The organism is Bifidobacterium stellenboschense (assembly GCF_000741785.1).
In the GTDB taxonomy this organism is placed as follows: domain Bacteria; phylum Actinomycetota; class Actinomycetes; order Actinomycetales; family Bifidobacteriaceae; genus Bifidobacterium; species Bifidobacterium stellenboschense.
This window is the reverse complement of record NZ_JGZP01000015.1, coordinates 1-57,671: the sequence shown is the minus strand read 5'-3', so window position 1 is coordinate 57,671 and position 57,671 is coordinate 1. Positions and strand designations below refer to the sequence as shown.

General features: G+C 65.5%; 42 protein-coding genes and 1 pseudogene (1 of these 43 running past the window's edge). 9 read left to right on the top strand and 34 right to left on the bottom strand.

What is annotated here, in order from left to right; genetic code table 11:
* Both BSTEL_RS08040 and BSTEL_RS08035 read left to right on the top strand, forming a co-directional pair.
* Positions 1-815 carry the 3' portion of an aggregation-promoting factor C-terminal-like domain-containing protein gene (locus BSTEL_RS08040; RefSeq protein ID WP_034529342.1) on the top strand. Its footprint begins 184 nt before the window's first position, so 815 of the gene's 999 nt are visible here — the last part of the coding sequence; the start codon falls outside the window, past its left edge; it ends in the stop codon at positions 813-815.
* A gap of 534 nt (positions 816-1,349) precedes the next feature.
* Entirely contained in the window at positions 1,350-1,784 is a 435-nt protein-coding gene (locus BSTEL_RS08035; RefSeq protein WP_034529341.1) for a hypothetical protein, read from the top strand.
* Between the two features lie 137 nt (positions 1,785-1,921).
* Here BSTEL_RS08035 and BSTEL_RS08030 read toward each other — a convergent pair.
* Together BSTEL_RS08030 and BSTEL_RS08025 are read right to left on the bottom strand one after the other, a co-directional pair.
* Positions 1,922-2,146, bottom strand: a pseudogene (locus BSTEL_RS08030) (AAA family ATPase); the annotation flags it as partial.
* Positions 2,147-2,907: 761 nt separating this feature from the next.
* Positions 2,908-4,146, bottom strand: coding sequence for a nucleotide sugar dehydrogenase (locus tag BSTEL_RS08025; RefSeq protein ID WP_169741215.1), 1,239 nt, complete (start codon positions 4,144-4,146; stop codon positions 2,908-2,910).
* A gap of 175 nt (positions 4,147-4,321) precedes the next feature.
* On the opposite strand from BSTEL_RS08025, the gene BSTEL_RS08020 reads away from it, so the two are divergent.
* Positions 4,322-5,230 carry a hypothetical protein gene (locus BSTEL_RS08020; protein WP_238567671.1) on the top strand — a complete coding sequence of 303 codons (909 nt, stop codon included), beginning with the start codon at positions 4,322-4,324 and terminating at the stop codon, positions 5,228-5,230.
* A 463-nt stretch (positions 5,231-5,693) separates the two neighbouring features.
* Here BSTEL_RS08020 and BSTEL_RS11860 read toward each other — a convergent pair whose 3' ends face one another.
* Positions 5,694-6,347 carry an RloB family protein gene (locus tag BSTEL_RS11860; protein WP_084686194.1) on the bottom strand — a complete coding sequence of 218 codons (654 nt, stop codon included), beginning with the start codon at positions 6,345-6,347 and terminating at the stop codon, positions 5,694-5,696.
* Positions 6,347-7,615: an AAA family ATPase gene (locus tag BSTEL_RS08010; protein WP_034529330.1), complete on the bottom strand. Its 1,269-nt coding sequence runs from the start codon at positions 7,613-7,615 to the stop codon at positions 6,347-6,349. Before BSTEL_RS08010 ends, BSTEL_RS11860 begins: the two co-directional genes overlap by 1 nt.
* Before the next feature lie 436 nt (positions 7,616-8,051).
* On the opposite strand from BSTEL_RS08010, the gene eccD reads away from it, so the two are divergent.
* From eccD to BSTEL_RS07995, 3 genes are read left to right on the top strand one after another with little or no spacing between them, the layout of a single operon-like run.
* Complete coding sequence (gene eccD, locus BSTEL_RS08005) at positions 8,052-9,362, top strand: type VII secretion integral membrane protein EccD (protein ID WP_034529327.1); 1,311 nt, start codon at positions 8,052-8,054, stop codon at positions 9,360-9,362.
* A gap of 41 nt (positions 9,363-9,403) precedes the next feature.
* A complete protein-coding gene (gene eccB / locus BSTEL_RS08000; protein ID WP_051922967.1) occupies positions 9,404-10,879 on the top strand; it encodes a type VII secretion protein EccB in 1,476 nt (491 codons plus the stop codon).
* Positions 10,879-12,237, top strand: coding sequence for a S8 family serine peptidase (locus tag BSTEL_RS07995; protein WP_051922966.1), 1,359 nt, complete (start codon positions 10,879-10,881; stop codon positions 12,235-12,237). Before eccB ends, BSTEL_RS07995 begins: the two co-directional genes overlap by 1 nt.
* On the opposite strand, the gene BSTEL_RS07990 is transcribed toward BSTEL_RS07995, so the two are convergent.
* From BSTEL_RS07990 to BSTEL_RS07915, 16 genes are all read right to left on the bottom strand, one after another.
* On the bottom strand, positions 12,189-16,142 hold the full coding sequence (locus BSTEL_RS07990) for a type VII secretion protein EccC (RefSeq protein WP_034529403.1): 3,954 nt from the start codon (positions 16,140-16,142) through the stop codon (positions 12,189-12,191). The genes BSTEL_RS07995 and BSTEL_RS07990 overlap by 49 nt on opposite strands.
* Positions 16,142-17,227, bottom strand: a complete 1,086-nt coding sequence (locus BSTEL_RS12355; RefSeq protein ID WP_051922965.1) for an RDD family protein — start codon at positions 17,225-17,227, stop codon at positions 16,142-16,144. Before BSTEL_RS12355 ends, BSTEL_RS07990 begins: the two co-directional genes overlap by 1 nt.
* Positions 17,224-18,411 (bottom strand): hypothetical protein, encoded by a 1,188-nt coding sequence (locus BSTEL_RS12350; RefSeq protein WP_034529324.1) that lies wholly within the window; start codon positions 18,409-18,411, stop codon positions 17,224-17,226. Before BSTEL_RS12350 ends, BSTEL_RS12355 begins: the two co-directional genes overlap by 4 nt.
* 105 nt (positions 18,412-18,516) lie before the next feature.
* Positions 18,517-19,146 carry a hypothetical protein gene (locus BSTEL_RS07975; RefSeq protein WP_034529321.1) on the bottom strand — a complete coding sequence of 210 codons (630 nt, stop codon included), beginning with the start codon at positions 19,144-19,146 and terminating at the stop codon, positions 18,517-18,519.
* Positions 19,147-19,328: 182 nt separating this feature from the next.
* Positions 19,329-19,673: a hypothetical protein gene (locus tag BSTEL_RS07970; RefSeq protein WP_156963229.1), complete on the bottom strand. Its 345-nt coding sequence runs from the start codon at positions 19,671-19,673 to the stop codon at positions 19,329-19,331.
* Between the two features lie 10 nt (positions 19,674-19,683).
* Positions 19,684-20,505 (bottom strand): hypothetical protein, encoded by an 822-nt coding sequence (locus BSTEL_RS07965; protein ID WP_034529318.1) that lies wholly within the window; start codon positions 20,503-20,505, stop codon positions 19,684-19,686.
* A gap of 86 nt (positions 20,506-20,591) precedes the next feature.
* The gene (locus BSTEL_RS07960) at positions 20,592-21,395 is read right to left on the bottom strand and encodes a hypothetical protein (RefSeq protein ID WP_034529316.1); all 804 of its coding nucleotides are present in this window, start codon (positions 21,393-21,395) and stop codon (positions 20,592-20,594) included.
* Between the two features lie 93 nt (positions 21,396-21,488).
* Complete coding sequence (locus tag BSTEL_RS07955; protein ID WP_156963228.1) at positions 21,489-22,253, bottom strand: hypothetical protein; 765 nt, start codon at positions 22,251-22,253, stop codon at positions 21,489-21,491.
* A 42-nt stretch (positions 22,254-22,295) separates the two neighbouring features.
* On the bottom strand, positions 22,296-24,146 hold the full coding sequence (locus BSTEL_RS07950; protein WP_238567670.1) for a S8 family serine peptidase: 1,851 nt from the start codon (positions 24,144-24,146) through the stop codon (positions 22,296-22,298).
* A 36-nt stretch (positions 24,147-24,182) separates the two neighbouring features.
* Positions 24,183-24,842, bottom strand: a complete 660-nt coding sequence (locus BSTEL_RS07945) for a hypothetical protein (RefSeq protein WP_156963227.1) — start codon at positions 24,840-24,842, stop codon at positions 24,183-24,185.
* Between the two features lie 117 nt (positions 24,843-24,959).
* Positions 24,960-25,829 (bottom strand): sulfite exporter TauE/SafE family protein, encoded by an 870-nt coding sequence (locus BSTEL_RS07940; protein WP_084686191.1) that lies wholly within the window; start codon positions 25,827-25,829, stop codon positions 24,960-24,962.
* A 110-nt stretch (positions 25,830-25,939) separates the two neighbouring features.
* A complete protein-coding gene (gene pepN, locus BSTEL_RS07935; RefSeq protein WP_034529307.1) occupies positions 25,940-28,549 on the bottom strand; it encodes an aminopeptidase N in 2,610 nt (869 codons plus the stop codon).
* Between the two features lie 19 nt (positions 28,550-28,568).
* Positions 28,569-30,434: a ribonuclease J gene (locus tag BSTEL_RS07930; protein ID WP_034529304.1), complete on the bottom strand. Its 1,866-nt coding sequence runs from the start codon at positions 30,432-30,434 to the stop codon at positions 28,569-28,571.
* Between the two features lie 207 nt (positions 30,435-30,641).
* The gene (dapA, locus tag BSTEL_RS07925; RefSeq protein ID WP_034529301.1) at positions 30,642-31,547 is read right to left on the bottom strand and encodes a 4-hydroxy-tetrahydrodipicolinate synthase; all 906 of its coding nucleotides are present in this window, start codon (positions 31,545-31,547) and stop codon (positions 30,642-30,644) included.
* A gap of 59 nt (positions 31,548-31,606) precedes the next feature.
* Complete coding sequence (dapB, locus tag BSTEL_RS07920; RefSeq protein WP_034529296.1) at positions 31,607-32,362, bottom strand: 4-hydroxy-tetrahydrodipicolinate reductase; 756 nt, start codon at positions 32,360-32,362, stop codon at positions 31,607-31,609.
* 116 nt (positions 32,363-32,478) lie between these two features.
* Positions 32,479-36,327: a DEAD/DEAH box helicase gene (locus tag BSTEL_RS07915; protein WP_034529294.1), complete on the bottom strand. Its 3,849-nt coding sequence runs from the start codon at positions 36,325-36,327 to the stop codon at positions 32,479-32,481.
* 181 nt (positions 36,328-36,508) lie between these two features.
* On the opposite strand from BSTEL_RS07915, the gene BSTEL_RS07910 reads away from it, so the two are divergent.
* Together BSTEL_RS07910 and BSTEL_RS07905 are read left to right on the top strand one after the other, a co-directional pair.
* Positions 36,509-37,846 carry a bifunctional phosphopantothenoylcysteine decarboxylase/phosphopantothenate synthase gene (locus tag BSTEL_RS07910; RefSeq protein WP_034529291.1) on the top strand — a complete coding sequence of 446 codons (1,338 nt, stop codon included), beginning with the start codon at positions 36,509-36,511 and terminating at the stop codon, positions 37,844-37,846.
* A 35-nt stretch (positions 37,847-37,881) separates the two neighbouring features.
* Entirely contained in the window at positions 37,882-38,646 is a 765-nt protein-coding gene (locus tag BSTEL_RS07905) for a type III pantothenate kinase (protein ID WP_034529288.1), read from the top strand.
* Between the two features lie 65 nt (positions 38,647-38,711).
* Here BSTEL_RS07905 and BSTEL_RS07900 read toward each other — a convergent pair whose 3' ends face one another.
* The 5 genes from BSTEL_RS07900 to BSTEL_RS07880 form a co-directional block, all read right to left on the bottom strand.
* Positions 38,712-40,127 (bottom strand): ABC transporter substrate-binding protein, encoded by a 1,416-nt coding sequence (locus BSTEL_RS07900; protein ID WP_034529286.1) that lies wholly within the window; start codon positions 40,125-40,127, stop codon positions 38,712-38,714.
* A gap of 204 nt (positions 40,128-40,331) precedes the next feature.
* Complete coding sequence (locus BSTEL_RS07895; RefSeq protein WP_034529283.1) at positions 40,332-41,672, bottom strand: ABC transporter substrate-binding protein; 1,341 nt, start codon at positions 41,670-41,672, stop codon at positions 40,332-40,334.
* 222 nt (positions 41,673-41,894) lie between these two features.
* Positions 41,895-43,973, bottom strand: a complete 2,079-nt coding sequence (locus tag BSTEL_RS07890) for a beta-galactosidase (RefSeq protein ID WP_034529280.1) — start codon at positions 43,971-43,973, stop codon at positions 41,895-41,897.
* An 18-nt stretch (positions 43,974-43,991) separates the two neighbouring features.
* Complete coding sequence (locus BSTEL_RS07885) at positions 43,992-44,993, bottom strand: carbohydrate ABC transporter permease (protein WP_034529278.1); 1,002 nt, start codon at positions 44,991-44,993, stop codon at positions 43,992-43,994.
* A 1-nt stretch (position 44,994) separates the two neighbouring features.
* The gene (locus BSTEL_RS07880) at positions 44,995-45,927 is read right to left on the bottom strand and encodes a carbohydrate ABC transporter permease (protein WP_034529275.1); all 933 of its coding nucleotides are present in this window, start codon (positions 45,925-45,927) and stop codon (positions 44,995-44,997) included.
* Between the two features lie 211 nt (positions 45,928-46,138).
* On the opposite strand from BSTEL_RS07880, the gene BSTEL_RS07875 reads away from it, so the two are divergent.
* Positions 46,139-47,128: a LacI family DNA-binding transcriptional regulator gene (locus tag BSTEL_RS07875; RefSeq protein ID WP_034529272.1), complete on the top strand. Its 990-nt coding sequence runs from the start codon at positions 46,139-46,141 to the stop codon at positions 47,126-47,128.
* Positions 47,129-47,165: 37 nt separating this feature from the next.
* On the opposite strand, the gene BSTEL_RS07870 is transcribed toward BSTEL_RS07875, so the two are convergent.
* From BSTEL_RS07870 to ftsX, 9 genes are all read right to left on the bottom strand, one after another.
* Positions 47,166-48,035, bottom strand: coding sequence for a pseudouridine synthase (locus BSTEL_RS07870; protein WP_034529270.1), 870 nt, complete (start codon positions 48,033-48,035; stop codon positions 47,166-47,168).
* Positions 48,035-49,927 carry a glutamine--fructose-6-phosphate transaminase (isomerizing) gene (gene glmS / locus BSTEL_RS07865; RefSeq protein WP_034529268.1) on the bottom strand — a complete coding sequence of 631 codons (1,893 nt, stop codon included), beginning with the start codon at positions 49,925-49,927 and terminating at the stop codon, positions 48,035-48,037. Before glmS ends, BSTEL_RS07870 begins: the two co-directional genes overlap by 1 nt.
* A gap of 197 nt (positions 49,928-50,124) precedes the next feature.
* Positions 50,125-50,943 (bottom strand): amino acid ABC transporter ATP-binding protein, encoded by an 819-nt coding sequence (locus BSTEL_RS07860; protein WP_034529266.1) that lies wholly within the window; start codon positions 50,941-50,943, stop codon positions 50,125-50,127.
* A gap of 19 nt (positions 50,944-50,962) precedes the next feature.
* Complete coding sequence (locus BSTEL_RS07855) at positions 50,963-51,946, bottom strand: amino acid ABC transporter permease (protein ID WP_034529264.1); 984 nt, start codon at positions 51,944-51,946, stop codon at positions 50,963-50,965.
* A 25-nt stretch (positions 51,947-51,971) separates the two neighbouring features.
* A complete protein-coding gene (locus BSTEL_RS07850) occupies positions 51,972-52,913 on the bottom strand; it encodes an ABC transporter substrate-binding protein (protein WP_034529261.1) in 942 nt (313 codons plus the stop codon).
* A 212-nt stretch (positions 52,914-53,125) separates the two neighbouring features.
* Entirely contained in the window at positions 53,126-54,073 is a 948-nt protein-coding gene (locus BSTEL_RS07845) for an ABC transporter substrate-binding protein (RefSeq protein ID WP_034529259.1), read from the bottom strand.
* A gap of 306 nt (positions 54,074-54,379) precedes the next feature.
* On the bottom strand, positions 54,380-54,859 hold the full coding sequence (gene smpB, locus BSTEL_RS07840; RefSeq protein WP_034529256.1) for an SsrA-binding protein SmpB: 480 nt from the start codon (positions 54,857-54,859) through the stop codon (positions 54,380-54,382).
* 153 nt (positions 54,860-55,012) lie between these two features.
* The gene (locus BSTEL_RS07835) at positions 55,013-56,434 is read right to left on the bottom strand and encodes a CHAP domain-containing protein (protein WP_420796401.1); all 1,422 of its coding nucleotides are present in this window, start codon (positions 56,432-56,434) and stop codon (positions 55,013-55,015) included.
* Positions 56,435-56,545: 111 nt separating this feature from the next.
* The gene (ftsX, locus tag BSTEL_RS07830; RefSeq protein ID WP_034529254.1) at positions 56,546-57,469 is read right to left on the bottom strand and encodes a permease-like cell division protein FtsX; all 924 of its coding nucleotides are present in this window, start codon (positions 57,467-57,469) and stop codon (positions 56,546-56,548) included.
* Positions 57,470-57,671: the final 202 nt, after the last annotated feature.

Here is a 57,671-nt window from a genome sequence, read left to right as displayed (position 1 = left end):
CGCTCGGCGTGTCGCGTGGCGGCGCACGAGGCGACCTCAACGGCGACACCTCCTACGTGACCGTCAAGATCAACGGCAAGTCCCGCACCGTGCTCGGCGACGGCTTCACCGACGTGAAGTCCGTGCTCGAAGCCGGCGACATCGTGCTCGACCCGGACGACACGGTCTCCCCCTCGCTGAACACGAAGGTCACCGAGTCCACGGTCATCACGATCGAACGCGCGGGCGCCACGCTGGAGACCAGCGACAGCGACATCGCGTTCAACACGGTGAAGAAGGAGACCGAGGCGTTGCCGAAGGGCCAGGAGAAGGTCCAGCAGGAAGGCAAGGTCGGCACGATGGAGACGACGAGCCTCGTCACCCGCGCGGGCGGCAAGATCGTCTCCTCGAACGTGTTCGCCTCCTACGTGAAGGAGGCCCCGACCGACAAGATCGTGCTCGTCGGCACCGGCTCCTCGTCGTCCTCGTCCGGTTCGTCGTCCTCCAGCTCCTCGCTCGGCACCACGGTGCCCGCCTCGGAGATGCAGACGTGGGCGCATGACTGGCTCATCGAGAACGGTTACAGCGAGGCGGACTTCACGGCCGCCGTGTACATCATCAACCACGAGTCCGGCTGGAACCCGCACGCCACGAACGCCTCCTCCGGCGCGTACGGCCTGCCGCAGGCGCTGCCCGGCTCGAAGATGGCCTCCGCCGGCGCCGACTGGGCGGACAACTACCAGACCCAGTTCAAGTGGTTCGTGAGCTACTGCAACGGCCGCTACGGCGGCATCACCGGCGCCTACAACTACTGGCTGAGCAACCACAGCTACTGATCATTGCGCTGATTCGGCTGATTCGGCTGATTCAGTGGAATCAGCGGAATCGAAATCGCGAATCATCGCGGGCGAAAGGCGGGACCTCCACGGTCCCGCCTTTCCCATATCCGTGCCGTCCCTGTCGCGTCGTTCGTGTCGTGTCATTCCGTGCCGCCTTTCCCATATCCGTGCCGCCCCTCTTCGCTCCCGCTGGCGGGAGCTGTCGGACGAAGTCCGACTGAGGGTGGTTCAGACGCGAAACAACCGCCGCACCCCGCACGGTTCATCCACATATATTCACCCACATAACCGTCCCCATATCCACCCATATCCACCCATCCATATCCACCCACACACCCACCCCCGCATCCTCATTCACTCCCCATATCCACCTACATAACCCACCCACATAACCACCCACATATGCAGGCGTATATGCGCTCGTATATACACCACTATTCCGCATGATTATCCTCCCGTATTTGCGGTACAATAGTGTCCGATAATCAAAACTGATTTCTATTCGCTATTCACCACATAAGGAGAAGCGTTATGGCATCCGTTCTGCAGGGATTTGAGGAAGTACGACTGGTCAAGCCGGTCGGCAAGATCACGATGACCGTGACCGCGAACGCGGTGCGGTTCAACAAGGCCACCGCCCAGGTGCTCGGCTTCCCCGCGTACGTGAAGGTGCTCGTCAACGAGAAGACCCGTCAGGTGGCGATCGTCCCCACCACCGCCAAGGCGGACAACGCGGTGAAGTTCAGCAAGCCGGAAGGCAAGCAGACCACGTCCGTGAGCGTGAAGGACTCCGCCCCGCTCGCCGCGGTCTCCGCGTTCTTCGAACTGCCCGAAGCCCCCGAGGGCGAGGTCGCCTACCAGCAGGTGACCGGATCGTTCTACGCGGACGACAAGGCCGCCGTCTTCGACGCCGCCTCCGCCGTCGCCGGCACGATGAAGCGCCGCGGCCGCAAGAAGGCCGCCTGAATCCGGGTTCCCGCCGGGGCCGTCACATCTCGCCCCGGCCCCGTCACGGTTCGCTCCTTGGTTCGCCACGGTTTCCCGTCGCAGACCAAGGAGCGAACCGTATCAGCGAAGAATCGAGCCACCCTTCAACGGTGAAGTTAATCATTGGCGAACATGCCGGCCATGTATATGGGCATATAGGTCACGCCGTTCTCGGTCGAAATATTGCAGGGACCAAGAACATACCCGTGATCGAGATGGTATTCGGGGCGGGCAAGCACGTTATCCATCGCGCGGTGGCGCTTATAGGATTTGCCTGACTTGACCTCGATAGGCATGACGTCATCATTGCGGTCCTGGATAAGGAAGTCGAGTTCTCGAAATCCGGCGGATGCATATCGACTTCACCGAGATACCGCGCCATATATCGCAATCTACGTTTCCCACCTGTCCATAGACCGAATCTCTACGTTTTCCAACCGGTATAAGAGATAATCCTTACGTTTTCCAACCAATATTCATGTTTATCACTACGTTTTACAACCCAAAGAAGCGCTCCTACAACACTTTTCCAACCATCAATGCGTATCTCCGCCTGAATCCGGGCTCCCGCCGGGGCCGTCACGTTTCGTCGCCGTCGTGGGCACCGCGGCCCACCGGCAGGCCCTCGCCGACGACGATCGCACGGTCGCGTTCATCGGCACCACCTCGTAATACGCCCTCCGCACACCTGCTTTTACGCCACCTCTAGGACTCCGGAGCCGTAGGAAGGCGCTCCGAGTCCGGGTTCCACCCGCACGCTCCGACCACGCCACGGTTGGTCCGGGGTTGTAATGCCTCGTCCGGTCCTGTCACGGCTCCTCCCTTGGTTCGCCACGGTTTCCCGTTGCGGATCAAGGAACGAATCGGATGCAACCGGGAGCGAGCCGTAACGGTACGTGCCGTCCCCACGCACTCACCCAATCGCCATCCTTGACGCTCTTTTGCCCGCCATTTGCATTTCGGCACGGAATCGGTGCCGCGCCGGACCTGCCGGACATCCGAAACGGCCATTTTCCAACGAAACCACAGTCATCGCCCACCCGATTCTCTTTTGCTTTTAAAAGCAAAAGAGAATCCGCGCACCGGCGCGCACGTGTCTCGCTCAGTCCCTGCGGAACAGGTCACGCGTGTAGACCTTGTCCCTCACGTCGTCGAGCACGCCGTCGTAGCGGTTCGCGAGGATCGCGTCGCTGCGCCGCTTGAACTCGTCCAGATCGTTGACGACCTCGGAGCCGAAGAACGTGGAACCGTCCGCGAGCGTCGGCTCGTAGACGATCACGGTCGCACCCTTCGCCTTGACGCGCTTCATCACACCCTGGATGGCGGACTGGCGGAAGTTGTCGGAGTTCGTCTTCATCGTCAGACGGTACACGCCGACCGTCACCGGCCGCTCGTCGGCGGCATCGTACTCGTTGTTGCCGCTGTAGCCGTACCAGCCGGCCTTCTTGAGCACGCTGTCGGCGATGAAGTCCTTGCGCGTGACGTTCGACTCCACGATCGCGCGGATGAGATTCTCCGGCACGTCCCGGTAGTTGGCGAGCAGCTGCCTCGTGTCCTTCGGCAGACAGTAACCGCCGTAGCCGAAGCTCGGATTGTTGTAGTGCGTGCCGATGCGCGGGTCGAGGCACACACCGTCGATGATCTCGCGCGCGTCCAGCCCCTTCGACTCGGCATACGTGTCCAACTCGTTGAAATAGGAGACGCGCAACGCCAGATACGTGTTGGCGAACAGCTTCACCGCCTCCGCCTCGGTGAAGCCCATGAACAGCGTGGGGATATTCTCCTCGATGGCACCCTGTTGGAGCAGTCTCGCGAACGTGCGGGCGGCCTCGACGAGATGCCCGTCGTCCGGATCGACGCCGACCACGATGCGGCTCGGATACAGGTTGTCGTACAGGGCCTTCGACTCGCGCAGGAACTCGGGGCTGAAGATGATGTTCCGCGAACCGGTCCTCTCGCGGATGGACTTCGTGTAGCCGACCGGAATCGTGGACTTGATGACCATGACCGCCTCCGGGTTCACCTTCATCACCAGATCGATGACGGCCTCCACCGCGGACGTGTCGAAGAAGTTCCGCTCGCTGTCGTAGTTCGTCGGCGTCGCGATGATCACGAAATCGGCGTCACGATACGCGGCCTCCCCGTCGAGCGTGGCGGTAAGATCCAGCTTCTTCTCCGCGAAATACTTCTCGATGTACTCGTCCCGGATCGGGGACTTGCGGGCGTTGATCATATCGACCTTCGCCGGCACGATGTCCACCGCCGTCACCTGATGATGCTGCGACAGCAACGTCGCCAGACTCAGACCCACGTAACCGGTACCCGCGACCGCGATTCTCAATGATTCGAAATCCCTCATCCCCGCCTGCTTCCCATCATGGACGCGCCCATACGCGCCCCTACCAACCGGTTCCCACTATACCGCGGTCCCGTCCAATGGTGAAGATTTCCGAGAGCTCCGACCACATTGCCGGTACGGGTTGCGATACGGCGTCGAAGCCCCATAGCGTGGATTCATGGACACCATCATCGACGATACGAACACACCGGGGATGCGCGAGACGCTCGCGCAACGCCGGCAGGACACGCTGCGCCGCTGTCATGCGGAAACGGAGCGATGCGGCAAACCGCTCCTGTTCGGCATGACCACGGCACTGTCGCTGCACGCCATACCATTGCCGGACCAGTGCACGCTCGACACCACGAAACTCCACACCGTCGCGACCACCGGCAACGGACGCACCCGCACACGCGCCACCCACGTGCAGGCGCACGTATGGCGGCACGCATCCGGCATCATACGCTTCGACGAACAGGTGCACGCGCTGCATCCGTACCACGCGTGGGCGCAACTCGCGCCGCACCTGTCATTGGAGGCACTGGTCATACTCGGCGACGCCGTGGTCTGTGCCATGCACCGCACGCCCACGCTCGCACGCAAACGGGACGCGGCGACGATTCTCGCGGGATTCCGCGCGCACATCCAGAAACTCGCACGATTCAAAGGACGAGCCAACGCGATGCGCGCCCTCCCGCTGATCATGCCGAACGTGGATTCACCCATGGAATCCAAGCAACGTCTGGCGTTGACGGCGCATGGCGTGCCGATGCCGACGACCAATTACATCGTGCCGGACGTGCAATTCGCCTCGGGCGCGCATATGACGCTGGACATGGCATGGCCCGAGCAGCAGGTCGCCGTGGAGTACGACGGCGACCATCACCGCACCGACAAACAGCAGTGGCGGCGCGACCAGGAGAAACGCAACCTGCTGCGGAGCCGATCATGGATCATCCTCGAAGCGACGGCGGGGAATCTCGCGAACGACGAGGCACGCGCATCGTTCGCGTTCCAAGTGGGACGCGAACTGGCGAAACGCGGGGCGGACGTGCCGTTCTCGCTTATGCCCCGACCACTGAGATGACGTGAGCGGGGCACATCACGTGTATGCGGGGCGCGGGCGCGCCATGCGAGCGTTCCCGCACCGTCGCACGGGGCGCGGGTGCGCCATGCACACGCTCCCGCACCGGCGCGCGGGGCGCGGGCGCGCCACACACGCATACCGGGAACGTCATGTGGAGCACGGGCGCGCCACACACGCGATCGGACCGCTCAAGCGACGAAGTGTGGAGCGTTATCGCGCCACACAATCACTCCGTAGGCATCATCCACACAAGTGTGGAGCAGGCCCGCTCCACACGCCACGCGAACCACGCGGAACCACGCATGTGTGGCGCGATAACGCTCCACACACCACGCCATCACCGGCGTACCACGCGCGTGTGGAGCACACCCGCTCCACACAACCCCTCCCACACCATCGCGTGGAGCACCATCGCGCGAACACCGTGACCACCGTCACGCCCAACACCGCTCGTCATTCGTCGTCAGCAGTCCAGACCAAGTACCTGCATCAGATGCGCCACAGACGATGAAGGATTGTTCTCGGGAAAACGATTGGCGTTATTCTCATGCAACTGATTCAGCTTCAGCGCGTTTCGGCAAGCCGTAGATACGTTCCCGACATACCAATCGCCATCGTACCTGATCTTTCCTCGCACGCCGTCAAGGCTTTTGCCTTTGCTGCCGTCAAGCTGGTGCCGCTCATCCTCGGCTTTCTCATTGAGCAGTGCACGTCGTTCGAGCTTATGATGCAAAATCAGCCACAGTTCGAAGGTGGGGTTCGACACAGCACATTCGATGCCTTTCCGGCCATCGGCATCCCTCAGGACATCCTCCACCCCGGGATGATGCGCTTTCGGATTGCTTTTCGGCCATTCCACGTCGAACACGCACCAGCACTGATCCACCTCCTTATCGGCGCGCTTCATGTGAATAGCCGCCTTCATCAGTTTGCTTGGAGCCCCATGGAGGTCTTCGATGTCCAGCCGGAAACGTTCACGGATGGCGGGGAGTCTCCTGATCGCGTTGAAGTATTCGACCTCGGTCACCTCGCCTTCAGTGAATAACGCGATTACGGTCTTCTCCTTTCGGTTTCCCCTGCTGCGCTTCAGGCTCTTTGGCTTGTCATGACGCCCCATCAGGCGATCACCCCCTTGCTACGCAGGAAATCAGCCAAATCAAGTTCCGGGATTCCTCCAAAACGACCATGCCTGTAACCGGATTCCAAGTCAATGGAATCCTTCACCCTCTGACTGTCGAAGGATGTCAACGGGTATAGCGTCGTGGCTCCATCGTGCTTTTCCGTCAGCCAGATCTCATCACTTTTCAGATACTGCATAAGACTCGTATCGTGGGACGTGAACACCAACTGGGCACCATGAGGATTCGTATCCTCATCTTGGAAGAAACGCAGCAGCTGCGCCGCCAACACCGGATGCAGACTCGCATCCAGCTCATCGAACACCAGGGGCGCTCCGGCATCCAGTGCCGCAATGGCCGGACCGATCAATCTGAACCATGCTCTTGTGCCTTCGGACTCCTGCCTGAAATCCAACGGGGAGTCGCCGTGGGGAGAAGCGTGCAGCAATTCCACTTTTTTGCGTTTACGTCCCGAATCCGCGGTATCTTCGACGACCCGCACGTCGCGAATACCCAAATCCGCCATACGCAGCCATGCCAAAGCACGCTCGCGCTGCTCCGTACCGTTCGTGTCGAACTCAGGAGAATCGAAGTCGAACAACGAGGGCTGCACAATCATGCTCTCATCGAACAGGTCACGCGTGTTTGCAGCTGTACGCAGCATGGACAGGGTGGCATATCGTGTGGAGGACTCGCCGAGGAACTGCATCGACTGAATCGCCTCCAGCAGATCGGAAAGAGAGGCTTCATCATACCGCCGCGCGATGGACATCACCAGCGTTCTCGGCGTCAACAACTCTTCAATCGCGGTCTTCCGCTGGACGCTGTCATCGAATCGTAGGCTATCCTCTTCCCTCTCGAACAGGCAGATCCGATTCCCCTCACGTGTCGCATACACGGACTCATAGTGGATGCGCTCACGATTCGCTTCCAGATAGTACTCATAGTGAACGCCGCCTACCAGCATCTCCAGTTCAAAAGCACTGGGACGACTGTCGTCGCCGGAGAAGGCGAATGGGTCAAGGGGGATGCTGTCATCCCAGAATTGCAATGAGGTCATTACGGCGCACTTCAGCCACTGAAGCGAAAGCAACACATTCGACTTGCCCGAAGCGTTGGCCCCGTATATGGCCGCCTCCGGCAGGAGTTCCACACCCAAAGACTCCTGATACAACGGTGATTCGGCGTTCTCGTCGGCCGAAACCATGGACAGCTCCATACGCTTGTCTATGGACCGGAAATTCGAAACCGCGAATCTGATAAGCATGGCATCACTCTACGCCACGGCTCATACCGGTGCAATCGGTGCAGCATTCCGGATGGCCGTCCACATTACCGGCGCATCGGCACACCACATGGTCCGGCCCGTCCCGCAGCGTCCGCGGTCGTGAGAGAATACAAGGAGACCAATCGGGAACACACAGAGAAGAGGGATCCGAGCCATGGCACTGCCGCACCGCTCCAAGTCTTCCATCCGCACAGGCATGCCCGCCGTCCCGCCCACGCCCGTGCCGACCCCGAACCGGCGACCGGCGCCACGCCCGGCCGCCGCGCCACCCGCGCCGGCGCGTCCGACCGCAACACCCGTGGCACCCACACCAACACCCGTGGCACCCACACCAACACCCGCACCCACACCCACACCGCAGCGCCGCCAAATCCCGCGACGCCCGCACACACCGCAACAGCACGACGACTCACGCGTGGTCGTACGCGTCTCGTACGGCAGACGATCGACGAAAATAAGCCTTCCCGCCACGCAACCGGTGGCCGAGCTCCTGCCCAACATCGCGAAACGGCTCGGCGTGCTCGACCCCACGCTCGTCTACGCCGGCTATCGTCTCCTGCGCGAGGACGAGACCCCGATCGACAATCCCCCGTCCCTCGCGGAACAGGGCGTGCGCGACGGCGACCGGCTCACCCTGCGCGTCAACGCGCTCGACGATCAGGACGTCGTCTACGACGACGTGGTCGAAGCGGTCGCCGATTCCGTATCCCGAGCGCACCGCCCATGGACGAACGAAAACACCACATGGACCTCGCTGATCGTCAGCTGCGTGCTGCTGGGCGTCGGCGCGGCGTGCCTGGCGTTCGCCCCGAGATCCGTCATCAACGCCGTGATCGCCGGATTGGCGGCCGTCGCGGCGCTCGCCATCGGCGGCGTATTGGCCAGCCGACGCATGAACCGGCAGGCCCTCGCCCTGTCCATGACCGCCTGCGCGCTCGCCGGCGTATCCGGATACCAGCTCATGGGAGCGTTGTTCGACGTCCCGTTCTATGGTCTTCCCGCTTTGGGCGCCGGCATCGGGCTGATGGTCTCCGGCGCATTCGCATGCCTGACGATGCCCGCGACCCGCATCCACGCCACCATCCCGACGTTGCTCGGTCTGATCGTGACGGTGCTGGGCGCGCTGTGCGCGATATTCCCGCAATGGAGCGGCCGCGTGTGGATCGCCGCCGTGGCGTTGACCGGATTGGCGGCCACGGCGCTGCCATGGCTGAGCCTGTCCGCTTCGCGTCTTTCGGTGGACAGTCCGACCAGTGAATCGGAGATTTTCGCACTGCCGAAGACCATCGACGCCCATGAGGTGCGGCGACGCTACCGGTTCGGCTCGTCGCTGTTGTTCGACCTGCGTGCCGCGACCGGCGCGATCATCGTGTTCGGCGTGCCGATGGCCGTCTCCGGACGCAATGTGGCGGGTCTGCTGCTCACGTTCGCGTTGTTCGCCGCCATGCTGCTCGATTCGCGTCGCATCTACGCGCGTTCCGAGATGCTGCTCACCGTGGTCATGGCCGGCGTCGGCATCTGCCTGGCGTGCGCGGCATGCGCGAGATCCCATCCTGAATGGACCTCGTACGTGATCGGCATGTTCTGCGTGTGTGCGCTGCTGTGCGTGATCGCCACGCAGATCACCAAACGTGATTCCATCGCGATGACGCGTCTCGCGGATACGGCGAACGTCGTGTGCGTGGTGGCCACGCTGCCGCTCGCATACCTGGCGATGGGATTGTAGGCGAGGCCGCAAGGAACGTAGGAAGGACCGGGAGCTGGATCATGGCCAACAAGAAGGATCTGCAGGACGCGCAGAACTATTCGCGTGCCCGACTCGTCACCGCGTTCACCTCGGGCATGCCGGACGGCAAGGAGCTGACGCCGAAAAAGGGGCTCATGCCCGTGGCCGTGGGTGTCGGTCTGACCGCCATCATGGTGCTGGTGAGCGTGTTCTACGGCATCATCAGTCCGGGATTGCCGTCGGATTGGAGCAACAACAAGCTGATCATCGGCAAGGACACGGCATCGCGATTCGTCAGCGTGAACGGGGTGCTCCACCCCGTCATCAACACGGCGAGCGCCCGCCTGCTCATCCCCTCGTCCGAATACAAGGTCATCACCGTGGACGACGACGAATTGGAGGGCATTCCGGTCGGTTCGAGCGTGGGCATCGTCGGCGCACCGGACATCCTGCCCAACCGTTCCCGTCTCGCGTCGCGCCATCTGGTCAGTTGTCTCGACGCGGAGCATGCGGACACGGATAATCTCATCACCGACGACGCCCTCGTCACGCCCGTCGACGCGACGCAGGCCATGGTGGTCAACGTGGACGGCACCGGATACCTGCTGGCCGACGGCACCCGTCACCGGTTGCCCCGCGAAGGACTGATCCGCGACGCCACCCTGCGTATCCTCGGCGTCGGGCAGCTCACTTTGGACGGCGCCCCCAAGGCGAGCGCGCAGTGGCTGGACCTGTTCGCCGGAGGCTCGGACATCGGCCCCATCAGCGTGCCCGGTTCCGGAACGACGATCGAGGTCGGAGGCGATTCCTATACGGTGGGCTCGCTCGTCGCCGACCCCTCATCCGAGTCGACCATGTACGTGATCCTCAAGGACGGCACGCTCGCACCGCTCACCGGGGCGGCACTGGAGATGTACAAGCTGTCGCTGCCCGCGTCGCGCAAGACGCTTTCGATGACCGCGCAGGAGCAGAGCCGGGCGGGATTCCGCAACGCCACCTCGTCGGTCGTCCCCGACGACTGGCCGAAGCGCAGGCTCACCGCCATGGCTTCGGGCGACGCCCCCTGCGTGGCTCTGGACACGCGGCTCAAGAACGGCGAGACCGGCAGGAAAGACGCCTCCGTCGGCGTGTCGATGGTGACGTTCCGTGACCCGCGGAACAGGCCGAAGCACTCGGATTCCGGCACCACGGTGCAGAACGCCACCGGCGCGCTGTTCCGCACCGTGTCCACCTCCGAAGCCAAGCAGGGCACCTTGTACGTGGTGGACGGCACGGGCGTCGCCTATCCGGTGCCCGACGACGACGAGGAGACGCTCAAACGTCTCGGCTATCAGGCGGGAGACATCACGCCCATCCCCCGCGCATGGATCAACGTGTTCCACGTGGGTGTGGCGCTGAGCAGCAAGAACGCGGGTCTTCAGGTGACCGCGCAGGACACGCGGCGGCAGACGCAGGACGCGACCAATCCCGACGGGGATTCCTCCGACGGGGATTCCTCCGGCGCCGACGGGAAGTGATGACGATGCTCCCGTATGGTCGTCCTCTTCCCCGTCGCGGATGGTTCCGCCGAACGGCCGCCGCGCTCGCCGCGGTGGCGGCCCTGTCGGCTCTGACGATCCTGCCGTCCGCCATGACGACGCCGACCGCCTCGGCCGCCGAATCGAGCTGCGAGATCGGCAAGACCAACTACATCACGGACACGCCGTGGACCGAATCGGCGTTGGGCATGAGCGCGGTACGTGCATTGGGCGACGGCTCCGGAGTCACGGTCGCCGTGGTCGATTCCGGCGTCGACACGAACAATCCGCATCTTGGCGGCGACGCGGTCCTGCCCGGAGTCAATCTGGCGGGCGACGGCGCTCCCGACGGCCGTACCGACAATTACGGCCACGGCACGGTGATCGCGGGCATCATCGCCGCGCGGCAGGTGAACGGCTCGTCGCTGGTCGGCATCGCCCCGAAGGCCACGATCCTGCCCGTACGCGTCTACGACCGCATCGACAACTCGCAGAGCCACTCCTCGGGCGGCCCGTCGGCGCAGACGCTCGCCGACGGCATCCGCTACGCCGCCGATCAGGGCGCGCAGATCATCAACATCTCGCAGAGCACGGTGACGGCGAGCGCCACATTGCAGTTCGCCGTGCAGTACGCGCAGGACAAGGGCAGTCTGGTGGTGGCCAGCGCCGGCAACCGCGCCACGTCGTCGTCCACGCAGGACGGGGTGCGGTATCCGGCCTCATGGCCGGGCGTGCTGGGCGTCGCCGCGGCGGACACGTCGTTCCATACCTCCGCCGATTCGATCAACGGCCCTCAGGTCGATATTCTCGCGCCGGGCATGTCGGTCACGTCGACGATTCCGAAAGGCGTCGACTGCGTGTTCTCCCCCGATGCCGCGTCGTCGAGCTACGCCACCGCCTATGCGAGCGGCGCTGCGGCGCTCGTCGCGCAGGCGCATCCGGACGAGGGCGCCTCGGAGTGGATGGAACGGATCGAGGCGGCGGGCAATCGTCCCGATCCGGACGCGCGCGACGACCAGCGCGGCTGGGGCATGCTCAACCCGTATGGCGCGATCACCATCACGTTGGCGAATGGTCTGCGCGGTCCGCGTGACTCCCAGTACACGACCTATGAGACGCCGCCGACCTCCGACACGCATCGCATCCGCGTCACGCCTTCGCCCGATCCCGACCGTCCGACCATGATTCTGACCGGTATCGTCGGCGTGCTGGCCGTGGTCGTAACGATCGGGCTGGTCGCGGTGCGCGTGGCGCGCGACGGGAAGCGGGACGACGACGCCCGGTCGGATGCCGCCCGATTGGATGCCGCTCAGTCGGCGGAGTCGTCCTCCGATTCGGGAATCTTGGACGCCGCATAGGCGAGCTGCGCGAGGAAGGTGCCGGAATCCCTGCTGACCACCTGCACGCGGCCGGGAACCAGCGGCTTCGGCTTCGTCTTGCCGATCAGCGCGCCCTCGTTCGGGTCGCCGGAGAACAGCAGGCCGGTCACGCCGAGATCCTGGAAGGTCTGCAGGATGGGATCGTACAGGGCTCGGCTGGCGCCTCCCATGCGTCGCACGAGGAACACGTGCAGGCCGATGTCGGAGGCCTGGGCGAGCAGCGGCTGCAGCGGCTGGATCGGATTGCCGCGCGACGTGGCGACCAGATCATAGTCGTCGATGAGCACGTAGGCGTCCGAGCCGGTCCACCAGGAGCGGGACCGCAGCTGTTCGGCGGTGACATCGGAGCCGGGGATGCGTGTGGCGAGGAATTCGGCGAGCTCGGTCATCGCCGAGGACGTCTCGTTGTGGTTGGTGAGATACTGGCCGAGATACTTGTCGCTCACCTCGTCGAGCAGCGCGCGCCGGTAGTCGACGAGGAAGATCTTCGCCTTGCCGCCGTTCGCGTCGTAGTAGCGTTCGATCTCCTGCGCGACGAGTCGCAGGAACGAGGATTTGCCGGAACGCGAGTCGCCGAACGCGAACATGTGCGGGGAGCGGCGGGGGTTGAGCAGGACGGGTTTGAGGTCAGCCTCGTCGACGCCGAGGATGAAGCGCGCGTCGAGCGTGCGCTTCGGAATCCCCTTGAGGAATCCGCCGCGTTCCAGCCGGGTGGGCAGCAGGCGCAGCTTCGGCGGCTTCGGTCCCCTCCACGCCGCGTTCACCTTGGCGATGAGGTCCTTGATGCCGTCGGCCATCGTGTCCGCCCGGTGATCGCCGTCGATGCGCGGCAGAGCGACGAGGATGTGCCGTTTGCTGGATGCGAGGCCGCGTCCCGGCATGCCTTTCGGCACGGTCACGGCGATTCTGCGGTCGATTTCGGAGTCGGCGGGGTCGCCGAGCCTCAATTCGAGACGCGTGCCCATGAGATCCTTGATGTTGGCGCGAAGATCCATCCACCGGCTGGTGGAGATGATCACGTGCACGCCGAACGTCAGACCACGTGAGACGATGTCGAGCACCTTGGCCTGCAGATCCTCGTATTCGGTCTTGAAGTTCTGCCAGCCGTCGATGAACAGGAACACCTCGCCATAGCCGTCATCCGCCTTGCCTTTGGCGCGAAGCTGCCGGTAGGTGCCGATCGAGTCGATCCGGTTGGCCTTGAAGTAGCGTTCGCGCGCGTTGATGATGCTGGTGACCTCGGCGAGCATGCGGTTGATGCGCTCGTCGTCGCCGCGCAGGGCCACGCCCGCCATGTGCGCGAGATCCTCCATGCCGGCGAACGTGCCGCCACCCAGGTCGAGGGCGTAGCACTGCACTTCGAGCGGGCTGTGGGTGAGCGCGAGCGAGGCGACCATCGTGCGCATGAACGTGCTCTTGCCCGTCAGCGGGCCGCCGGCGATGGCCACGTGGCCGCCCGCTCCGGACAGGTCGAGCCGCAGCACCTCGCGCTTCTGCTCCTTCGGCTTGTCCTCCAATGCGACCGGCACGGACAGATAGCCCGCCTTGCGGCCGGAGGCGGAGACGAGGCCGAAGCCGCGCACCGCCGCCAGATCGGGGAAGAACTCGTCGAGCGTGTTCGGCACGTTCAGCGGAGGCAGCCACACCTGATGCGCGGGCGTGCCGCCGGCACGACGCATCTGGTCGACGGCCACGTCGAAGTTCGAGGGGTTCGTGTCCGGCTCGCCCTTCGGCGGTCCGGACACGTAGGAGGCGCGGAATCGGATCATCGTGCTCGGATCGGGCTTGAGATAGCCGACGCCCGGAATGCTGGGCAACGTGTACGCGTCCGGCACGCCGAGCACGGCGCGCGACTCGGATGCGGAGAACGTGCGCAGACCGATACGGTACGACAGGTGCGAGTCGAGGCCGCGCAGCTTGCCCTCTTCGAGACGCTGGGAGGCGATGAGCAGATGCACCTCCAGCGAGCGGCCGAGTCGTCCGATGTTCACGAACGAGTCGACGATGTCGGGTTTGGCGGCGAGCAGTTCGGAGAACTCGTCGCACACCACGAACAGGGCGGGCAGCGGCTTCAGGTCGGAGCGCCCGTTGAGTCTCGCCTTCTCGTAGTCGGACACGTTGGCGAAGTTGCCGGCCTTGCGCAGCAGCTCCTGACGACGCGTCATCTCGCCGGTCAGCGCGTCCTGCATACGGTCGACGAGCGACGCCTCCTCGCCGAGGTTGGTGATGATCGACGAGATGTGCGGCATGCCCTCCATGCCGGCGAAGGTGGCGCCGCCCTTGAAGTCGATGAGCACGAAGTTGAGCTGGTCCGGACTGTGGGTGAGCGCCAGCGACAGGACGAGCGTGCGCAGCACCTCGGACTTGCCCGATCCGGTCGCGCCGACGAGCACGCCGTGCGGGCCCATGCCGAACTGGGCCGACTCCTTGATGTCGAGGTACGTGGTGCTGGTGTCCGCGTTGAGGCCGATGGGGACACGCAGACGGTCCTTGCCGGTCTTGTACGCCCAGAGCCGTTTGAGGTCGATGTGGTGGATGTCGGCGATGCCGAGCAGATCGGCCAGTTCGGACGACTTCTTGTGCGACGCCTTCTCCTTGCCTTCCTCGTCCTGTTCCGCCTGCGGCACCGTTTCGAGCCGGGACGCGACGGCGTGCGCCTCCTGCACGCTGATGGCGTCCGGTTCGCAGGTGGCCACGCGTCCGGCGGTGGTGATCGCCTCGATCTGGTTCACGGTGGACGTGCGCACCACGTTCAATCCCATTTCGATGGAGGATTGGGAGAAGATGATGCGCAGCACGTCGTCCTCCTCCAGATCGCCCCACTCCTCGGGCAGGTCGATGAGGGTCACGCCGTCGAAGCCGTCGCGACGGATGATGCTGCCGTCCTCGCCGTGCGTGATGTCGCCGACCGGCACGGAACCGTCGCGCACGACCAGCAGGTGGGGCAGCGTGGCCTCTCCGGTGCCGGTGAACCGGCTGCGATGGAGGATGTCGTCGCCGATGAGACGGTTCGCCTCCTCGACGCTGGAGGCGAGCATCGCACGACCATGACCACTGATGCCATCCTCGATCTCGTCGCTCCACGCCTGCGGCAGATCCTCGACCCAGCTCCAGGCGCGTCGCTGGGATTTCGATGCGATCACGACGATCTTCAGATATTCGGGCCCATGCCATACGGCCGCCTGGCAGAGCATCGTGCGCGCAAGACTCTGGGCTTGATCGGCGTCGCCGAGCACTTCGATGCGCTTGTACTTGCGTATGTCGATCGTGCAGGGCATGTCCTTGAGGTTCCGATGCGCCATCATGAACCTGTGGGCGGCCGAGGCGGACACCGGGTCGAGCTCCGCGAGCGGCGGCAGTTCGGGGGCTTCGAGGGTGAGGCACAACGGTTCCTCGGCGGAGCCGATGCGCACGTCGAGGAAATCCTCGTCCGTGGGAATGCGTTCCCAACGACGGACGCCCTCCTGCGCGATGGCGACCAGCGCGTCCGGGGCGGGGGCGTTCCACAGCTCCGCGCGCCGCTGTTTCTTCGCGGCGGTGCGCACGGTCGTGCGCAGGTCGGCGAGGTAGGCGAGATACTCACGCCTCGATGAGGTGAGATTCGCCTTGCGTTGGGATCGCTGGCGCACGCCGTTGACGAGCACGAATCCCACCGAGGAGAGCATGAACATGCCGCCGGTGAGGAATCCGGTGACGCCCGAATTGGACATCACCATCATCACGATGGCCGAAAGGCTGCCGAGCAACGGCACGAGCATCGTCAGCAGCGTGTTGATGCCGTCGCTCGCCTCCAATTCGGGAGGCGCCTGCAGCACGATCTTGCCGTGCGGTGCCTTCGGCTGGTCGATGCGGGATGAAACCTGCTGCTGCATGTCGCCGCTCATCATCTTCTCTCCCTGTTCTTCAACAGACTCACGCTGACCGCCGTGTCGCCGAGGAAGATGCGCGTACCGAAGGGGATCTCGGTGCGCGCGCCGGCGGCGAGACGCGTCATGCCGCCCTGATCCTCACGGGGCAGTGCCGTGCCGTTGGTGCTGTTCAGATCGGTGATCCACATCCTGCCCGCGGTGATCTCCAGCAGGGCGTGCGTGCGCGACATGGTGCCGGTGGTATCGGGCACCTGCACGGGCACGTCCTGCGGATCGGCGGGCGCGGGATAGCGTCCGAGCAGGGCGCGGCTGGGAATGTCGAGACGGACGCCCTTGCCGTTCTCGAAGTACAGCACGGCCACCTGCTTCGCCGCGGCGGCATCCGCGGCCGGAACCCCCTGCACCACGGCCCGTGCGGCGGGCAACGGTATGGACGCGGCCGACCGCATCGACGGCACCATGGGGACCGGAGTCAATCCCGAGGCGGCATCCGCCGTCCCCGTGCCATCCGGCAAAGCGGGAGGCTCGTCGTCGTCGGGCATGACGTATCTGGTGCGCACGTCGATCACGGACGTGCCGCTGATCCGATCCTGCGGACCGCGGTGACGAATCCGGTCGATTCCCGACAACGCCTCCAGACCGACCGCCACGACCAGTCCCAATGCGCATCCCAGCACAGTGATAGCCGTCCGCACCACGGCGCGCCGCATCCCGGGCGGCAACAGTCCCCCGCCCGGCTCGTCGATATGCTTCGTGGCGCGCACCACGCGCAATCCCATGACGGCCTTGCCGACCGTGAGCCCCCGCGCGGCCTCCCATCCCCAGTCGAAGGCGACCGCCTGCGCCACGCACAATCCGGTCATCGCCGGATCACGATGCGACAGCAGGAACGCCGCGACGCAGACCACGACGACGAACGCCACATCGATGAGCAACGCCGCCAAGCGTCTTCCGGTGGAGGCGTATCCGTATCCTTCGCCGATCACCGGCTGCGGCTCGGGCGATCCCGGCATCGGCGCCGCCGGGGCATGCGGCACCGGACCGGATGGCCCGGAGGGAGCGGGTACGCGCGGACGTTGCGGCACGGCGGCAGCGGTCATGACATGAACCCCCTGATCATATCCATGGCGTTCGAGGCGAGGAACGCCGCCGGTCCCATCAGCGCGACGCTCGACGCCACCAGCCAGTCGCCGATGCGCGACAGCATCAACGACTTGAACCCGGTAGACACGACGAGCGTGGTCGCCGCGACGATTACGCCGATGCCGATCACGGCGAACACGAGATACGGCATGAGCCAGTTCCATGACTCCTGCCGGGAGGCGGCGATGAGACCCATCAACGGTATGAGCGAAGCGCACGAACGCATGAGCATGCGTTCCAGCATGCTGCCCGCGGTACGCGGCTTGAACAGCAGATAGCAGGGCAGCAGCACGGAATACGCGGCGAAGCCGCCTGTGATGAACGGATCGGGATCCGCGGGCAATGTCGCGCACATCACGCCGTAGCCGCCGACCATATAGAGATGGGAGACGACGAGACCGACCGTGTACTCCGCGCCGAAGATGCGCATGTCCTCGGCGATGTCGCCGGTGCGAAGCGGCCGGGATTCCTTGGGGACGGCGCCGCGGACCGTCCACTTCTGCGTCATGTACCGCCGCCATTCCAGCAGATACCGGTCCGGCACCCGCAGGATGACGTTCGCCTGCGCGTGCATGTACCATGCGCCGCCCACCGAACAGGCGGCCGCCACCACGCTCACCGGCACGCCCGCCTCGACCGTCAACGCCACCGACACGGCGACGATGCCGCCCGCCGCGATCATGAAACGCGACAACGCGATGGTCATCCGATTCGACGCGGCGTACTGCACGTATGCGGCGTCCATGGCGCACATCGCCCCGGCGAGGAACACGGCGAACGGCACCGTCCGCGTGAACGGTCCCAGCTGGATGACGCGTGCCAGCGTCGCGCCCATTGCGATCGAAGCGCATATGGTCGCGGCGAACGATCCGGCATAATCGACGTCGTGATGCCATCGGAGCCGGACGAGCACGCCGTTCGCCCTGCACATCACGGCGAACACGAACAACGCCATGAGCAGGTCGACGACCGCCATGACGGCCATGCCGTCCGGCGTCGACGCCCAAGCCGGCAACGATGACGGCGCGGCGAGCGAGGCGAACGCCAGTGCGGCGACGAGCAGGCAAACGACGCTTACGCACGTCCAGACGACGGCACCGTCCGCCTGACGCCGCGCGTATGCATCCTTCGCCGCCACCATGGCCCCTCTCCCGATCCGTTCCGATCCGACCCGCGCATGCGCCGCGCGAACCCGCGATCCCTATCTGCCAGAATACGCCCCCACCCGCCCGACGCGTGGATTCCTCTACGCGTACGCGCCGTAACGCGGATCGGACGGCAACGGGAACCGCGGATCGCACTGATCCGGCCGCAAGACAGGCCCCGCATACGGGTAGGGCAATTCATGGCGCAGCTGCTCGTAATACACGCGATACGCACGGAACAAGGCCAACTCCATCGGAGCCGACAGACCAGACGCCAGATATTCCAGATCCGGGTCAGCGCCGGGCAGCCGGCACCAGTACATCCGGTTCACCCACACATACAGGTATCCGTCCCATACGATCCATCCCGGCTTCATCGCCATGCCGTTCATCAACTCGACCATGCGAGCCGAAGGCCTGCCCGTATAAGGAGGCATGAACGGCGGATCATCCACATGACCCAACGAACACGTGGAATGCAACGTCAACGACGAATCCACAGTCAACGGAAACGGGGCACGCAGCACGGCGAACCATGCTTCATCCGCCTCACGGTTCCGGACGGACGGCATCGGCCGGACAGGACGATAATACGGAGACACCGTCCCGTCGGTCGACGCGTCCAACCCGCCAGGCAGACGGTCGACGGAGTCGCAGGCGGCCGCCACCCAACCGTCGCGCCAAGTCAGACGCGCCCGCCAACGACGGTCCGCGGGGTCGCCCAACGACATGCCGTCATCAGGAGCGACAGGCCTATCGCGTCCCGACGTGGCCGTGAAGAACAGGCAACGCGGCAGATCGAACGAAGGACGCGCAGCGCCGCCCGTACGCCCCGGCCCAAACCAGCCGCGATGCACCCAGTGACGCGGATTCAACGCCGGAGTGTTCGACCGCCAGATGCCAAACGCACGTCTCACCACCATCGTCCTCCCGCCAGTTCGGCCATCAGCACAAGCAGGGTGATGACGGTCAGAATCCACCATGCGATACGCCCGTTCCGATACCAGTAGTTCAGCAGAAACAGGTCAGGCCCCTGTCGGTGACGTTCCTTCAGACACGCCTGACATACGAGGGTCATTGATGGCAGAAGCAACAACAGCAACACGGCCAGCAAGGCGTGAGAAGGGGCGAGTCGGCCCGCCGGAATCCGATAAGGGGTGATCAGCGCCGCCAACCACACCGCATACAACAGCCAATCCGCATGAATTCGCGTCAAACGTTCCGCCAGACGATCCACCCATTTCATAAGACGTGACACCGGCAGCCTCCTACACGTACGCGCCGTAACGTGGATCGGACGGCAACGGGAACCGCGGATCGCACTGATCCGGCCACAAGACGGGCCCCGCATACGGATACGGCAGCTCACACCGCAACTGCTCGTAATACACGCGATAGGCCTTGAACAGTTCAAGCTCCAACGTCGCGGGCACGCCGCCTATGGCGTAACGAAAATCATCGTTCGCATCCGGCAGTTGTTTCCAGTACAGGGAGTTCACCCACACGTGCAGATACCCATCCCATACGATCCAACCCGGCTTCATGCGGAACGAGTTCATCAACCGCACCATCGCCTGCGACGGATCGCCGTTGTAGGGCGGCATGAACGGCGGGTCGTCGGTATGGCCAAGCGAGCATGTGGAGAACGACGTGAGGCCGGTGTCTTCGGTGATGGGGAACGGGGCGCGCAGAATGCTGACGTCCATACGCCTGCTGCCGTCCCCCTTGTCGCCGATCTGTCTGGGGAATGGCCGCACCGGAGCGCAATACCAGCAGGACACGGTGCTTGCCCCGTGATTATTGAACGCATAACTGAGCGTGGATGCCACGATCCAATGGTCACGCCATGCGTAGGTCGTCGGGCGCGATGCCTTTTCGAACTCTCCGATGGGATTCATCAACGTGCTGCCATCGTCCGGGAACATTGGATGATCCCGTCCCGACGCGCACGTGTACAGCAATGGAATCGGCAGGTCGAATGCCTCGTGTTTGGCACCGAAACGATCGATGCTCGCATCCCAGCCGCGGTTCTTCCAATGCATCCTGCTCCAGCCCGGACGGTTCGCCCGCATATACGCCAGATAGCCCATCGCAACCACTTCCAATCATCGGGCGGACGCCCGCCGCCAATTCCTATTCCCGATCACGTCTGTACCCGCCCGACGCATGGATTCCTCTACACGTACGCGCCGTAACGGGGATCGGACGGCAACGGGAACCTCGGATCGCACTGATCCGGCCACGAGACAGGCCCCGCATACGGGTAGGGCAATTCATGGCGCAACTGCTCGTAATACACACGATACGCACGGAACAAGGCCAATTCCACGGGAACGGGAACCCCGAGCTGCTCCGTTCCTTTCCACTGCGCCCCATACCGCTTACTCCAGTACAGGTAGTTCACCCACACGTGCAAGTACCCGTCCCATACGATCCACCCCGGCTTCATCGCCATACCGTTCATCAACTCGACCATACGAGCCGACGGCCTGCCCGTATACGGCGGCATGAACGGCGGATCATCCACATGACCCAACGAACACGTCGCATGCAACGTCAACGACGAATCCGATGTCAACGGAAACGGAGCACGCAACACGGCGAACCGCGCATCCCTGCCATTGTCGAAACCCGTTCTCGGCATCAGACGGACAGGCCGATACAGCTGCTGATACATATTGCGCCGATAACTGTACATACTCAGCAGCTTCCACTCCATATCGTTACATAGATAATAGGTGTTCCACCGCTCACTGCCCTTCCACGAAATCCACGGATGCATGAGCGTTCCGCCATGGTCGTTACCCGCGGGCTTCTCACGCCCGGACACGGCAGTCCAGAACAATGCCCGCGGAAGATCGAACTTGAATGGATCCCCATCCGCTGTCGCCACGACATCATGCCATCCGCGGTTCATCCAATGATGCGGATTCGTCGCCGGATTGTTCAAAGCATATTCCGCACGAATGTTTTCGAACATGACTGTCGATCACCTCCATCTCCACATGAATCAGTGTCAAACGTTCCGCCAGACGATTCACACATTCCATATAACGTGACACCGGCAGCACCCCTACACGTACGCGCCGTAACGTGGATCGGACGGCAACGGGAACCGCGGATCGCACTGATCCGGCCACAAGACAGGCCCCGCATACGGGTACGGCAGCTCACACCGCAACTGCTCGTAATACACACGATACGCACGGAACAAGGCCAATTCCACGGGAACGGACACACCGAAAAGCGTATGAGCAGGTCGTCTGCCCATTGATTGTCGCCAGTACAGGTAGTTCACCCACACGTGCAAGTACCCGTCCCATACGATCCAACCCGGCTTCATCGCCATGCCGTTCATCAACTCGACCATGCGAGCCGACGGCCTGCCCGTATACGGCGGCATGAACGGCGGATCATCCACATGACCCAACGAACACGTCGCATGCAACGTCAACGAGGTATCCGATGTCAGCGGGAACGGAGCACGCAGCACGGCGAACAGAGCGTGTCGGGTGCGGCCATGATATCGAGGCATGGGACGTACCGGATGATAGTAACGGATGAAGCGATTCGTCACCACCTCATCCTCGCTGTCGACCCTCATCGCCAGCCAGCCGTCACGTTCGCAGAATCCCACAGGCCAATAATCACTGGCACCGGGCACCTTCGGACGAAGCATGGTGCCGCCAAGATCCCCGACCGCCGACGTCTCCCTGCCGGATACGGCCATCCAGAACAACCCCTGCGGCAAATCGAACCTGTCCAGGCATGCGCCGCCATACGAATCCACCCATCCCCTGTTGGCCCAATGATGCGGATTTGTCGCCGGATTATTCAAGACGCTTATCGCACGGATACTATCGAACACACCAGCCCCGGTTCACCGTGAATGACGACCATGCGGGGGCTGCGGCGCCTGAGCGGGCGCGGGAACCGGCGGATACCCCTGCGCAGGCTGCTGCGGCATAGGCGGCCTCGTATACGAGACTGGTGCCGGAACCACCTGAACCGGTGGAGCCGCCGGTGCCGGTGGATACGCCTGAGCCGGCGAAGACTGGACCGGATACCGTCCAGCCGGCGGATAGCCGCCCGCGGGAGCCGGCACGACGTTCCGCGGCGGACGCTGTGAACGGCGACGACGCTTCGCCAGCACGACCGCGAACACGATGCCGACCGACACCACGACCACACCGACGCCCGCGATCACACCCCACGCCCACACGGGCAATCCTGCCGCCGGCTTCGCATCCGACCGTTCGCCGGACACGGCCCCCGAACCCTTTGCGTCGGCGGTGTTCGTGGCCGAATACTTCATGCAGTCCGAACCGCCATCCGCACGGCACTGCTCGACCTTCTTCCATGCGGCCTGCTGACGCTCATATTCCTTACCAATCAGACCAGCCTCACAGGGAATCGCAAAATCGGTCAGATCGCCGTTCGGTTGGATGCCATCAGGATTTTTCGAACAATCCTGCGTATACCAATCCTTGTATTCCGGATACTGGGCCGCGGCCTTCATCTGATATTCCAGAATCGGGTTCACATCCTTGTATTGGGTTGGATCGACCGTCAGCAACGCGTTCAGATCCACTTCTCCGAAACCGCGTTTCCTCTCCGGATCGATGGTCGGCTTGCCTTTGCCTTCCTTTGTGTTACGAACCAGCGACTGGAGAATCTGGTTGCCCGTCGCATCCGGCCACTTCTGCATCGCCAATGCCAGATATGACGACAACACGGCCGCGGCGGTCGAAGTACCTCCATTGGTGGGGGTCAATGTTCCCGCCATGAGATGTTCCGCGGGGGACAATACCCCCTGCCCATAGGAAAGCACCGCGATATTGCCGTCGACCGTATCCGAAGCCTGTGAAAGAACCCCATTTCGGTCAACATTGTTTACGGTGACTACCCCGGGAAAGTAATTCATCTTCCTCGGGTCGCCAACCAAATCCCGCAATCCGGTGTCGGTGGTATTGGCGCGTGCACTGATGGTGATCACGCCGTATCTCAATGCCGTGACGAAACCCTCATAATCGTAGGACATCATCAACGATCCCTGCGAACGGTTGATAACACGAGCCCCCCATTTCACGGCCGTCGCCTCATCGACACCGTAATCCACCGAGGCCCAATCCGACTTGCCGGATTTACAGTCGTACGACAAATTGGATCCTTTGATCTCACGCCCGTTCGCGATGCTCAGCAGTTTCGCTTTCGGGGCTGCTCCCAGCACCCCCGTTTTGCCGTCATAGTCCTTGCCGTTGCCGGCAATCCAAGTCAACATATCCGTGCCATGCGTATACTGCCAGCTGTCCTCGCCCCGACGAAGAGTAGCCGTCAGGGGTTTCCCGTTAATCACACATTGGGTTTTCACTCTTTTCTTGGAATCCGCTTTCCGGAAGCTGCCCACCTGATACGTGATGTCGGCATCCGCCAGCCCCGGATACTCCCCAATCGGTTGAGTATCGATTACGGCGATCTTGACGCCGGAACCGTCGATGCCCTGCTTCCACGCGTTCTGCACCACGTCGTTCTCCACCGGCCAGCGTCCAGGCTCCTCGGCGTACACCGACGGCACCACCATGCCCAGACACGCGGCGAACGCCACAGCGCATGTGGCGGCCCGGGCCAATCGCCGTAATCCCCGTTCCAACGTCGTCGCCATATGCTGGTTCTCCCCTTCTTCACGGTCATGCGACGGATGCCCGTCGACCGACACGCCTTCGTGAATCACTATGCCTCCCATCCTACCGCCAACGATTCCGCCGTTTCACCGCACGCCCGTCCCTCGCGCCGTCGCGCGTACGGGCGGCGTCCATCCGGGAGGGCAGGCGGGCGGGTACGGGCTCATGCCCGCGCCCGGTATGCTCTCGCAGATCAACCCGCGGGATTCACGGAACATGTACTCCGCGAGCGAGACGCGCGCGGTCGCCACGTTCGCCATCAGCAGCGGCACGTCCACGAACGCCATCGCCCGGACCGTCGCATCCGCCCATCGCAACAACTCGTTCCCGCGCATGGTCAACGGGCGCATGTCCGGACCGTCCGGCGGCTGCAACGCGAAACGCGACCGGGAATCCGACCGGGCGGCCGCGTCGCCGATCGCCATGCTCGCCGCGATGTCCGCGCCCAACGGGAGCGCATGCCCGACGACCAGTTGTCCGACCGACGCGGCGAGCATCGCCTGCTCCGACTCCGCGCTCGGCATGGTGAACACCACATGCCGCCAATGCCGGGTCACGCCGTACACGTCGTTCGGCCCGGACTGCCATCCGATCAGACGGCCGTGCGTGTAGTCGAGCAGCATCCAACCGGCCGCATACGCGGACGCCAGACGGTCCACGGCGCCCGGCCCAGCCAGCCACCGTTCCGTCCGATTCGACACCATCCGCGCCGCCACGTTCCCCTGCGACAGCGGATTGTCCAGCAAGCGTCCCCTGGGTCTACGCATCGTCGCCTCGCTTTCCGATTCCGGCCGCTCCCCGATCGAGCTTCCGGTACCGTCCAGTCTACAACCACGGCCCAGCGGTCCTCACGGTCCGGCGGCTCAGTACGTCTTCAGCGCGAGGTCGATGGTGAGGACGATGCCGGCGATCACGGCGGCGGCGCGCATCACGTTCGCGGGGATGCGGCGGGTGATGGGCGGTGCGATGTAGCCGCCGATGAAGCATCCGACGCACAGCATGATCGCGGCCGGCCAGTCGACCGCGCCGCGCACGATGAACACGATGGACGCGGTGATGTTCGCGCCCGTGCCGATCAGCGTCTTCAACGCGTTGATCTTGTGGAACGGGCCGATCTTCGCCGCGTCGAGCACGGCGAGCGCGAGCGTGCCCGCGCCGGCGCCGAAGTATCCGGAGTAGACGGCGACCGCGACCACGCCGATCCACACCCACCAGGAGTCCTGCTTGAGCGGCTGCACCGGCCGTTCGAGGGAGTCCGCGCCGCGCGCGGCGATGGACGCGCCGGCCTTGCCGTCACCGTCCTGCATGCGCGTCAGCTGCGCGTGCGCGTCGGCGGCGGCCTGCTTGGCCTGCATGCGTCCACGCGGATTGACGGCGATGATGAGCGACGAGAACAGGATCAGCGCGGGCGCGGCGAATTCGAACACCTTCGGGTCGAGTTCGAGCAGCAGGTACGCGCCGGCCACGCCGCCCACCGCGCCGATGGACACGTAGACGGCGACGCGCAGCGCCTGTCCCTTGAGTTCACGGCGCGCGCCCATCACGCCGCCGATGCCGGTGCCGACCACGCCCACCGTGTTCGACGCGTTCGCAAGCACCGGCGGGATGCCGCAGGCGAGCAACGCCGGATACGACACGAGCGACGACGCGCCCACCGCGTACCCGACGAATCCCGCCCCCACCCCGGCGAGCAGGATCAGCAGCAGCGTGACGACGGAAAAACCCGCGACCATCCCTTCGGCTCCTCTCATGCAAGGCTCCACGGGCGAAGGCCCATGACCTTGTAGGGAGGATACGCCGTTGGGGGACGGGCGCGGGTTTTCTCTTGCTATGCGGACTTACGTCACAGGGTCTCGTTGTACTTGCGCACGGCGAGGGTGCGGCGCGAGGAGGCGACGTTCTCGACGACGAGACGCTTCAGGGCGGCGTCGGCGTCGGCGTGGGCGGCGAGCCAGGACTCGCCGAGCGAGACCAGCGTGGCCGGATCGGCGTAGCCCGGGTAGAGGCCGTTGAGCAGCGCCTCGGCCATGTGGTAGGTCTTGTTCGACCAGATCCAGTCGATCGTGTCGAAGTACTTCGCGGCGTACGGCTCGGCCAAGTCGGGGCGCGGCGTGGCGGCGAACCCGCGGGCCACGGCCTCCAGCTGGCTGTTGGTGAGCTCCGCGTTGTGGAGCGCCTGGTCCCACGCCCAGGCCTTCGCCTCGGCGGTGCCCTTGACCGCGTGCGCGCCGTAGGCGAACTCGCGGTTCTCGGTGGTCTCCTTGCGCTTGAGCTGCGCGTCGATGTCGTCGTCGGAGTACTCGTTCACGCTGGCGAGCGCGTTGACGATCGTCCACGTGAAGTTGTTGTCGATCTCGAGGCCGTCGAACGCGACGTCGCCGGAGAGCAGGCCGCGGGCGTTGGCGGCGAACGCGGCGTCGCCCTCCTCGCCGTAGCCGAGGTAGGCGGTGGCGAGCTGGAACTGCGCGTCGGAGCCGGGTTCGGCGGCGCGCACGAGCTCGAACAGCTCGGCGGCCACGTGCTTCAACACCTCGTCGCGGCGCGAGGCGGCCACGTAATGATGCGCGGTGGTGCTCATGCAGGCGAGCGCGTAGCGGAACGTGGTGGATTCGGTCTCGTGGGCGAGCAGGCGCAGCGTCATATCGACGAAACGCTCGGCCGGGAACTCGCCGTCGCGGGTCATGTCCCAGAAGGCGAGCCAGATGACGGCGCGGGCGAGCGCGTCGTCCACGTCCTGCAGATGCTCTTCGGCGAAGGCGAGCGAGGCGTCGTCGAAGCGGATCTTCGTGTAGGTGAGGTCCTCGTCGTTGACGAGCAGCAGCGCGGGGCGGCGCTTGCCGGCGGCCGCCTCGACGAGCGTGGTCTCGCCGTCCACGTCGAGTTCGATGCGGTCGGTGCGCACGACCTTGCCGCTCGCCTTGTCGAGATCATAGAAGCCGACGGCGAGGCGGTGCGGGCGGAGCACGGCGTGCTCGGCCGGCGCGGTCTGGGTGAGGGTGAGCGAGCCGATCACCCCGTCCTTGCCTTCCTCGACGGCGGGGAGGATCGTGTTGATGCCGGATTCCTCCAGCCACTTCGCGCTCCACGCCTTGAGGTCGCGGCCGGAGGTCGCCTCCAGCTCGCCGAGCAGGTCGGCGAGCGTCGCGTTCGCGTACGCGTGCTTGTCGAGATAGTTGTGGATGCCCTGGAAGAACTTCGTACGGCCCACGTAGAACACGAGCTGCTTCAACACGGAAGCGCCCTTTGCGTAGGTGATGCCGTCGAAGTTCACGTACGTGTCGTTGAGGTCGTTGATCGGCGCGACGATCGGATGCGTGGTGGGCAGCTGGTCCTGGCGCAGCGCCCAGCTTTTCTCGCCGGAGCAGAACGTGGCCCACGCGTCATGCCATTCAGTGGCCTCGGCGGTGGCGAGCGTGGAGGTGAACTCGGCGAAGGACTCGTTGAGCCACAGGTCGTTCCACCACTTCATCGTCACGTAGTCGCCGAACCACATGTGGGCGAGCTCGTGCAGCACGGTGACGACGCGGCGCTCGGCGAGCGCGTCCGTCACCTTGGATTCGAACACGTAGGAGTCGCGGATGGTGACCATGCCGATGTTCTCCATGGCGCCCGCGTTGTATTCCGGCACGTAAATCTGGTCGTACTTGGCGTACGGGTAGGGCACGCCCCAGGTCTTCGCGTAGAAGGCGAAGCCCTTCTTGGTGATGTCGAACAGGTAGTCGACGTCCTTGGCGAACGCCTCGGCGAGCGACTGGCGGCAGTACTGGGCCATCGGCACGATGCGGCCGTCCTCGTTCGCGTACTCGGTGTGCCATTCGGCGTACGGGCCGGCGCAGATGGCGGTCAGGTAGGAGCTCATCACCGGGGTCGGCTCGAAGCTCCACAGCTTCGTCGTCTCGTTCGGCTTCGCCTCGAGCGTGCCGTCGGCGGTCTCGCGGGCGAAGTCCTCGACGGTCCTGACCGGCATGTTGGAGGTGACGATCCAGCTCTTCGGGGCGAGCACCTTGAAGTCGAAGGTGGCCTTGAGGTCGGGCTGGTCGAACACGGCGTACACGCGGCGGGCGTCCGGAACCTCGAACTGGGAGTAGAGGTACACGTTGCCGTCGGACGGGTCGACGGAGCGGTGCAGGCCCTCGCCGGTGTTGGAGTAGCGGCACTTGGCCTCGACGACGACCTCGTTCTTGGTCTCGAGGCCGGTGAGCTCGATGCGGTCGTCGGCGAACGCCTCGGCCGGGTCGAGCGCGCGGCCGTTGAGCGTGATCGCGCTCACCTCGTCGGCGATGAGGTCGAGGAAGGTGGACGAGCCGGGCTTCGCGTTGAAGCAGATCAGGGTGTGGGAGCCGAAGGTCTTGGCGCCGACGGTCAGGTCGAGGTCCACATGGTAGTGGATGGGCGCCTCGACGATGGCCTTGCGCTCCTCGGCCTCGATGCGGGTCAGGTTCGATCCGGGCATGGTGTTCCTACTGTTCCTTTCAGTGCTGTTCGGTGACGTCGGTGGCGATGTCGGCCACGACGGGCACGATCATCGGCTTGCGGCGCAGCTGGCGGGCGATCCAGCCGCCGAGCGTGCGGCGCATGATCTGCTGCAGCTTGTACGTGTCGGTGGTGCCGGCCATGAGCGCGTCGTTCAGCTGTTCGACGATCTGGTGGCGCACCTTGTCGAACTCGCTTTCGTCCTCGGCCACGGCGTTCAGGTAGATCTTCGGGCCGGAGACGACCTCGCGGGCCTCGGAGTCGACCACGACGAACGCGGAGACGAAGCCCTCGGTGCCGAGGATGCGGCGCTTCTCCAGCTCCTCGTCGGTGAGCTCGCCGACCGAGTCGCCGTCGACGTACACGTAGCCGCACGGCACGGAGCCGACGACCGCGGCCTTGCCGTGGTACAGGTCGACGACGTCGCCGTCCTCGGCGAGCACGACGTTCTGCGGATCGACGCCGGTCTTCACGGCGATCAGGCCGTTGGCGACGAGGTGGCGGTTCTCGCCGTGGATCGGCATCGCGCACTTCGGCTTGACGATGTTGTACATGTACAGCAGCTCGCCCTCGTTGCAGTGGCCGGAGACGTGCACGGCCGCGTTGTCGCGGTTGACGACCTTCGCGCCGAGCTGGACGAGCTTGTTGATGACCTTGTACACGCCGTGCTCGTTGCCCGGGATGAGCGAGCTGGCGAGGATCACGGTGTCGAACTCGTTGATGTGGATGTCGCGGTGGTTGCCGTCGGCGATGCGGCCGAGGGCGGCCATCGGCTCGCCCTGGGAGCCGGTGCACATGTAGACGAGCTTGTCGTCCTGGATGTCGTTGGCCTGCTTGAGGTCCACGACGGTGCCTTCGGGGATGTGCAGGTAGCCGAGGTCGGCGGCGATGGACATGTTGCGCACCATCGAACGGCCGACGAACACGACCTTGCGGCCGTACTTGTGGGCGGTGTCGACGACCTGCTGCACGCGGTGCACGTGCGAGGAGAAGCTCGCGACGATGATCTTGCGGGTGGCCTGCGCGAACGCCTGGTCGAGCGCCGGGCCGATGGAGGTCTCCGGCTTGACGAAGCCCGGCACCTCGGCGTTCGTGGAGTCCATCATGAGCAGGTCCACGCCCTTCTCGCCGATCTTGCCGAACTCGACGAGGTCGGTGATCTTGTGGTCGAGCGGCAGCTGGTCGAGCTTGATGTCGCCGGTGTCGATCAGGGAGCCGGCCGGGGTCTTCACGTGCACGGCGAGCGCGTCCGGGATGGAGTGGGTCACGGTGATGAACTCGAGGTCGAACGGGCCGACCTTGAGCTTGTCGCGGCCTTCGACCTCCACCTTGGTGGGGTTGATGTGGTGCTCCTTGCACTTCGCGTCGACGAAGGCGAGGGTGAGCTTGGAGCCAATCAGCGGGATGTCCTCGCGCAGCTTGAGCAGGTAGGGCACGCCGCCGATGTGGTCTTCGTGGCCGTGGGTGAGCACGAGCGCCTCGACCTTGTCGAGACGGTCCTTGATGTAGTGGAAGTCGGGCAGGATGAGGTCGACGCCCGGCTGCTCCTCCTCGGGGAAGAGCACGCCGCAGTCGATGAGCAGCAGGTGGCCGTTGTATTCGATGACGTTCATGTTGCGGCCGATCTCGCCGAGACCGCCGAGCGGCGTGATGCGCATCGAACCCTTGCGGTACTTCGGCGGGGCGATGAGCACGGCGTCCTGCTGGGGCGCGGTGGCCTGCGTGCCGACGTTCTGGTGACGGGCGCGGGAGGCTCCGCCGCGGCCGCGGCCGGTGCCCTTGCCGCGGGTCGAGGAGCCGCGGCGGCGCGATGCGCCCGAGTTCTTGGAGGAGTTCCTGGTGTTCTTTTCTTTGTCTTGTGCCATTGCTTTCTTGTGTTTCCTGTAATTCTTGCCTTCGTGCTCTCACGAAGGCGACAGATGTGTCGGCTCGCTGCCGGCCCATGCGCGCGGGAATCCGTGTTGTTCGCTCCGTGCTTTCCGCGTATGCGTGTGAACGCGAACGGCCCCGGCTCCCCCGCGCCCGCGTCGTCGCGACGCGTGCGGACGGGGGCACCGGGGCCTCGTCGCCCGTTACAGCAGGCCGGCGGCCCGCATGCCCATCTCGGCCTTCTCGAGCTGGGTGGCGTCCGGTCCGACGTTCGGCAGACGCATGAACGTGGAGTCGAGCACGCCGCGGACCTTCAGCGCGGCCTTGGCCATGACGGCCTGGTAGCCGTCGCCGTTGAGCGCGTGAACGAGCGGTGCGAGCTGGTTGGCGAGGCGCTGCGCCTCGTGGATGTCGCCGCGGTCGAAGGCCTCGACGAGCTGGCGCATGGGGTTTGCGGCCGCATGCGCGATGACGGAGATGATGCCGACGGCGCCGATGGAGAGGAACGGCAGGAACAGGCCGTCGTCGCCCGAATACCAGGCGAGTCCGGTGCGCTGCTGCTTCTCGACGGCGGCGGCGAGGTCGCCGGTGGCGTCCTTGACGGCCACGACGTGCTCGAGTTCGGCGAGACGGTCGTAGGTGTCGATCGTCACCTTGAGTCCGGTGCGGCCGGGCACGTCGTAGACGATGATCGGCTTGTCGGTGCTTTCGTCGACGGCCTTGTAGTGGCCGAAGACGCCGTCCTGGGACGGACGGGAGTAGTAGGGCATGACGACGAGCACCGCGTCGGCGCCCGCCTCCTGGGTCTGTTCGACCATGCGCACGGTGTGCGCGGTGTCGTTGGAGCCGGCGCCGGAGATGACCGGCACGTCGACGACCTCCTTGACCGCACGGACGAGGTCGACCTTCTCGTCCATGTGGGTGACGGGCGATTCGCCGGTGGTGCCGTTGACGACGAGGCCGTCGGCGCCGTCGGCGACGAGCTGCTTGGCGAGCTTCTGCGCCGCCTCGTAATCGACGTCGCCGTTGGACTTCATCGGAGTGACCATCGCGGGCAGGATACGCCCGAACGGGGCAGGATTCAGCAGATGCATAGCGCTCTCAGTCATAGTGTTCACCGTACTTCGCATTGTGGACGCTTCTGTAACGACTCTTCCGCGGCGTCCGATCACAGGTCGAGGAACTTGTCGAGGCCGACGGTGAGGCCCGCGGGGGCGTCGCCGGCGAGCTTGCGCACGGCGAGCAGCACGCCGGGCATGAACGAGCCGCGGTCGAAGCTGTCGGCGCGGATGACGAGCTGCTCGCCGGCGTTGCCGAAGAGCACCTCCTCGTGCGCGTTGAGGCCCCTGAGGCGCACGGCGTGCACGTGGACGCCGTCGACGACCTGGCCGCGCGAGCCGCCGTCGGTCTGGGTGTTGTCCGGCACGGGGCCGAGTCCGGCGGCCTTGCGCGCGGCGGCGATGCCGGCCGCGGTGTGGATGGCGGTGCCGGAGGGGGCGTCCACCTTGTCCGGGTGGTGCAGTTCGATGACCTCCACCGATTCGAAGTACTTGGCGGCCTGCGTGGAGAAGTGGTCGGCGAGCACGGCGGAGATCGCGAAGTTCGGCGCGATGAACACCTTCTGCGTGTCCGGGCGCGGGCCGGCGGCGATGGCCTCGCGCACCTTGGCGAGCTTCTCCTCGGTCCAGCCGGTGGTGCCGACGACCACGTCGACGCCCTGCGCGACGAGCGCGAGCACGTTCGTCAGGCTCACGGCGGGAACGGTGAACTCGACGACGACGTCCGTGTTGTCTGGGCTGATGCGCGTGAGGTCGTCGCCCGCGTCGAGCGCGAGCGCGAGCTGTGTGTCGGCCGCGCCGTTCACCGCGTCGACGACGTGCGATCCCATGCGTCCCTTGGCGCCTACCACCGAAACCCTGATCATATTGTGCTCCTTGTCTTTCCATATCCCTTGCGGGTCATATCCGTCACGAGACTATCACCGGCGCCGCGGCGTCCGTCGTTTCGCCCACCTGTCAGACATCCCGGCGGCGCCGCCGACTATTCCAGCAGACCCAGCAGGTCGTCGCGGGTGAGCGAGGCGATCGACGCGGGCGCGGCCCCGGCGAGCGCGGACGCGTCGGTGAACTGGCGTGCGAGCGCGCTTTTCGTGTGCTGCAGTTCGAGGATGCGCTCCTCGATCGTGTCCTTGGCGACGATCCGGTACACGTCCACGTCGTGGCGTTGGCCGATGCGGTGCGCGCGGTCGGTGGCCTGGTCCTGCGCGGCCGCGTTCCACCACGGGTCGGCGTGGATGACGACGCTCGCGCCGACGAGGTTCAGACCCGTGTTGCCGGCTTTGAGCGAGATGAGGAACACGGGGGTGTCGTCGGCGTTGAACCGGTCGACGAGTTCGAGGCGGCGTTTCTTCGGCGTGGAGCCGTCGATCCGGTACCAGTCGACGCCCTGCGCGTCGAGCCGTTCGCCGATCAGGTCGAGGAATCCGGTGAACTGGGAGAAGACGAGCGCCTTCTTGCCTTCGGACATGCAGCTGGAGACGAGTTCGGCGATGGCGGCGAGCTTCGCCGAACGGTCCTTCGCGTTCGCGTAGAGGAGCCGCGGGTCGCAGCAGATCTGGCGCAGTCCGGTCAGTTCGGCGAGGATGCGGATCTTCGACGTGGCGAAATCGTCGTCCGCCTCGTGTTCGAGCTGTTTGCGCAGCCGCTGCTCGTGCGCCGCGTACAGCTTGCGCTGTTCGCCCTCCAGCTGCACGGTAACGGTCGTCTCGATCTTGTCGGGCAGGTCGGTGAGCACCTGCGACTTGAGCCGTCGTTTGATGAACACGCCGACGAGCGCCTGGAGACGCCGCGTCACGCGTTCGCTTTCCGGGTTGACCTGCGCGGCGGCGCGTCCTTCGGCGCTCGACGCGTCGGCGGCGCGCGCGTTCGAGATCGGCAGTTCGTAGCGTTCGTGGAACCGCTTGTACGAGCCGAGCAGCCCGGGCATGAGGAAGTCGAAGATGCTCCACAGTTCGCTCAGCCGGTTCTCGATCGGCGTGCCGGTCAATGCGAACCGGTGTTCGGCGGTCACGGCCTTGACGGCCTTCGCGATCTTGGTCGTGTGGTTCTTGATGACCTGCGCCTCGTCGAGCGCCATCACGTCGAACCGCACGCCGCGGTAGTCGTCCACGTCGCGGCGCAGCAGATCGTAGGAGGTGATGAGCACGGTGGCCGCGGCGTCGCCCGTCGCGACCGACGCATCATCGTCGCCGCCGTCCTCGCCGTCCGCCGTGCCGCCCGCGTGCCGCGCGATGGCGGCGCGGCGTTCCGACTTCGTCCCGGCGACCGTGACGGCGCGCACGCCGGGCGCGAATTTCGCGAACTCGGCGGCCCAGTTGTAGACGAGCGACGCCGGGCAGACGATGAGCGACGGCAGGGAGCGTTCCCGCGACGCGTCCGGTCCGTCGCCCCGCCGCGCTTCGGCGAGCGCGACGAGCAGGGTGATGAGCTGCACGGATTTGCCGAGTCCCATCTCGTCGGCGAGGATGCCGCCGAATCCCTTGTCGCACAGGGTGCGCAGCCACCGGTAGCCGTCCACCTGATACGGTCTGAGCACCCGGGCGAGCGACGCCGGCACCTGGTAGCGCGCCGGGTCGATGGTCTTGAGCTCGTCCACGTACTTCATGAACGAGGGCTCCTTGACGACGCCTGCGCCGGCGAGTTCGCCGTCGAGCAGGAACGCCTGCATGCCGGGCAGCGTGACCGGTCCCGCGTCGAGTTCGTTTTCGGACAAGTCGAAGTCGCCGGCGAACCGGTCGAGCGCGTCCAGGTCGGCGCCGCGCAGGTCGACGAACGTGCCGTCCTTCAACCGGTGGAAGCGTTGGCGGCGACGGTAGGCGGCGAGCAGCGAGCCGACCTCGTCGGGCGGCACCTCGTCGGCGATCGGCGAGATCTCCACGAGATTCGACGTGACGGACAGGCCGACCTTCACGCTCGGCGGCTTGGGCGCGAGCATGCGGTCGAACGCGGGCGTGGTGAACACCTTGCCCTGCGCGCGCAGCGCGTCGAGGCCTTCGTCGAACAGGGCGACGATGCGCGTCGTCTCGTCGCGGCCGATGCGCGCCGGGGCCGACGGCGAATCCACCGAGAAATACGCGCGCACCAGGTCGAGCATGGCGCGTTCGGCGCCGAAGTCACGCCCCGCGCCGACTTGGGGCGTGAGTCCCGGCGCGAAGTCGCTCCCCCGCTGCGGCACGACCGTCATCTCGCGCGAACCGTACCGGGCCTTCGCCTCGCAGGTGACGCCCCGCTCGTCGCGGTCAAGATAGAACTCGGGCTCGCATGCGACGGGCCGCAACAGCACGATCTCCTTCGGCACGTTGCCGGCCGGCAGGAGACCGCTGTCGAGCAGACGCGGCAGCAGCGTGCGCGCGAACAGGGGCGCATCATCGAAGGCGATGTGCCCGCCCGTCGGAGCATCGCCGCCGCGCGCGTTCGCCGCCGCCCCCTGCACGCCATCCGCGTCCGGCGGGGCGCAGACGACCGGCAGCAGGTCGGCGACCGGCTCCAACGCCTTCGGGCAGCGCACGAACCGGTATCCGGCGGCGCTCACATGCAGCGTCTCACGCCCGCGCCGGGAGAGCGTCGCGCCGCCGCCGCGCCCGTCCGCGGGCGGCAGCATCAGCCACATACCCCGCTCCCCCGCGATCGTGGCCGCGACCGGGGGCGTGCCGGCGAGCGCGTATCCGTCGACGCCGACGTCGCCGCTGATGCGCGTCATCGTCACGATCGGCGCGAACGCGGCTCCGTCCGCCGGGACGGGAGTCTCCACGCGCACGGTGGACGGCGACGACATGTACCACGGGTCGAGCACCAGTCCGATCTCACTGCCCGCGACCAGGTCGAGCAGGCGTGCGACCTCCGCGGCGGCGAGCGTGAGATGCCGGCCGAGCTCCACGTTGCCGAAACGGCCGTACCGCGTGTCCTGCAGGTCGACGGCGCGCCGCACGTCCGCGACGCGGTCGAGGAAGACGAGCAGCGCGCGCGACCGGTCGTCGAACATGCCGCGCGTATGCGTGAACGCGAGTTTCTTCCCATACTCCCGATACCGCTGGTACCGCACGTCGTCGAGCAGGTCGTCGATCGATTTGAGCACGTAGGAGGTGCCGCCGCGCGCGCCGACGCGGAACTGGACGCTCCACCGGCCGGACAGGCAGGCGAGGGTGGGCGTGAGCGCCACCTCGCCGGGATGCGGCGTGCGGGGGCCGGTTCCCGTGCCGCGCCCGGTGCCGGGCATGCGGCCGCCGTCCGACGTGCCGGCGGCGATCATGGCGGCGCGGCGTTTCGCCTGACGCGTCGTCTCCTCCTGCTCGTCGATGCGCTGCATCGCGGCGAGCAGGCCGCGCGACGAGCGCACCGCCGATGTCGCGCCATAGCCGGAGAAGCCTTCCGGATCGGCGACGAACGCGAGCACGAGCGCGGCCATGTGCTTGCAGATGTCGTAGCCGCGCGCGTAGGCGGGGCATGTGCAGCCGCCGCCGGTCACGTCGCCGGTGTCCGTGTGGAAGTACACGTTGACCGTGTAGCGGCTGGACGGGCTGGAGCTGCCGCGGATCCGGCCGGAGATCGTCGCGAGCCCGGTGCGCGCGTCCATCTCGTAGGCGAGGTCGTCCATCATGCGGGCGCGCGCCGCGGATATCGTGCGGGCGCGCATGAGCACCACGGGCGAGGTGTTGTCCACCAGCGAAAGACGCAGGGCGTTCAGGGGGACGCCGTCGGCGATGCCGTCGTCCGCATCCCATGAGCCGTAGTCGAATCCGCCGAACGCACCGGCGTCGTCATCGCCATACCCGTAGTCGTCGCCGTCGGCGTAACCGTCGCCGTCCACATGACCGAACACGCTGAACCCCATGCCACGGCTCCTTTCCCTCCCTGTCATTGTAGGGGGTCATTGTAGGGGACTTCCGCCGCCGGCCGTCGCACGGCCGCTATACTGGAGTGCGGCGTCGACGGGTGGTCCGCGGCGACCGCAGTGCACGGCGGCATCGGCATAGGTTCGACCGGGGTTTCCGGCCGGGAGGCTTTTCACAACCATGGCACGTATTCTTCTGGGGGTCACCGGCAGCATCGCCGCGTTCAAGGCCTGCCATCTCGCGTCCGACTGGACGAAGGCGGGACACACGGTCCGCGTGGTCGAGACGGCGGCGGCGGAACGGTTCGTCACGCCGCTGACCTTCACCTCGCTGACCGGCGAGCCGACACGCACCGCGATGTTCCCCGACTCCCCCGCCGTCCCCGGCGATGTGGCCGCGAACCCGGCCCCGGCGACCATCAACCATGTGAAGGACGCCGCATGGGCGGACCTGCTGGTCGTGGCGCCGGCGAGCGCCGACGTGATCGCGCGCATCGCCGCCGGGATGGCCGACGACACGCTCACCGCGACGATCCTCGCCTACGAGGGGCCGAAGCTTCTGTGCCCGGCGATGAACGTGCACATGTACGACAATCCGGCCACGCGGCGCAATCTCGACGTGTGCCGTGATTTCGGCTGGACGGTGCTCGATCCGGCGTCCGGCACGCTCGCCTGCGGCGACACGGGCCGCGGCCGCATGCCCGAGCCGGAGGAGATCGAACGGGCGGCCGCCACGCTGCTGGCGGGCGGGCCGGACGGACCACGGGAGGATGGGCCGCAGGAGAACGGGCCACAGGAGAGCAGGCCGCAGGGCGGCGCCGACGCGCAGGCGACCGCGTCCCTGCCGCTCATGGGGCTCAACGTGCTGGTCACGGCGGGCCCGACGCAGGAGCCGCTCGACCCGGTGCGGTACCTGACGAACCATTCGACCGGCAAGATGGGCTATGCGCTGGCCGCTTCGGCGGCCGAGCTGGGCGCGCACGTCACGCTGGTCTCCGGCCCGGTCGCACTGGAGGAGCCGGAAGGCGTGGACGTCGTGCACGTGACCACGGCGCGCGACATGTTCGAAGCGGTGTCGGATTCGTTCGCCGCGGCGGACATCACGGTGATGGCGGCGGCGGTCGGCGACTTCCGCGTCGAGGAGATCGCCCCGGAGAAGATCAAGAAGGCGGGTCGCGAGTCGATCACGCTGACGCTCGTGGCGAATCCGGACATCCTCGCGTGGGCCGGCGGCCGCAAGCGCGACGACGGCTCGCAGGTGCTGTGCGGGTTCGCGATGGAGACCGAGCACTTGGTGCGCAACGCGGCCAGGAAGCTCGCCGGCAAGCATTGCGACATGCTCGTGGCGAACGATCTGCGCGAGCCGGGCGCCGGCTTCGCGACGGACACGAACGTGGTGACGGTGCTCACGCCGGGAGGGCCGGACGAGCAGACCCCGCACATCGAGCACTGGGATCTGATGGACAAGACCACGCTCGCCAAGCGTCTCCTCCTCCGTCTCGCCGCCCTGCGCAAGTAGACGCACACCAATCCGAATCAAAGGAGATACGCATCATGCTGATGGCCGTCGATATCGGCAACACGAACATCGTGATCGGTTTTCTGGAAGACGACCGCATCGTCGGCTCCTACCGCATCACCACGAAGGCGACGCACACGTCGGACGAGTACGGTCTGATGATCACGCAGTACCTCGCGCTGAGCCACTACACGGCCCGCGACGTGGACGACGTGATCGTCTGCTCGGTGGTGCCGAAGGTCATGTACTCGTTCCGCTCGTCGATCATCAAGTTCCTCGGGCTCGAGCCGATGGTCGTCGGACCGGGCATCAAGACCGGCATGAACATCCGCCTCGATGACCCGAAGACGCTCGGCTCCGACTGCATCGCCGACTGCGCTGGCGCCTACCACACGTACGGAGGCCCGGTGCTGGTGGCCGATTTCGGTACGGCGACGACGTTCAACTACGTGGATGGGACGGGCACGATCGTCTCCGGGTTCATCACGACGGGCATCCGCACGGGCGCGGAGGCGCTGTGGGGGCAGACCGCGCAGCTGCCCGAGGTGGAGATCACGCGGCCGCAGTCGGTGCTGGCCACGAACACGCGCACGGCCATGCAGGCGGGCCTCTACTACACGTTCCTCGGCGGCATCGAACGCACGATCGCCCAATTCCGCAAGGAGATCGACGAGCCGTTCCAGGTGGTGGCGACCGGCGGGCTGAGCCGCATCTTCAAGGACGACACGGATATGATCGATGTCTACGATCCGGATCTGATCTTCAAGGGCATGGCGTACATCTATTCGCGCAACGTGTGAGCGCCAGGCTCCGACGCTCCCGCCATGCCACCGGATTCGTCGCCGGGTTCGCCGGGCTCACCGGCTCACCGGTTCAGCACGTTGAAGCCCTGGTTGGTGCCGTATTCGCGCAGATCGGCCTGCCAGGATGCGATGCCCTTGGCGAGGCTCACCTTCTCCCCCGGCAGCGCGTACGGTTCGAGCGGCTTGCCGTCGTTGTCGGTCATGCCGGCCGCGATCTGCCGCTGCCGGCGCAGATAGGACTGCCATGAGCTCTCCCACCGGTAGGCCTCGCCGACGGTGCTGCGGAAGTCGGAGCGCGCGTACACCTCGAACGGCAGGTACTGGTACCCGACCGACACGTCCTCGGCGGCTTCGGCGAGGACGCGGTTGAACTGCTGCCCGCCGAAGTAGGGGATGTCGACGCCGTTCGCGTTGCGCACCGTGGTCTTGTCGAGGAACTCCTTGCTGGACAGGGTGGCGAGATCCGCGGGGAACGATCCGCCGGCCACGCGCGCCTCGATGCCCTGCCGGTCGTGCGTGACGAAGTCGACGAAACGGTAGGAGGCTTCGGGTTTGCGCGTGGATTGGAGCACGGCCATCGCGGAACCGCCGTTCTCGGCGTTGGTGGCCTGCCCGTCGGGCGTGGGCATGGTGGAGACGCGCCATAGTCCGGCGGCACCGAGCACATCGCTGAGCAGCAGGGACGGCATCCACGCGCCGGAGAACACGGAGGCGATGGTGCCGGTGCCGAGCGCACGCTTCCAGCTGTCCGACCAAGTGGTGCGCCGCGTGTCGATGAGTCCCTCGTCGATCATCTTCTGCCAGAAGGCGGTGAACCGTTCCGTGCCGTCGTCGCCGTCGAGGTCGACGGTGACGGTCTTGCCGTCCGGGCTGGTGTGGAACGGCTGGCCGCCGGTGAGCCAGATCATCGCCGCGTAGAAGCTGGCGTCGCCCGCGTCGGCGGTGATGTAGACGCCGATGCGTTTGAGTTTCTTCGCGGCCTCGTAGTAGTCGTCCCAAGTTCTGATTTGCGAGGCGTCGACGCCGACCTGGTCGAACACGTCCTTGTTGTAGAAGAACGCCATCGGGCCGGAGTCCATCGGCAGGCCGTAGATGCGTCCGGCGAGTTGGACGCTCGACCACGTGCCGGGCGTGTAGAAGTTCGCGTAGTCGTCGCCTACATAATCGGAGATGTCGAGCAGTTGCCCGGAGACCGCGTACTGGAGGAGCGCGAAGTATTCGATCTGCGCCACGTCGGGCATGCCGTAGCCGTCCTGGATGGCGGTGTTGAGGTTGTCGTAGCCGGAGACGTCCTCCAGATCGACGGCGACGTCGGGGTTCGCCTCCTCGAACCGGTCGACGACCTCCGCCATACTCGGCTCCCAGCTCCACACGGTGATGTGCGTGCGGGTATCCGCTGCGGAGCCGCATGCGGCGGTCGCGACGACGGCGAGCGAGGCGCACGCCACGGCGGCGGCGCGTCTGATCCGTGCGACCATTCGTGATGCCATATGATCCCGCTCCTTGCCGTCATGCCGTTGTTCTGTGACAAGTCTACACACCACGTCCGCTGACGGAGGCGGACGGCGGGGATGGAGATTGACGAACATCGGGGAGCATACGGGAAAGCCCCGTCGACGAATCGACGGGGCTGTTCGCGTTGCGGTGTCGCTTCCGGCGGATGCGGCCGGAAGCGGATGGGATCACTTGACGGTGAAGCCCTGATCCTTGCCGTAGTCCTGCAGGGCCTTCTGCCAGGCGGCGACGCCGTCGCTCAGCTTCTGGTCGCCGGTGTAGGACTTGCCGAGGTAGTCGCCGAAGATGGTGCGGGCCTTGACCTCGAACGGCAGGAACTGGTAGTCGGAGGAGACGTTCTCGGCCGCCTTGGCGAGGACCTCGTTGTACTTCTGGCCGCCGAAGTAGTCGACGTCCTTGCCGTCGGAGTTCTTCACCGTGGTGGCGTTCTTGAAGGAGTCGGACTCCATCGAGGCCTTGTCGGCCGGGAAGGCGCCGCCGGCCACGCGGGTGGCCACGCCGTCGCCGTGGTTCGCGTACTCGATGAACTTGTACGCGGCGTCGGCCTTGGTGGAGGACTTCAGCACGGCGAGCGAGGAGCCGCCGTTCTCGGAGTTGGTGGCGGAGCCGTCGGCGGTCGGCATCTGGGTGACGCGCCACTTGCCGGCGCCCGCGGCGGCGGAGTTGGCGAGGTTGGCGGGCATCCACGCGCCGGTGAGCAGGGAGGCGATGGTGCCGTCGGTCATGCCCTTGAACCAATCCTCGGACCAGCCGGTGGTCTTGGTGTCGAGCAGGCCCTCGTCGAGCATCTTCTGCCAGAACTCGTTGAACTCCTTGACCTTCTCATCGCCGGTGAGGTTGATGGTCACCTCGGAGCCGTCGGAGGAGGTCTTGAACGGGGTGGCGCCGGCCAGCCAGGTCATCGAATCGTAGAAGCCGGCGTCGCCGGTGTCGGAGGTGATGTAGTAGTTGTCGCCGAGGGCGTGGATCTTCTTGGCGGCCTCGTAGTAGTCGTCCCAGGTCTTGATCTGCTCGGCGTCGACGCCGGCCTTGTCGAAGACCTCCTTGTTGTAGAAGAACGCCATCGGGCCGGAGTCCATCGGCAGGCCGTAGACCTTGCCGGCGAACTGCACGGAGGCCCACGGGCCGGGCGTGTAGAAGTCCTTGTAGCCGCTGGTCTTGTCGGTGATGTCGAGCAGGTTGCCCTTGATGGCGTACTGCGGGATCGCGTAGTACTCGATCTGGGCGACGTCGGGGGCGCCGGAGCCGGCGGAGATGGCGTTGTCGAGCTGCGTGTACTCCTTGGTGTTGGTGCCGACGTTCTTGAGGTTGACCTTGATGCCGGTCTCCTTCGTGAAGTCCTTGGCGACCTGGGTGAGCGTGGGCTCCCAGGCCCACACGGTGATCTCCTTGGCGTCCTTCTCCTGAGCCGGCTGCGAGCTGGTGTCGGAACCGCAGGCCGCGACGCTGGCGAGCATCGCGATCGCGCCGGTGAGCGCGATGGCCTTCTTCGCATTGGTGAACTTCATCGTCCTTGTGCTCCTTCCCTCCGACCGTCCGTCCGGCCGAAGACCTGTTGTGCATCGTGCCATCCGTTCGCCGGGTTTCGTCGTGTCGATGATTCCCGGCGGTGGGAATCGGTGATGGTGCTGACCGTTTCGCCATTGATGGTTGCGATGCCATTCATTATACATATGCGATTGGTTTTCGCTACAATCCCGGCGTGTTATCGCAACCACGCCGGGATCCCGCTACAGTTTGACGACGAGCACGCCGTTCGGCCGGATGGCGGCCGTGTGCTCGCTCTCGTTGACCTGCGCGAGCGAGGCGACGAGCGGCTCGCCCTCCACGTCCACGACGGCCACGTCATGCGTGCGGTTGAACAGGAACACGAAATGGTTCTCGTCGCTCGCGTCCGCGCGTTCGACGCGCAGCACCTCGCCGCGGTCGTCCTCGGCCGGGGTCTCGACGCCGAGCGCGTCGAGGATCCCCGGCAGGCTCGTCGCCAGCCCCTCGCGGCCGAGCTTCGCGCCGACGTACACGGCCTTGCCGTCGCCGAAGTCGTTGACGGTGATGGCGGGCGCGCCGTCGAAGCCGGTCCACTTGTCGGCCTTGAAGGTCTCGAGCACGCGGGTCGTCTCGGCCACGGAGCCGATCACGTCGGCGATGTCGTGCGCGACGGCGCCGTTCGAGAGGTCCAGATGGTCCATCGCGCCGGGGAAGTCGCCGCCCATCGGCGCATGCTCCTCGACGCGCACGCCGACGACGTCGCGGATCGAGCCGGGGTAGCCGCCGAGCCAGACGTGGTCGCGCTCGTCGGACAGTCCCGTGTAGTAGGTGACGATGACCTTGCCGCCGTCCGCCACGTACTCGCGCACGCGGCGCGACGTCTCCTCGGAGAGGATGTAGACGGCGGGCAGCACGACGGTGTCGTAGCCGTCCCAGTCGCCGCGCACCGGCACCACGTCGGCGGTGACGCCGACGTCGGCGAGGGCGCGGAACCAGTCGAGCGGCTCGGTCCAGTGGCGCACGTTCTGGCTGGGCGTGGCGGTGTGCTCGGTGGCCCACTGCGACTCGTAGTCGAAGACCACGGCCACCTTGGATTTGACGACCGTCGTGCCGAGCAGGCCCTTGTCGGCGAGCAGGTTCAGGTCGTCGCCGAGTTCGCACACGTCGCGGAACACCTGCGAGTCGGGGCCGGCGTGGGGCACCATCGCGGAGTGCCATTTCTCGGCGCCCGCCTTGGATTGGCGCCACTGGAAGTAGCAGATCGCGTCCGCACCCATCGCGAGATGCGCGAGCGAGTCGCGCACGAGCTCGCCCGGCTCGTTGCGGTAGTTGATCGGACGCCAGTTCACGGACGACGTGGAGTGCTCCATGAGGAACCACGGATGCTTGCGCGCGATGCCGTCGGTGAGGGACGCCGAGTAGGCGAGCTCGTCGAGATGCGCCTCGCCGGGCGTGAAGTAGTGGTCGTTGGACACGAAGTCGACGTCGTAGCCCCACTTGTCGTAGTCGAGGCCAGTGCCGCCGGCGGAAACCATGAAGTTCGTGGTCTGCGGCTTGGGCGCGATCTCGAGCAGCGTGTCGCGTTCGGCCTTGTAGAAGTCGAGCAGCGCGTCGGAGCTGAAACGCTTCCAGTCGAGCAGCTTGCCCGGGTTCATGAAGTTGCCGTCGCCGATGAAGCGCGGCGGGATGATCTCGGAGAAGTCGTTCATGTGCTGCGCCCAGAACGCGGTGCCCCACGCCTCGTTGACGGCCTCGATCGTGCCGTAGCGCTTCTCGCACCAGTCACGGAAGGCGCGCGCGGCGTCGTCCGAGTAGTCGAAGCGGTTGTGGCAGCCGTACTCGTTGCTCACATGCCAGGCGACCACGTACGGGTTGTCCTTGTAGTGCTCGGCCATCTTGCGGCACAGCTTCAGCGCGTAGTCGAGGAAGACGGGGCTGGTGGCGCGCCAATGCTGGCGGGCGCCGGGCTGGCACACGTCGCCGCGGTAGTCGACCCAGAGGATCTCCGGGTGCGCCTGCGTCATCCACATCGGCGGCGAGGCGGTGCCGGAGGCGAGGTCGACGGCGATGCCGGCCTTGCCGAGTTTGTCGATCACGCGGTCGAGCCAGTCGAAATCGTATTCGCCCTCACGCGGTTCGAGCTTCGCCCAGCTGAAGATGGCGACGGACACGAGGTTGACGCCGGCCTCCTTCATCAGGGTGATGTCCTCGTCCCACACCTCTTCGGGCCACTGGTCCGGGTTGTAGTCGCCGCCGTACCAGATGCGCGGCTTGCCGCCGGCCAGCGGCTGCGGCCATTGGAACGTCCTATGTTCGGTCATGATGGAATCCTTTGCGTCTCATTCCTTGACGGCGCCGGCGGCGAGGCCGGACTGCCAGTACTTCTGCAGGCACAGGAACGCGATCACGAGCGGGATGATCGTGATGAGCGAGCCGGTGATCACGAGGTTCTGGATCGCCTGGCCGCCCGCCGTGCTCGCCTGGTCCTTCCACTGGTTCAAACCGATGGTCAGCGGGTACCAGTCCGCGTCCTTGAGCATGATCAACGGCAGGAAGTAGTTGTTCCACGTCGCCACGATCGTGAACAGGGCCGTGGTCACGATGCCCGGGGCGAGCAGGGGCAGCGAGATCGTCCAGAACGTGCGGAACTCGGACGCGCCGTCCACGCGCGCCGCCTCCAGCAGTTCGGTCGGCACGGCCTGCTCGCTGAAGATCCACATCAGGTACAGGCCGAACGGGCTGATCAGCGACGGGATGATCATGGCCCACGGCGTGTTCGTGAGCCCGAGCTTGGCGAACAGGAGGAACTGCGGGACCGCCAGCGCGATGCCCGGCACCGAAATACTGCCGATGATGACCGCGAACACGGCCTTGCGGCCCGGGAAGCGGAACTTCGCCAGCGCGTAGCCGCCCATGATGGCGAGCAGGGTCGCGCCGCCAGCGCCGACCACCACGTAGAGGAGCGTGTTGACCAGCCAGCGGCCGAAGATGCCGTCCTGGTAGGTGAACACGGCGGCGATGTTGTCCCACAGGGCGAACGTGTGGCCGAAGCCGAGGCCGAACGTGGAGGTGAAGTCGGCCTGCGTCTTGGTCGCGTTGATCATCAGGTAGACGAACGGGAACAGGCAGTAGACGGCGAAGATCGCGCACAGGACGGTCATCAGCACGCTGCGGCGCGGGTTGTTCACGTTCGCGAAGCCGGACTTCTCGGCGCGTCTGCGTTCGGCGGCCTCGTCCTTGGCGATGCGCTTCTGTCGCGCCTTCTCGGCGGCCCTGGCGGCCTTCTCCTGGGCTTTGAGCTCGGCGGGGGTCATTGTCGTTGCGGTGGTTGCGGCGGTCATGTTACCTCATCTGCTCCTTCATGCTCTTGAGCTGCACCGCGTACGCGATGGCCATGGTGATGATCGCCATGACGATCGCCAAAGCGGCCGCGTAGTTCGCCTGGTTGCCGGAGAACGACAGGTTGTAGGCGTACATGTTCGGCGTGTAGTACGTGGTGATCGCGTTGCCGGGCACCATCGACTGCAGGATCGAAGGCTCGTTGAACAGCTGGAACGAGCCGATGATCGAGAAGATCACCGTGATCGCGAGGGACCCCCTGAGCTCGGGCAGCTTGATGGACCTGACGATCTGCCATTCGGAGGCGCCGTCGATCGACGCGGCCTCGTACAGGGAATGCGGGATCGTGGACAACGAGCTGTAGAAGATCAGCATGTTGTAGCCCGTGAACTCCCACGTGTTGATGTTGCCGATCGAGGCGAGCAGCACGTTCGGGTCGAACATGTCGATATGCGTGCCGAGCAGGTCGTTGAGGGAGCCGACGAGGCCGTACTTCGCGCCGTACACGAAGCCCCAGATCAGGGTGGACACCACCGCCGGCACCGCGTAGGGCAGGAACGTGGAGATGCGGAAGAACTTCGTGCCGTGCAGCTTCATCGAGTCGATCGCCAACGCCATCGCGGCCGCCAGGAACAGCATGATCGGCACCTGCACGACGGTGAACAGGGCGACGCGGCCGACGGACGACCAGAACTGCTGGTCGTGCATCAGCGCCGCGTAGTTGCCCAGACCGACGAACCTGGTGCCGCCGATCATCTGCTTCTTGAAGAACGAAATGTAGATGGCGTACACGATCGGGATGATGAACACGAACACGAACACCACCGCGAACGGCCACATGAACTTCCAACCACGCCAGTCCGCCTTGTGCCGGTTCTCGCGAGCCACGGCGGAATGACGCGTCGCCGCTGCGGCGGTCACATCACTTGAGGCCATACCAACCCTCTCCTTCGAAGGATCCTCCCGGGCGGCCGCCTCTGACTGCGAACCGGACACCCGTAAAAATGTTTACGCAACCATCGTAGCACCATCCGCGGTTTCGTCCAGTTTCGGCGTGGCTATTCGCACATGCGGTGTGGTATGTTTGATAACGAAAACACGAACCTTTGATGGAGAAGAAGTCATGGAACGCACATCAACGGTATCGATGCAGGACGTCGCCAGGGAGGCCGGCGTCTCACCGCAGACCGTATCACGCGTGGCCAACGGCAGCGACGCCGTGAGACCCGAGACCCGCCGGCGCGTCGAGGCGGCGATGACCAAGCTCGGCTACCGTCCGAACTACGCGGCGCGCGCGCTCAAACACGGCCGGTTCAAGGACATCGGCGTCGTCATGTTCAACATCGCCAGCTTCGGCAACTCGCGCATCCTCAAGGGGATCGCGATGGCCGCGAACGCGAGCGGCTACGCGATCACCATCCACATGATGGGCAAGGACCGGGAGCGCACGCTCACCGCGGCCGTCGAACGCATGAAGCAGCTGCCGGTCGACGGCGTGATCGTCGTCATGGAGGAGCATCTGCCCGACTTCAACGATTTCGCCCCGCCGCGCGACCTGCCGGTCGTGATCATCAGCGAGGATCCGTCGGACACGTGCGCCACGGTCGACGCCGACCAGCACGGCTGCTCCACCGCCATCGTCGACTATCTGCTGAGCAAGGGGCACAGGACCGTCTACCACATCGCCGGACCGTCCACCTCGCGTGCGGCGCAGAGCCGCGCGCAGGGGTGGCGTGACGCGCTCGAACAGCTGGGACTGCGCATCCCGCCCACCTACGTGGGCGATTGGGATGCGGACAGCGGCTATCAGGCGGGCCTCGCCCTCGCGCACGATCCGGAATGCACGGCCATCTACGCGGCGAACGACCAGATGGCGTACGGCGCGATCCTCGGTCTGCGCGCGGGCGGCCGCCGCGTGCCGGAGGACGTGAGCGTCGTCGGCGTCGACGATTCGCTCGTCGGCATGGTGCCGCGACTCGACCTGACCACGATGCGCATGAAGTTCGACGAGATCGGCCTGGAGGCGTTCTCGATGCTCAAGCGCCAGTGCGAGGGCGGGCGCGTGCCGGTCGGCGTGAAGACCGTCATCCCCACCGAGCTCGTCGAACGCGGCTCCGTGCGCGACCTCGCCGACTGACCGACCGTCTGATTGACACCAACCGGCCGTCCGACCGTCACAGCGGCACGCGCGAAACGAACTCGCGCCGCTCCCCCGTCACCGGATCGTCGAACGCGAGCCGCCGCGCCACGAGCGCGAGCGGCTCGCCGAAATCGTCGTAGGCGCGCTGCCGGATGCGCGGGTAGAAGTCGTCGCCGGCGATCGGCAATCCGATCGAGTTCATGTGCACGCGCAGCTGATGCGTCTTGCCGGTCCGCGGATGCAGCGTATACGCGCGCAACGTCGGGGGCACCGACGTCGTGCGCTGCGGGCGCACCCTCGGCACCCCCTCAGTCGGCTCCGCCGCCAGCTCCCCCTCACAGGGGGAGCAAGCCCTACCGCCCTGTCGCTCCCCCTTCGAGGGGGAGCTGTCGTCCGTAGGACGACTGAGGGGGTGTCCACACGATCCCAGCTCGATCACGGTCTCCGCGTTCACCGCGCCCGGCGTCTCGTACGCCTGCAGCACCCCGCGCTCCTTGACGATGCGGGAGCGCCGCCGCAGCGGGAACACGCGCGGCGGCTCCAACCGTTCGATCGTCCCGTACCGCGGCCGCACGATCGGCGCGCACGGTGCCAGACACTCGTACGTCTTCTCCGCGCGCCGCTCCTGGAACAGCATCTGGTACGCGCCGCGCAATGCCGGGTCCCTTACGAACACGACGATGCCGGCGGTCATCCGGTCGAGACGGTGTGCCGGCACGATCGCGTCGTCGCCGTACGCCTCGCGCAGGCGCATCAGCGCGGTCTCGCGGTACCACATGCCGCGCGGCGTGGTGGCGAGGAAATGCGGCTTGTCGACGACGATGATCCCCGCATCCTCATACACCACGTCCAACTCGAATGGAATCCGCGGCTCCTCGATCACATATCGATGACGCTTCGTCATCACTCCACGGTGACGGACTTGGCGAGGTTGCGCGGCTTGTCGACGTCGTAGCCCTTGAGCTTGGCCATGTCCATGGCGAACAGCTGCAGCGGGACCACGTCGACGAGCGGGCTCATCAGCGTCGGGCAGGCGGGGCGCCAGAACACGACGTCCGCGTAGTTCTCGACGTCCTTGTCGCCCTCCTCTGCCACGGCGATGATGTACGCGCCGCGCGCCTTCACCTCCTCGATGCCGGAGAGCACCTTGGCGTGCAGCACGTTGCGGCCGCGTTCCGGCGGCACGATGAACACGACCGGCTCGCCTTCGTCGACGAGCGCGATCGGGCCGTGCTTGAGCTCGCCGGCGGCGAAGCCCTCGGTGAACGTGTACGCGATCTCCTTGAGCTTCAACGCGCCCTCCATGGCGACCGGGTAGCCGACGTGGCGTCCGAGGAACAGGAACGACTGCGCGTTGAGCATCTGCTTCGCGGCCTTCTCGATGGCGCCGGTCTGCGTGTCGAGCACCCACTGGATCTTGCGCGGCATGTCCTTGAGCGAGTCGATGGTCTGCTGGATCTCGTCGCGGAACATCGCGCCCTTCACCTGCGCGAGGTACAGGCCGAGCACGTAGGCGGCGGTGATCTGCGCGACGAACGCCTTGGTGGAGGCGACGGCGACCTCCGGGCCGGCGTGCGTGTACAGCACGGCGTCGGATTCGCGCGGGATGGACGCGCCCTGCGTATTGCAGATGGCGAGCACCTTGGAGCCCTGTTCGCGCGCGTGGCGCAGCGCCATGAGCGTGTCCATCGTCTCGCCGGACTGGGAGATGGCGACGACGAGCGTGCGCGGCGTGAGAATCGGGTCGCGGTAGCGGAACTCGTGCGCGAGCTCCACTTCGACGGGGATGCGCACCCAATGCTCGATCGCGTACTTGGCGACCATGCCCGCGTAGGCGGCGGTGCCGCATGCGATGACGATGATCTTGTCGATGGCCTTGAAGTCATGCTCGTCGATGTGGATCTCGTCGAGCGTGACGTCGCCGTTCTTGTCGTAGCGGCCGAGGAGCGTGCGCTGCACGGCGGCCGGATCCTCGTGGATCTCCTTGTCCATGAACGAGTCCCATCCGCCCTTCTCGGCGGCGGAGGCGTCCCAGTCGACGGTGTAGGTCTTCGGGTGTTCGACCACGTTGCCGTTGAAGTCGGTGACGACGACCTTGTCGGCGCTCACGCACACGGCCTGATCCTGGTCGACCTCCATGGCGCGCTTCGTGTACGCGACGAACGCGGCCACGTCGGAGCCGAGGAAGTTCTCGCCGTCGCCGAGTCCGACGACGAGCGGCGAGTCGTGGCGTGCGCCGACGACGATGTCCGGCTGGCGGCAGTCGGTGGCGAGGATCGTGAACGCGCCCTTGAGCATGCGCGCCATGCGGCGCACCGCCTTGAACAGGTCCGGTCTGCCCTCCTCGCGGATGATGGTGTCGACGATCTTGCCGAGCAGTTTGGCGGCGACCTCCGTATCGGTGGCGGAGGCGAACCGGTAGCCTTCCGCCTGCAGGTCGAGGCGCAGCTGGGAGGCGTTCTCGATGATGCCGTTGTGGATGATGGCGACCTTGCCGTCCATGCTGGTGTGCGGGTGGGCGTTCACATCGCTCGGCACGCCGTTCGTGGCCCAGCGCGTGTGGCCGATGCCCACGGTCGCCAGCGGCATCGGCGTCCTCTCGATGCTGTCGACGAGGTTGGCGAGACGGCCCGCCTTCTTACGCACCGCCACATGGTCCATGCCGGGCGCGGTCAGTGCCACGCCGGCCGAATCATAGCCACGGTATTCGAGGCGCTTCAGGCCCTGGAGGCAGACCTCCAACGGCTTGCCGCACGCGGTTTCGACATGTCCTGCATATCCAACGATTCCACACATAGCCCCCTACCCTACCAAGAAAACGTAACGTGGGAGGACCGCTTCGCGCACGACGCAGGATGACCACGGAAACGAGCGGCGGGAGCCGGCATCCGATGTCAGACCGTAAAGACTTGGCCTGAGCGGCCCGGAGCGTGTCGGGCGTCGGATGCCGGCTCCCGTCGCGGACACCGGAAAACCATACGGAATACTTACAACTACAGCACGTGCTGCAGGAAGTCCTTGAACCTCGGTTCGGTGGGGTGGTCGATGATCTCGGGGCCGCCGGATTCGACGACCACGCCGCCGTCCATGAACACGACCTGGTCGGCGACCTCGCGCGCGAATCCGATCTCGTGCGTGACGACGACCATCGTCATGCCGGCCTTGGCGAGCGAGAGCATGACGTTGAGGACCTCGCCGACGAGCTCCGGGTCGAGCGCGGACGTGGGCTCGTCGAACAGCATGATCTCCGGCTGCATGGCGAGGGCGCGCGCGATGGCGACGCGCTGCTGCTGGCCGCCGGACAGTTCCGCCGGATAGTAGTTGAGGCGTTCGCCGAGTCCGACGCGCTCCAGCTCCTGGATGGCGAGCTGCTTGGCCTGCGCCTTGTTCATGTGCTTGACGTGGACGGGCGCCTCCATCACGTTCTCCAGCGCGGTCATGTGCGGGAACAGGTTGAAGCGCTGGAAGACCATGCCGAGCTTGGAGCGCTGGGCGGCGATCTCCTTGTCGTTGAGGGTCTGGAGCATGTCCTGGCCGTTTTTGGTCACGTGCTTGTAGCCGATGAGTTCGCCGTCGACCTCGATGGAGCCGCCGGTGATCGTCTCGAGCTGGTTGATGAGGCGCAGGAACGTGGACTTGCCGGAGCCGGAGGGGCCGAGGATCACGGTCACGGTGCCGGGCTGGACGGTCAGGTCGATGCCTTTGAGCACGTGCAGCGAGCCGAACGCCTTGTGCACCTGCGTGGCCTTGACGGCCGGGACGGCCGCGGTCGGCGTGGCGGGCGCGTTCACGGGGATGCTGGTCTGTGTCATCGTGTGTTCTCCTTCCCGCTCACGCCGTGAGCCCGCTGAACGTGGCGTCGTTGAGCTTGTCGACATTGTCCTTCGGCTCGCCTTCGGTCTTGCCGGGCAGCGGCGGCTGCTTGCCGCGCGAGCCGACCGGCCGGGCGTCGAAGCCCTTGCCGAAGTGCTTTTCGAGGCGGGACTGGATGACCATCAGGATGGACGTGATGAGCAGGTACCAGATGCAGGCCACGATGAGCAGCGGGATCGGCTTGTAGATGCGGTTGGCGATCGCGTTGGTCGCGAACTGCAGTTCGAGCGTGAACGGCACGGCGAGCACGAGGGACGTGGTCTTGAGCATGCCGATGGTCTCGTTGCCGGTGGGCGGGATGATGATGCGCATGGCCTGCGGCAGGATGATGCGGCGCATGATGAGCGTGCGGCTCATGCCGAGCGCCTGCGCCGCCTCGGTCTGGCCGGGGTCGACGGCTTCGAGGCCGGCGCGCACGATCTCGGACAGGTAGGCGGCCTCGTTGAGGGCGAGGCCGATCCATGCGGCGTTGAACGCGGTGATGACCACCGAGGAGTCGATGCTCCAGAACGCGATGTCGGTGAACGGGATGCCGAGGCTGATCTTCGGGATGAGCACGGAGAACAGGCCCCAGAACACGAGCTGCGTGTACACAGGCGTGCCGCGGAAGAACCAGATGAAGAACCAGCTCACGCCGCGCAGCACCGGGTTGACGGACTTGCGCATGATCGCGAGGATCACCGACAGGATGATCGCGACGACCATGGAGAGCACGGTGAGGATCAGCGTGTAGCCGATGCCTTCGAGCACGTTCTCGTTGAACAGGTACTTCCAGACGGTCGGCCAGTCCAGTCGCGGATTGGTGACGAGCCCCTGGATGAGCATCGCGGCGAGCAGCACGACGATCACGGCGGCCACGATGGGCCCCGGGCTTTTGACGGGCAGCGCCTTGATGCGGTTCGGGATGTTCAGTCCTTCGCCATCGACTTGTTTCTTTGCCATGTTCGGCTCCTTAGTGGTGCTTCGCTCAGCCTTCGACGTCCGGGTTGACCTCGGCGGTCTTCAGCGCGCCGGATTCGACGCCCCAGTGCTTGAGAATCTTGTCGTAGGTGCCGTCGTCCATGAGCTTCTGCATGCCCTTCTGCACGGCTTCGACGGTGCCGGCGTCGCCCTTCTTGATGGCGATAGCGTTCGGCACGGAGTCGAAGTCCTTGCCAAGCTGTTCGAGCTGGCCGTCGGTCTGGGCGATCGCGTAGCCGACGACCGGCGAGTCGGCGAAGAACACGTCGGCCTTGCCGGTGACGACGGCGGTGGTGGCGTCGGTCTGCTGCTTGGAGGACTGGATCTCGATGTCCTTCTTGCCGTCGGCCTTGCACTTCTTGGCGGTCTCGTTGATGGCGGTCTCCTCGACGGTGCCGGTCTCGACGGCGACCTTGAGGCCGCACAGGTCGTTCTCGTTCACCTTGTTCGGGTTGCCCTTCTTGACGGCGTAGCCCATGCCGGCGGTGAAGTAGGAGACGAAGTCGACGGACTTCATGCGGTCGGGGGTGATGGTGAACGCGGCGATGCCGAGGTCGTACTTGGAGCCGATGGCCGGGATGATCGTGTCGAAGTTGGAGGAGACGATCTCGGTCTTGAGGCCGAACACGTTGCCGAGGGCGCGGGCGAGGTCCATGTCGTAGCCGATCTGGGTCTTGCCGTCGGCGTCGAGGAATTCGGCCGGCGCGTAGGACGGGTTGGTGCCGATGGTGAGCTTGCCGTCCTTGGTGACGGATTCGGGCAGCAGCTTGGCGATCTCCTCGTCCTTCTTGACGCCGGAGACGTCGTAGCTGGTGATGGTGGCGGTGTCGGAGCCGGAGGCGCCGGTGCTCGCGGAATCGTCGGTGGTGCCGCAGGCGGCGAGCGGCAGCAGCACGGCGACGCTGAGCGCGGCGGCCGCGATGGTCTTCATCTTCGTGGTGAACGACATGGTGTCCTTCTTCTCTTCTGGTTCTTCTGCTTCGTTTCGTGGAACGGGAAGCGGCCGCCGCGATGATGCGTTCATCACGACGGCCGTCTTCCGTTCCGTCATGCAAGCATATATACACGATAGTGCATACATATGCAATGCGATGCGTATCGCTGTCTCGCGATGATACGGGCCGGATACTACGAAACGGTTAACCCCGCCCGCGGCGACGATCAGCCTTCCGCGTCGGTCGGGTTGATCTCGGCCTTGTCGATGGCACCGGACTTGACGCCCCAGTGGTCGAGCAGCTTCGTGTACGTGCCGTCGTCCATCAGCTTCTGGATGGCCTTCTGCACGGCTTCGGCGGTGGCGGTGTCGCCCTTCTTGATGGCGACGCCCTGCTTGGCGACACCGACGTCCTCGCCGTAGGATTCCAGCTGGTCGCCGGTCTGGCTGATCGCGTAGCCGGCGACGGGCGAGTCGGCGTAGAAGGCGACGGCCTTGCCGGTGACGACGTTGGTGGTCACGTCGGTCTGCAGCTTGTTGGAGAGGATGTCGATCTTCTTGTCGGCCGGGCACTTCTTGTCGGCGGCGGTGACCTCCTCCTCCTGGGTGGTGCCGGTCTGGACTGCGATCTTGAGGCCGCACAGGTTCGAGGAGTCGAACTTCTCGGGGTTGCCCTTCTTGACGACCCACGTGGAGCCGGCCTTGTAGTAGCTGACGAAGTCGACGGCCTGGGCGCGCTCCGGGGTGATCGTGAACGAGCTGATGCCAAGGTCGTACTTGGAGCCGACGGACGGGATGATCGAGTCGAACGTGCTGGTCACGTTCTCGGTCTTGAGTCCGAACACCTTACCGAGCGCCTTGGTGAGGTCGACGTCGTAGCCGACCGGGGTCTTGCCGTCCTCGGCGAGGAACTCGGCCGGGGCGTAGGAGGTGTCGGTGCCGACGGTGAGCACGCCGTCCTTGGTGACGGATTCGGGCAGGAGCTTGGCGATCTCCTCGTCCTTCTGGATGCCGGAGACGTCGAAGCTTTCGATCTTGGACGACGAATCGGACGAGCCGGAGCCGGACGCGGACGAGTCGGACGCGTCCGAGGTGCCGCAGGCGGCGGTGGCGAACAGCATCGCCGCGCTCAATGCCGCGGCCGTGACGGTTTTGATTCCCATGCTGAATGACATTGGTTTTCCTCTCTCAGAGAATGTCGGTCGGGCGGGTATGTTTCCCGACTGATTCGCGAGAGTAGGTTCCCTATGCTACGAACCCGTAAATCTCACCTCCACGTCCCACAACGTGGACCCCCCATCCCCTCTCCCCTCCCCGCCTCACCTCCCATGGTGCGGTCTCTCCCCCATGGTGCGGTAACACCAAACCGCACCATTGCAAGGAAACGGCGGTTTCAAGCCATTTTCGTTTACCGCACCATGGGGAGTTTGCCGCACCATGGGAGGTTGCAGTTGGGTGGTGGGTGGTGAGGAGAGAGAGCGTCAGTGGGAGCGCTTGTTGGCGTAGCGCATGGCACGCAGCGCCTCGCGCTTGTCCTGCGCCTCGCGCAGCGCCTGACGCTTGTCGAATTCGCGCTTGCCCCGCGCCAGCGCGATCTCCGCCTTGACGCGCCCGTTCTTGAAGTACAGGCTGATCGGCACGATCGTGTAGCCCTTCGCCTCGATCTGGCGGGCGAGCTTCAGGATCTCGCGCTCGTGCAGCAGCAGCTTGCGCTTGCGCTTGGGCGCATGGTTGTTCCACGTGCCGTTCAGGTATTCGGGGATGTTCGCGCCTTCCAGCCAGATCTCGTTGCGACGGTCGATGCTGACGAACGCCTCGGCGAGCGAGGCGCGCCCCTCGCGCAGCGACTTCACCTCGGTGCCGGTGAGCACGACGCCGGCCTCGTACTTGTCCTCGATGACGTAGTCGTGACGCGCCTTCTTGTTCTGGACGATGAGCTTCGTCCCCTCCTCCTTGGCCATCGGGGACCTCCCTTCCTTGTCGTCGTTGTCCCGCGAACCACAACACGATAGCACGAAGCGCCGCCGGCCGAAGCCTGGCGGCGCTTCCCCATCGCGTAGCGCGTAGCGGCCCGTTCGCGTGCGGGGTGCGACCCGCGCGCGCCGATCAACCGATCAGTAGTGGACGTACTGGTAGGCGCCCGCGTTGGAGATGGTCTCCCACGCCGGGAAGGTGGCGAAGCCGGTGCCGCCTTCGGAGATGAACACGGAGCCGTCGGAGTTGACGCGCTCGACGACCGCGACGTGGCCGTACTGCCAGTCGGCCGTCCAGTGGCCGCCGACGCTCTGGCCGGGCAGGAACACCATGGCGGCGCCGACGTGCGGCGTGTTGTTCACGTAGTAGCCCAGACCGCGTGCGGTGGCCGCCCACTGGCCGCCGTTGCCCATGTACGAGCCGACCGGCAGGCTCAGCTGGGAGCGGCGGATGTACGCCCACAGCGTGCACTGGCGGGCCGGGTAGGCGGAGCCGCCCACCGTGTTGCCGGTGTTGTGGCCGTAGCAGAAGCTGGAGCCTTCGGGGCAGCTGCCGGGCACGGCGTAGTCCATGCCGTTGGCGGTGCCGCCGCCGGTCGAGCCGCCGGAGGTCGAGCCGCCCGAGCTGGTACCGCCGGTCGACGTGGAGCCGCCGCCCGTGTATCCGCCGGTCGAACCGCCGCTGGACTGCTGCTGGCCGCCGGAACCCGGCGTGTAGTTGTTGCTGGTGCTCTGCGAGGCGAGCTGCGCCTGCAGCGAGGCGATGTCGGCCGCCTCCTTGGCCTCCTGCGTGGTCAGGCTGCTCTTCTGCGATTCGAGCGATTCGCGCGCGGCCGTGCCCTTGGCCTGCAGCGCTTCGAGCGACGCCTGCTTGGCGGCCGCGTCCTCGGCGGCGGCCTGAGCGCTGGCGGCCTGCTTGTCGGCCTGGTTCTTGAGCTGGGTGATCTGGTCCTCGATGGCGGCCAGACGGTCCTTGCGGTTCATCGACGTGTTCATCGAGATGGCCGCCTCGTTGGCCGCGTTGGCCGCGGAACGCGTGGCCGCCGCGTCGGACTGCATCTGGTTGACGAAATCGTCGGTGGTGGTCGCGTTGGTGACGACGCTCATCACCGTGGACGCCTGCGAGCCGTGGAAGCTGTCACGCGCGGATTCGGCGACGGAGTCCTTCGCGTCGTCGTATTCGATGCCCGTGTCCTTGATCTTCTGCTCGAGGTCGGCCTTGTCCTTCTTGGCCGCGTTCAGGCGCTCGGTGGTGGCGTCGGCGAGGTCCTGCGCCTGCTGCGCGGCCTGCTGCGCCTTCGTGGCGGCCTCCTGCGCGGCGGGGATCTGCTCGTTGGCCAGCGAATCCAGTTCGATGATCTGGTTGGCGAGCGCGCTATTCACGCCGGCGAGCTTGGATTTGAGATCCGCGTGGCTGGCCACCTTCTGCTGGTATTCCTGAACGGAGACGGCCTTGGCCTCGGGCACGTAGGCAGCGGTCATGGCGAGGCCGCACGCCCCCGCCAACGCGGCGGATACGATGAATCCGAGTCCGGCCTGCAACGTCTTCGAACGTTTCAACACTTCGGTCCTTCCTTCGGGTTACTCCCGCACATTGTAACGGAGGTTCCTGATACGGCAACCTCCGTCATGTCATGGGCGTAGCGCCCGGTATTCCAACGTATGCGGACGCCGTCACGCCTTGAGGTATCGGCTCAGCGAGACTGCGGACGCGATGACGGACAGCAGCACGGCGCCGGCGACGAGCGCGGGCGCGACGAGCCACACGGTGCCCTGCGTGACGAACGGCATCCAGCTGACGGACTTGGCGATGCCGTCGGTGATGAACACCTGCACGATCGCGGCGAGCGCGCCGGCGGCGAGCAGCGAGCCGACGAGCGAGGCGACCACGCCTTCGAGGATGAACGGCAGCCGGATCGTCCAGTTGGACGCGCCGACGAGGCGCATGATCTCCGTCTCGTTCTTGCGCGACGCGGCGGACATGCGGATCGTCGTGCCGGTCAGCAGGATCGCGACGACGACCATCACGACGGCGAGCACGACGGTGACGACGGTCGCGCGGTTGAGCACGGCGAACACGGGGTCGAAGATCTGCTTCTGGTCGACGACCTCCTCGACGCCGGTCTTGCCGTTGAGCACTTCGGCGACCATCTTGTACTTGGTCGGGTCCTTGAGCTTCAACTGCAGCGAGTCCTGCATGTCGGCGGCGGTGAGCGTGCGGCCCTGGTATTCGCCGTTCGGGTACTGCTTGAGGAACGTGTTCTTGAAGAAGTCCTCACGGCTCACGTAGGAGATCTTCGAGACGTTGTCGCGCAGCTCCTGGTGGATGAAGTCCTCCAGTTCGACGATCTCCTGCTGCGTGGGCGCCTTGCCGGTCGCGCAGCTGGCGGCCTGGCTGGTGCCGTCCGGGCAGAGCCACACGATCACCTCGACCTTGTCGTACCATTCGCCCTTCGCGCGAGTCACCTGCGCCTGCATGAGCGCGGACGCGCCGATGAACACGAAGGAGATGAAGGTGACGAGCATGACCGACACAATCATCGGCACGTTGCGCTTGAGGCTCGTCCAGGTTTCGGAAAGGATGAATCGCGCCCTCATCGGGTCTCCTCCTCGTTCGTCTTCTCGTCGTCGGCGGTCGCGGCGGGCGCGTCGTCGGTCTTCATGCCGGCGGCGTCGTGCGCGGCGGCGTCCGCGTCTCCGTCGGAGGCATCGGTTCCGGCATCGTTCCCGGCTGCGGTCGGTGCGACCGGCGGCGCGGGCGGCAGTCAACGGCGCCGACGCGACGGGCGGCGCGGGCGGT

Bases quoted from the DNA above. Each gene is read 5' to 3' on its own strand.
- BSTEL_RS08035 (WP_034529341.1), top strand. From the start codon at position 1,350: ATGGCATCCGTTCTGCAGGGATTTGAGGAAGTACGACTGGTCAAGCCG.
- BSTEL_RS08020 (WP_238567671.1), top strand. From the start codon at position 4,322: ATGGACACCATCATCGACGATACGAACACACCGGGGATGCGCGAGACG.
- BSTEL_RS11860 (WP_084686194.1), bottom strand. From the start codon at position 6,347: ATGGGGCGTCATGACAAGCCAAAGAGCCTGAAGCGCAGCAGGGGAAAC.
- BSTEL_RS08010 (WP_034529330.1), bottom strand. From the start codon at position 7,615: ATGCTTATCAGATTCGCGGTTTCGAATTTCCGGTCCATAGACAAGCGT.
- eccB (WP_051922967.1), top strand. From the start codon at position 9,404: ATGGCCAACAAGAAGGATCTGCAGGACGCGCAGAACTATTCGCGTGCC.
- BSTEL_RS07995 (WP_051922966.1), top strand. From the start codon at position 10,879: ATGACGATGCTCCCGTATGGTCGTCCTCTTCCCCGTCGCGGATGGTTC.
- BSTEL_RS07990 (WP_034529403.1), bottom strand. From the start codon at position 16,142: ATGAGCGGCGACATGCAGCAGCAGGTTTCATCCCGCATCGACCAGCCG.
- BSTEL_RS12355 (WP_051922965.1), bottom strand. From the start codon at position 17,227: ATGACCGCTGCCGCCGTGCCGCAACGTCCGCGCGTACCCGCTCCCTCC.
- BSTEL_RS12350 (WP_034529324.1), bottom strand. From the start codon at position 18,411: ATGGTGGCGGCGAAGGATGCATACGCGCGGCGTCAGGCGGACGGTGCC.
- BSTEL_RS07975 (WP_034529321.1), bottom strand. From the start codon at position 19,146: ATGTCGTTGGGCGACCCCGCGGACCGTCGTTGGCGGGCGCGTCTGACT.
- BSTEL_RS07965 (WP_034529318.1), bottom strand. From the start codon at position 20,505: ATGGGCTATCTGGCGTATATGCGGGCGAACCGTCCGGGCTGGAGCAGG.
- BSTEL_RS07960 (WP_034529316.1), bottom strand. From the start codon at position 21,395: ATGTTCGAAAACATTCGTGCGGAATATGCTTTGAACAATCCGGCGACG.
- BSTEL_RS07940 (WP_084686191.1), bottom strand. From the start codon at position 25,829: ATGGTCGCGGGTTTTTCCGTCGTCACGCTGCTGCTGATCCTGCTCGCC.
- pepN (WP_034529307.1), bottom strand. From the start codon at position 28,549: ATGCCCGGATCGAACCTGACCCGCATCGAGGCCGAGGAGCGCAAGGCC.
- BSTEL_RS07930 (WP_034529304.1), bottom strand. From the start codon at position 30,434: ATGGCACAAGACAAAGAAAAGAACACCAGGAACTCCTCCAAGAACTCG.
- dapA (WP_034529301.1), bottom strand. From the start codon at position 31,547: ATGACTGAGAGCGCTATGCATCTGCTGAATCCTGCCCCGTTCGGGCGT.
- dapB (WP_034529296.1), bottom strand. From the start codon at position 32,362: ATGATCAGGGTTTCGGTGGTAGGCGCCAAGGGACGCATGGGATCGCAC.
- BSTEL_RS07915 (WP_034529294.1), bottom strand. From the start codon at position 36,327: ATGGGGTTCAGCGTGTTCGGTCATGTGGACGGCGACGGTTACGCCGAC.
- BSTEL_RS07910 (WP_034529291.1), top strand. From the start codon at position 36,509: ATGGCACGTATTCTTCTGGGGGTCACCGGCAGCATCGCCGCGTTCAAG.
- BSTEL_RS07905 (WP_034529288.1), top strand. From the start codon at position 37,882: ATGCTGATGGCCGTCGATATCGGCAACACGAACATCGTGATCGGTTTT.
- BSTEL_RS07900 (WP_034529286.1), bottom strand. From the start codon at position 40,127: ATGGTCGCACGGATCAGACGCGCCGCCGCCGTGGCGTGCGCCTCGCTC.
- BSTEL_RS07895 (WP_034529283.1), bottom strand. From the start codon at position 41,672: ATGAAGTTCACCAATGCGAAGAAGGCCATCGCGCTCACCGGCGCGATC.
- BSTEL_RS07890 (WP_034529280.1), bottom strand. From the start codon at position 43,973: ATGACCGAACATAGGACGTTCCAATGGCCGCAGCCGCTGGCCGGCGGC.
- BSTEL_RS07885 (WP_034529278.1), bottom strand. From the start codon at position 44,993: ATGACCGCCGCAACCACCGCAACGACAATGACCCCCGCCGAGCTCAAA.
- BSTEL_RS07880 (WP_034529275.1), bottom strand. From the start codon at position 45,927: ATGGCCTCAAGTGATGTGACCGCCGCAGCGGCGACGCGTCATTCCGCC.
- BSTEL_RS07875 (WP_034529272.1), top strand. From the start codon at position 46,139: ATGCAGGACGTCGCCAGGGAGGCCGGCGTCTCACCGCAGACCGTATCA.
- BSTEL_RS07870 (WP_034529270.1), bottom strand. From the start codon at position 48,035: ATGACGAAGCGTCATCGATATGTGATCGAGGAGCCGCGGATTCCATTC.
- glmS (WP_034529268.1), bottom strand. From the start codon at position 49,927: ATGTGTGGAATCGTTGGATATGCAGGACATGTCGAAACCGCGTGCGGC.
- BSTEL_RS07860 (WP_034529266.1), bottom strand. From the start codon at position 50,943: ATGACACAGACCAGCATCCCCGTGAACGCGCCCGCCACGCCGACCGCG.
- BSTEL_RS07855 (WP_034529264.1), bottom strand. From the start codon at position 51,946: ATGGCAAAGAAACAAGTCGATGGCGAAGGACTGAACATCCCGAACCGC.
- BSTEL_RS07850 (WP_034529261.1), bottom strand. From the start codon at position 52,913: ATGTCGTTCACCACGAAGATGAAGACCATCGCGGCCGCCGCGCTCAGC.
- BSTEL_RS07845 (WP_034529259.1), bottom strand. From the start codon at position 54,073: ATGTCATTCAGCATGGGAATCAAAACCGTCACGGCCGCGGCATTGAGC.
- smpB (WP_034529256.1), bottom strand. From the start codon at position 54,859: ATGGCCAAGGAGGAGGGGACGAAGCTCATCGTCCAGAACAAGAAGGCG.
- ftsX (WP_034529254.1), bottom strand. From the start codon at position 57,469: ATGAGGGCGCGATTCATCCTTTCCGAAACCTGGACGAGCCTCAAGCGC.